The sequence below is a fragment of the Paenibacillus xylaniclasticus genome (assembly GCF_004001065.1).
GTDB classification, from domain to species: domain Bacteria; phylum Bacillota; class Bacilli; order Paenibacillales; family Paenibacillaceae; genus Paenibacillus_T; species Paenibacillus_T xylaniclasticus.
In genome coordinates this window covers 173,015-230,685 of sequence record NZ_BIML01000004.1, presented here as the reverse complement: position 1 = coordinate 230,685, position 57,671 = coordinate 173,015, and the positions used below count along the sequence as shown (strand labels likewise).

Annotated in this window: 61 protein-coding genes (2 of these 61 running past the window's edge); all 61 read right to left on the bottom strand. The window is 49.2% G+C overall.

Features of this window, described 5'->3' with window-relative positions; genetic code table 11:
* On the bottom strand, nt 1-453 hold the start of the coding sequence (gene pnp / locus PXY01_RS06535) for a polyribonucleotide nucleotidyltransferase (protein WP_127568492.1). The gene continues 1,653 nt to the left of window position 1, outside the view; only the first 453 of its 2,106 coding nucleotides appear in the window; the start codon lies at nt 451-453; its stop codon lies off the left edge, out of view.
* 137 nt (nt 454-590) lie between these two features.
* Nucleotides 591-860, bottom strand: coding sequence for a 30S ribosomal protein S15 (rpsO, locus tag PXY01_RS06530; protein ID WP_127568490.1), 270 nt, complete (start codon nt 858-860; stop codon nt 591-593).
* 185 nt (nt 861-1,045) lie between these two features.
* Nucleotides 1,046-2,032: a bifunctional riboflavin kinase/FAD synthetase gene (locus tag PXY01_RS06525; RefSeq protein WP_127568488.1), complete on the bottom strand. Its 987-nt coding sequence runs from the start codon at nt 2,030-2,032 to the stop codon at nt 1,046-1,048.
* 83 nt (nt 2,033-2,115) lie between these two features.
* Complete coding sequence (truB, locus tag PXY01_RS06520) at nt 2,116-3,024, bottom strand: tRNA pseudouridine(55) synthase TruB (RefSeq protein WP_127568486.1); 909 nt, start codon at nt 3,022-3,024, stop codon at nt 2,116-2,118.
* Complete coding sequence (locus PXY01_RS06515; protein ID WP_246027816.1) at nt 3,024-4,025, bottom strand: DHH family phosphoesterase; 1,002 nt, start codon at nt 4,023-4,025, stop codon at nt 3,024-3,026. Before PXY01_RS06515 ends, truB begins: the two co-directional genes overlap by 1 nt.
* On the bottom strand, nt 4,022-4,378 hold the full coding sequence (gene rbfA, locus PXY01_RS06510) for a 30S ribosome-binding factor RbfA (protein WP_127568484.1): 357 nt from the start codon (nt 4,376-4,378) through the stop codon (nt 4,022-4,024). Before rbfA ends, PXY01_RS06515 begins: the two co-directional genes overlap by 4 nt.
* 7 nt (nt 4,379-4,385) lie before the next feature.
* The gene (gene infB / locus PXY01_RS06505; protein ID WP_444980858.1) at nt 4,386-7,106 is read right to left on the bottom strand and encodes a translation initiation factor IF-2; all 2,721 of its coding nucleotides are present in this window, start codon (nt 7,104-7,106) and stop codon (nt 4,386-4,388) included.
* Nucleotides 7,107-7,173: 67 nt separating this feature from the next.
* Nucleotides 7,174-7,497, bottom strand: coding sequence for a L7Ae/L30e/S12e/Gadd45 family ribosomal protein (locus tag PXY01_RS06500; protein WP_174721810.1), 324 nt, complete (start codon nt 7,495-7,497; stop codon nt 7,174-7,176).
* Entirely contained in the window at nt 7,490-7,801 is a 312-nt protein-coding gene (rnpM, locus tag PXY01_RS06495) for an RNase P modulator RnpM (RefSeq protein ID WP_127568478.1), read from the bottom strand. Before rnpM ends, PXY01_RS06500 begins: the two co-directional genes overlap by 8 nt.
* Nucleotides 7,802-7,844: 43 nt before the next feature.
* Nucleotides 7,845-8,945 carry a transcription termination factor NusA gene (gene nusA, locus PXY01_RS06490; protein WP_127568476.1) on the bottom strand — a complete coding sequence of 367 codons (1,101 nt, stop codon included), beginning with the start codon at nt 8,943-8,945 and terminating at the stop codon, nt 7,845-7,847.
* Nucleotides 8,946-8,982: 37 nt separating this feature from the next.
* Entirely contained in the window at nt 8,983-9,444 is a 462-nt protein-coding gene (gene rimP, locus PXY01_RS06485; protein WP_127568474.1) for a ribosome maturation factor RimP, read from the bottom strand.
* Nucleotides 9,445-9,616: 172 nt separating this feature from the next.
* Nucleotides 9,617-13,933 carry a PolC-type DNA polymerase III gene (locus PXY01_RS06480; RefSeq protein WP_127568472.1) on the bottom strand — a complete coding sequence of 1,439 codons (4,317 nt, stop codon included), beginning with the start codon at nt 13,931-13,933 and terminating at the stop codon, nt 9,617-9,619.
* A 450-nt stretch (nt 13,934-14,383) separates the two neighbouring features.
* On the bottom strand, nt 14,384-15,832 hold the full coding sequence (proS, locus tag PXY01_RS06475) for a proline--tRNA ligase (protein WP_127568470.1): 1,449 nt from the start codon (nt 15,830-15,832) through the stop codon (nt 14,384-14,386).
* A gap of 8 nt (nt 15,833-15,840) precedes the next feature.
* The gene (rseP, locus tag PXY01_RS06470; RefSeq protein WP_127568468.1) at nt 15,841-17,133 is read right to left on the bottom strand and encodes an RIP metalloprotease RseP; all 1,293 of its coding nucleotides are present in this window, start codon (nt 17,131-17,133) and stop codon (nt 15,841-15,843) included.
* A 108-nt stretch (nt 17,134-17,241) separates the two neighbouring features.
* A complete protein-coding gene (locus PXY01_RS06465) occupies nt 17,242-18,384 on the bottom strand; it encodes a 1-deoxy-D-xylulose-5-phosphate reductoisomerase (RefSeq protein ID WP_127568466.1) in 1,143 nt (380 codons plus the stop codon).
* Between the two features lie 82 nt (nt 18,385-18,466).
* Complete coding sequence (locus tag PXY01_RS06460; RefSeq protein WP_127568464.1) at nt 18,467-19,261, bottom strand: phosphatidate cytidylyltransferase; 795 nt, start codon at nt 19,259-19,261, stop codon at nt 18,467-18,469.
* Nucleotides 19,262-19,281: 20 nt separating this feature from the next.
* Nucleotides 19,282-20,046 (bottom strand): undecaprenyl pyrophosphate synthase, encoded by a 765-nt coding sequence (gene uppS, locus PXY01_RS06455; protein ID WP_127568462.1) that lies wholly within the window; start codon nt 20,044-20,046, stop codon nt 19,282-19,284.
* A 58-nt stretch (nt 20,047-20,104) separates the two neighbouring features.
* Nucleotides 20,105-20,659, bottom strand: a complete 555-nt coding sequence (frr, locus tag PXY01_RS06450; protein WP_127568460.1) for a ribosome recycling factor — start codon at nt 20,657-20,659, stop codon at nt 20,105-20,107.
* Nucleotides 20,659-21,387, bottom strand: a complete 729-nt coding sequence (pyrH, locus tag PXY01_RS06445) for a UMP kinase (protein WP_218028211.1) — start codon at nt 21,385-21,387, stop codon at nt 20,659-20,661. Before pyrH ends, frr begins: the two co-directional genes overlap by 1 nt.
* A gap of 111 nt (nt 21,388-21,498) precedes the next feature.
* Nucleotides 21,499-22,149 (bottom strand): translation elongation factor Ts, encoded by a 651-nt coding sequence (gene tsf, locus PXY01_RS06440; protein WP_127568458.1) that lies wholly within the window; start codon nt 22,147-22,149, stop codon nt 21,499-21,501.
* 105 nt (nt 22,150-22,254) lie between these two features.
* Nucleotides 22,255-22,953: a 30S ribosomal protein S2 gene (gene rpsB / locus PXY01_RS06435; RefSeq protein WP_127568456.1), complete on the bottom strand. Its 699-nt coding sequence runs from the start codon at nt 22,951-22,953 to the stop codon at nt 22,255-22,257.
* A 177-nt stretch (nt 22,954-23,130) separates the two neighbouring features.
* Nucleotides 23,131-23,814, bottom strand: coding sequence for a hypothetical protein (locus PXY01_RS06430; protein ID WP_127568454.1), 684 nt, complete (start codon nt 23,812-23,814; stop codon nt 23,131-23,133).
* Entirely contained in the window at nt 23,807-24,361 is a 555-nt protein-coding gene (locus PXY01_RS06425) for a hypothetical protein (protein ID WP_127568452.1), read from the bottom strand. Before PXY01_RS06425 ends, PXY01_RS06430 begins: the two co-directional genes overlap by 8 nt.
* Before the next feature lie 51 nt (nt 24,362-24,412).
* Nucleotides 24,413-24,736, bottom strand: a complete 324-nt coding sequence (locus tag PXY01_RS06420) for a hypothetical protein (RefSeq protein ID WP_127568450.1) — start codon at nt 24,734-24,736, stop codon at nt 24,413-24,415.
* Between the two features lie 40 nt (nt 24,737-24,776).
* On the bottom strand, nt 24,777-26,183 hold the full coding sequence (locus PXY01_RS06415) for a flagellar assembly protein A (RefSeq protein ID WP_127568448.1): 1,407 nt from the start codon (nt 26,181-26,183) through the stop codon (nt 24,777-24,779).
* Between the two features lie 17 nt (nt 26,184-26,200).
* Nucleotides 26,201-26,989, bottom strand: a complete 789-nt coding sequence (locus PXY01_RS06410; protein ID WP_127568446.1) for a FliA/WhiG family RNA polymerase sigma factor — start codon at nt 26,987-26,989, stop codon at nt 26,201-26,203.
* 4 nt (nt 26,990-26,993) lie between these two features.
* Nucleotides 26,994-27,431, bottom strand: coding sequence for a hypothetical protein (locus PXY01_RS06405; protein WP_127568444.1), 438 nt, complete (start codon nt 27,429-27,431; stop codon nt 26,994-26,996).
* A 1-nt stretch (nt 27,432) separates the two neighbouring features.
* Complete coding sequence (locus tag PXY01_RS06400; RefSeq protein WP_127568442.1) at nt 27,433-27,927, bottom strand: chemotaxis protein CheD; 495 nt, start codon at nt 27,925-27,927, stop codon at nt 27,433-27,435.
* The gene (locus PXY01_RS06395) at nt 27,924-28,544 is read right to left on the bottom strand and encodes a chemotaxis protein CheC (protein ID WP_127568440.1); all 621 of its coding nucleotides are present in this window, start codon (nt 28,542-28,544) and stop codon (nt 27,924-27,926) included. The genes PXY01_RS06400 and PXY01_RS06395 overlap by 4 nt, the downstream gene beginning before the upstream one ends.
* A gap of 3 nt (nt 28,545-28,547) precedes the next feature.
* Nucleotides 28,548-29,009: a chemotaxis protein CheW gene (locus tag PXY01_RS06390; RefSeq protein ID WP_127568438.1), complete on the bottom strand. Its 462-nt coding sequence runs from the start codon at nt 29,007-29,009 to the stop codon at nt 28,548-28,550.
* A 14-nt stretch (nt 29,010-29,023) separates the two neighbouring features.
* Nucleotides 29,024-31,102 carry a chemotaxis protein CheA gene (locus tag PXY01_RS06385; protein WP_127568436.1) on the bottom strand — a complete coding sequence of 693 codons (2,079 nt, stop codon included), beginning with the start codon at nt 31,100-31,102 and terminating at the stop codon, nt 29,024-29,026.
* 47 nt (nt 31,103-31,149) lie between these two features.
* Nucleotides 31,150-32,475 (bottom strand): protein-glutamate methylesterase/protein-glutamine glutaminase, encoded by a 1,326-nt coding sequence (locus PXY01_RS06380; protein ID WP_127568434.1) that lies wholly within the window; start codon nt 32,473-32,475, stop codon nt 31,150-31,152.
* A 25-nt stretch (nt 32,476-32,500) separates the two neighbouring features.
* A complete protein-coding gene (locus PXY01_RS06375; RefSeq protein ID WP_127568432.1) occupies nt 32,501-33,373 on the bottom strand; it encodes a MinD/ParA family protein in 873 nt (290 codons plus the stop codon).
* On the bottom strand, nt 33,366-34,718 hold the full coding sequence (gene flhF, locus PXY01_RS06370; RefSeq protein ID WP_127568430.1) for a flagellar biosynthesis GTPase FlhF: 1,353 nt from the start codon (nt 34,716-34,718) through the stop codon (nt 33,366-33,368). Before flhF ends, PXY01_RS06375 begins: the two co-directional genes overlap by 8 nt.
* Entirely contained in the window at nt 34,715-36,748 is a 2,034-nt protein-coding gene (gene flhA / locus PXY01_RS06365) for a flagellar biosynthesis protein FlhA (RefSeq protein WP_127568428.1), read from the bottom strand. Before flhA ends, flhF begins: the two co-directional genes overlap by 4 nt.
* A 16-nt stretch (nt 36,749-36,764) precedes the next feature.
* Nucleotides 36,765-37,874 carry a flagellar biosynthesis protein FlhB gene (flhB, locus tag PXY01_RS06360; protein WP_127568426.1) on the bottom strand — a complete coding sequence of 370 codons (1,110 nt, stop codon included), beginning with the start codon at nt 37,872-37,874 and terminating at the stop codon, nt 36,765-36,767.
* Between the two features lie 48 nt (nt 37,875-37,922).
* Nucleotides 37,923-38,714 carry a flagellar biosynthetic protein FliR gene (gene fliR / locus PXY01_RS06355; protein WP_127568424.1) on the bottom strand — a complete coding sequence of 264 codons (792 nt, stop codon included), beginning with the start codon at nt 38,712-38,714 and terminating at the stop codon, nt 37,923-37,925.
* Between the two features lie 13 nt (nt 38,715-38,727).
* Nucleotides 38,728-38,997 carry a flagellar biosynthesis protein FliQ gene (gene fliQ, locus PXY01_RS06350; protein ID WP_127568422.1) on the bottom strand — a complete coding sequence of 90 codons (270 nt, stop codon included), beginning with the start codon at nt 38,995-38,997 and terminating at the stop codon, nt 38,728-38,730.
* A gap of 20 nt (nt 38,998-39,017) precedes the next feature.
* Complete coding sequence (gene fliP, locus PXY01_RS06345; protein WP_127568420.1) at nt 39,018-39,782, bottom strand: flagellar type III secretion system pore protein FliP; 765 nt, start codon at nt 39,780-39,782, stop codon at nt 39,018-39,020.
* Entirely contained in the window at nt 39,775-40,401 is a 627-nt protein-coding gene (locus PXY01_RS06340) for a flagellar biosynthetic protein FliO (RefSeq protein WP_127568418.1), read from the bottom strand. The genes fliP and PXY01_RS06340 overlap by 8 nt, the downstream gene beginning before the upstream one ends.
* Nucleotides 40,402-40,413: 12 nt before the next feature.
* Nucleotides 40,414-40,776 carry a response regulator gene (locus PXY01_RS06335; RefSeq protein WP_127531897.1) on the bottom strand — a complete coding sequence of 121 codons (363 nt, stop codon included), beginning with the start codon at nt 40,774-40,776 and terminating at the stop codon, nt 40,414-40,416.
* Between the two features lie 23 nt (nt 40,777-40,799).
* Nucleotides 40,800-42,089 (bottom strand): flagellar motor switch phosphatase FliY, encoded by a 1,290-nt coding sequence (gene fliY, locus PXY01_RS06330; protein WP_127568416.1) that lies wholly within the window; start codon nt 42,087-42,089, stop codon nt 40,800-40,802.
* The gene (gene fliM / locus PXY01_RS06325; RefSeq protein WP_127568414.1) at nt 42,079-43,080 is read right to left on the bottom strand and encodes a flagellar motor switch protein FliM; all 1,002 of its coding nucleotides are present in this window, start codon (nt 43,078-43,080) and stop codon (nt 42,079-42,081) included. The genes fliY and fliM overlap by 11 nt, the downstream gene beginning before the upstream one ends.
* 35 nt (nt 43,081-43,115) lie before the next feature.
* Nucleotides 43,116-43,583, bottom strand: a complete 468-nt coding sequence (locus tag PXY01_RS06320) for a flagellar basal body-associated FliL family protein (protein ID WP_127568412.1) — start codon at nt 43,581-43,583, stop codon at nt 43,116-43,118.
* The gene (locus PXY01_RS06315) at nt 43,580-43,807 is read right to left on the bottom strand and encodes a flagellar FlbD family protein (protein WP_127568410.1); all 228 of its coding nucleotides are present in this window, start codon (nt 43,805-43,807) and stop codon (nt 43,580-43,582) included. The genes PXY01_RS06320 and PXY01_RS06315 overlap by 4 nt, the downstream gene beginning before the upstream one ends.
* A gap of 110 nt (nt 43,808-43,917) precedes the next feature.
* Complete coding sequence (flgG, locus tag PXY01_RS06310) at nt 43,918-44,742, bottom strand: flagellar basal body rod protein FlgG (RefSeq protein ID WP_127568408.1); 825 nt, start codon at nt 44,740-44,742, stop codon at nt 43,918-43,920.
* Nucleotides 44,743-44,848: 106 nt separating this feature from the next.
* Entirely contained in the window at nt 44,849-45,241 is a 393-nt protein-coding gene (locus PXY01_RS06305; protein WP_127568406.1) for a TIGR02530 family flagellar biosynthesis protein, read from the bottom strand.
* Complete coding sequence (locus PXY01_RS06300; protein ID WP_127568404.1) at nt 45,234-45,722, bottom strand: flagellar hook capping FlgD N-terminal domain-containing protein; 489 nt, start codon at nt 45,720-45,722, stop codon at nt 45,234-45,236. The genes PXY01_RS06305 and PXY01_RS06300 overlap by 8 nt, the downstream gene beginning before the upstream one ends.
* A gap of 35 nt (nt 45,723-45,757) precedes the next feature.
* On the bottom strand, nt 45,758-47,125 hold the full coding sequence (locus PXY01_RS06295; RefSeq protein ID WP_127568402.1) for a flagellar hook-length control protein FliK: 1,368 nt from the start codon (nt 47,123-47,125) through the stop codon (nt 45,758-45,760).
* A gap of 102 nt (nt 47,126-47,227) precedes the next feature.
* Nucleotides 47,228-48,727 (bottom strand): RCC1 domain-containing protein, encoded by a 1,500-nt coding sequence (locus tag PXY01_RS06290; RefSeq protein ID WP_164744318.1) that lies wholly within the window; start codon nt 48,725-48,727, stop codon nt 47,228-47,230.
* 143 nt (nt 48,728-48,870) lie between these two features.
* Complete coding sequence (locus PXY01_RS06285) at nt 48,871-49,788, bottom strand: MotE family protein (RefSeq protein ID WP_246027815.1); 918 nt, start codon at nt 49,786-49,788, stop codon at nt 48,871-48,873.
* Between the two features lie 39 nt (nt 49,789-49,827).
* Entirely contained in the window at nt 49,828-50,274 is a 447-nt protein-coding gene (fliJ, locus tag PXY01_RS06280; RefSeq protein ID WP_127568396.1) for a flagellar export protein FliJ, read from the bottom strand.
* Between the two features lie 7 nt (nt 50,275-50,281).
* Complete coding sequence (gene fliI / locus PXY01_RS06275; protein ID WP_127568394.1) at nt 50,282-51,607, bottom strand: flagellar protein export ATPase FliI; 1,326 nt, start codon at nt 51,605-51,607, stop codon at nt 50,282-50,284.
* Complete coding sequence (locus PXY01_RS06270; protein ID WP_127568392.1) at nt 51,588-52,427, bottom strand: FliH/SctL family protein; 840 nt, start codon at nt 52,425-52,427, stop codon at nt 51,588-51,590. Before PXY01_RS06270 ends, fliI begins: the two co-directional genes overlap by 20 nt.
* The gene (gene fliG / locus PXY01_RS06265; protein ID WP_127568390.1) at nt 52,420-53,436 is read right to left on the bottom strand and encodes a flagellar motor switch protein FliG; all 1,017 of its coding nucleotides are present in this window, start codon (nt 53,434-53,436) and stop codon (nt 52,420-52,422) included. The genes PXY01_RS06270 and fliG overlap by 8 nt, the downstream gene beginning before the upstream one ends.
* 11 nt (nt 53,437-53,447) lie before the next feature.
* A complete protein-coding gene (gene fliF, locus PXY01_RS06260; protein ID WP_127568388.1) occupies nt 53,448-55,019 on the bottom strand; it encodes a flagellar basal-body MS-ring/collar protein FliF in 1,572 nt (523 codons plus the stop codon).
* A 43-nt stretch (nt 55,020-55,062) separates the two neighbouring features.
* Nucleotides 55,063-55,368, bottom strand: coding sequence for a flagellar hook-basal body complex protein FliE (fliE, locus tag PXY01_RS06255; protein ID WP_127568386.1), 306 nt, complete (start codon nt 55,366-55,368; stop codon nt 55,063-55,065).
* 22 nt (nt 55,369-55,390) lie between these two features.
* Nucleotides 55,391-55,849 carry a flagellar basal body rod protein FlgC gene (gene flgC / locus PXY01_RS06250; protein WP_127568384.1) on the bottom strand — a complete coding sequence of 153 codons (459 nt, stop codon included), beginning with the start codon at nt 55,847-55,849 and terminating at the stop codon, nt 55,391-55,393.
* A 2-nt stretch (nt 55,850-55,851) separates the two neighbouring features.
* Nucleotides 55,852-56,262: a flagellar basal body rod protein FlgB gene (flgB, locus tag PXY01_RS06245; protein WP_127568382.1), complete on the bottom strand. Its 411-nt coding sequence runs from the start codon at nt 56,260-56,262 to the stop codon at nt 55,852-55,854.
* Between the two features lie 233 nt (nt 56,263-56,495).
* Nucleotides 56,496-57,266, bottom strand: a complete 771-nt coding sequence (gene codY, locus PXY01_RS06240) for a GTP-sensing pleiotropic transcriptional regulator CodY (protein ID WP_127568380.1) — start codon at nt 57,264-57,266, stop codon at nt 56,496-56,498.
* Between the two features lie 26 nt (nt 57,267-57,292).
* Nucleotides 57,293-57,671 carry the 3' end of an ATP-dependent protease ATPase subunit HslU gene (gene hslU / locus PXY01_RS06235; RefSeq protein ID WP_127568378.1) on the bottom strand. The gene runs 1,025 nt beyond the window's last position, so 379 of the gene's 1,404 nt are visible here — the last part of the coding sequence; the start codon falls outside the window, past its right edge; its stop codon occupies nt 57,293-57,295.

Below are 57,671 nucleotides of genomic sequence, written 5' to 3'. Positions count from 1 at the left end.
GACCACTACACCACCGATTGGACCGTTGAATGGAACATCGGAGATCGAGAGCGCAGCAGATGTACCAATCATCGCCGCAATCTCTGGTGAGCAATCTTGATCGACGCTCATTACGAGGTTTACGATTTGTACATCGTTACGGAAGCCCTCCGGGAACAACGGACGAATTGGACGGTCCGTTAGACGGCTTGCCAGAATCGCTTTCTCACTCGGACGACCTTCCCGCTTAATGAAACCACCCGGAATTTTACCGACTGAATACAATTTTTCCTCGTAGTTAACGGTAAGCGGGAAAAAATCAAGATCTTTCGGCTCCGAAGAAGCGGTTACTGTACAGAGAACGACTGTCTCTCCGTATCGAACGGTAACAGCTGCATTCGCCTGCTTGGCCAATCGGCCTGTTTCAAGAATGAGCGGTCTTCCGCCGAGCGTCATTTCTACTTGCTTCAACATCGTATCCCTCCTGTCAAATTGTTTGAATTTAACTACATTAACAATTCATTCTGCAATATATGACATTACAAAAAGCAACCCGCCGCTCTCCGTCCGTATGCCGGACGGATAAAAGGCTAGGTTGCTTTTCCCCAAGCTTATCGGCGAAGGCCGAGTTTTTCGATCAATGCGCTGTAACGATTAACGTCGTTATTTTTCAAGTATGCCAGCAGCTTACGACGCTGACCGACCATCTTGAGCAAACCGCGGCGGGAGTGGTGGTCCTTCTTGTGTGTCCGCAGGTGGCTTGTCAAATTAACGATGTTCTCCGTAAGGATAGCGACTTGAACCTCTGGTGAGCCCGTATCGCTCGCATGCTTCTTATGCGCTTCGATGATTTCATTCTTACGCTCTTGCGTGATTGCCATCCTATGTTCACCTCCTAATCAAATAATCGCCGTCAGCCTCGTCGCCGCCGGTGAGAGCGAACAACCAAGCTGAGGTTCCTGAAGCTGCAAAGACATCATTCCATATCAGCAGCAACGTCAATCAGTATAACATAAATACACAGCCTGTGTAAACCGCACGACAACTCGAACGAAATACATCGGCGTTATTGAACAGGTCGAGCCGGCGCTGCCGCTTCAGCTTCAAGCGAAGCCAGCAGCTCTGCCGCTTCATCGCGATCCCGGCTAATCTGTTCGATTAGCTCGTTAATGCCGTTAAACTTCCGTTCCGACCGCAGGAATGCGATGAAGCGAAGACGAATTGTTCTCCCATATAGATCTCCAGCAAAGCCAATCAAATGCGCTTCGAGCACCGGCGCAGTTTCTCCGTCCTTGAATGTCGGCTTAATGCCGTAATTTAACACAGAAGGATACCAATGTCCATCGAGCTGTACTTGCACAGCATATACGCCAAGCCTTGGCGTGACGTACGGCTCTTCCAGACCGACATTAGCCGTTGGAAATCCAATCGTTCGACCTCGGGCATGACCGTGTACAACCGTACCTTTAACCTCATATGAACGGCCAAGCAGCTGGCTTGCTAGCTTCATATCACCCTCGGCAATCGCTTCACGAACATACGTACTGCTAACCTTCTCGTCCTGATAGAGCAGAGGCTCAACAACATCCGTCGTCATCCCCTCTTCCACACCTAGCTTGCGAAGCGATTCCGCATTACCCGCTCCACGATGGCCGAATCGAAAGTCGAAACCGATGACGACATGCCGCACATGAAGCGCAGCGAGGATATCCTTAACGAATCGTTCCGGCGATACATCGGCGAAGCAGTGATCAAACCGGATGACGAAGGCATAATCAACGCCTAACGCAGCGAATTGTGCCAGCTTGTCGTCAAGCGGCGTTAAGCAATTCACATATTGCTCACCTTGACCAAGAACAGCCTTCGGATGGGGATGAAAAGTCATAACAGCCGATTTCCGCTGCTGTGCTTTAGCCGCATCCACTGCGCGGCGGATTACATTCTGATGCCCGATATGAACACCGTCGAAATGACCGATCGCAATCGACAGCTCCTCGCCTATCTCCGCAATCGGCGATGCCGTCAGCGGATAGCTGATGGATATCCGTTTCATAACACTAACACCCGCAATCTATTCAATAATACCGTCTTCAATTGGCCTGCGGTGCACGGCGTTATAGCTGCACATACCACATATTAATTAAAAACTTTGACCGGCGACAGAAGTCGCTGCTCATCGTTCCATTCGAATATGCCGAGAAAACGTCTATTACTATCATACAACCGAACAGGCTGATGCGGCAGCAAAGACTTTGCTCCGGACAATCTCTCGGCCGAAATTTTTCGACCTTGGAGCGCCATCTCTGCCGCTCTGCCAGTCGCTATCGCTTCCGGCATATGCAAGAGCGCTCGGTCTACAGACATGATGCGGGATTGCAAATGACCATCCTGCTGCAGCTGAGCGATCTGCTCAATTGTCAAACAATCCTCCCGGGTAAATCCACCCGATACGGTACGAGTTAGCTCCGCCATCGCAGCAGGGACGCCTAGCTTCTTGCCGATATCCACACACAAGGTTCGTATATAGGTCCCTTTGGAGCACTGAACCTCGAAGCGGAGCGTCGGACGGTGGTCATCCTGCTCGAAGTCAAGCAGCCCAATCTCATAAATAGTCACCTTGCGAGCTTTGCGCTCTACCGTCACCCCTTCACGGGCAAGCTCGTACAGCCGCTTACCGTCAATCTTAACGGCTGAGAACATAGGTGGAACTTGTTCGATCTCCCCAACGAACGAGGCTAGAACGGCTGCAACCTGTTCCTTCGTAACGGTGACTGAATCGGCCTCTTCTATGACATTACCCGTCATATCCTCCGTATCGGTCGCTATACCAAGCTGAAGCACCGCCTCATATGCCTTTGGCCGCTCCTGCAAATATTCGACGACCCGAGTCGCTCGGCCAATACAGAGCGGCAACACGCCAGTCACTTGCGGATCTAAAGTACCGGCATGGCCGATTCTACGTTCCCTCGTGATCCCCCGGACCTTGGCCACGACGTCGTGACTCGTCCAGCCGGCTGGCTTCCATACCGCTATAATGCCTTCCATTATCCGTTCAACGCCTTTCTTACCGCTTCCACGACTTGCTCCATCGATTGCTGTAGCGGTCCATCCAAGCGGCAGCCTGCTGCACGTACATGCCCGCCGCCTCCGAACGATTGGGCAATAGCAGCCACATCCGCCATGCCGGCAGAACGAAGACTGACTTTCACTTGTCCGTTCATTAACTCCTTAAACAGGATGCCGACCTCAACGCCGTCAACATTGCGCGCATAGTTGACCAATCCTTCTAAATCTTCAGGAGCCGCGCCCGTTGCAGACAAATCGTTCGCTTCAATAAACAACCAGCCGATCTTCGCATCGTCTGAGAATGCAAGTCTGCTTAATCCTAGCTGCAGCAGCTTGAGCTGAGGCATCGTCATGCGCTCCAATAGATGGTCCGCAATCCAATGCCCATTCACGCCAAGCTTCAGAAGCTCTGAAGCAATCTCCATTACACGCGGAGTTGTATTAGAGTAACGGAAGCCGCCCGTATCTGTCAGAAGTCCTGTATAGATAGCGGTTGCCGCAGGCTCGTCGATTGTCAAGCCTGCCTGGACAATCAGCTCGTACAAAATTTCAACCGTTGCTGCTGCGCTCGAGTGAACAACATTTACCGCGCCGTACAGATCATTCGTCGGATGATGATCAATATTTAGCAGCTCGTAGCCTTCTGCAAAGCAAGCCTCCACATCGCCGATGCGCCGGAAATCGGCGCAATCGACGGCGATAACCCGCTTAAAGGTGCGGTTTGGCTTAACAGCAGTGTAATTAATAATCGTATCGGATAAATGAAGATAATGAAGCCGTGAAGGAGATACTCCTTCATTAATAAGGGTATATTTCTTACCGAGCTTCTCAAGCAGCCAACCGATAACAACGGTAGAGCTTATCGCATCACCGTCCGGTTGCACATGGGAGACGACTAAATAGTCGTCTCCCTCGTTAATAAAACGTATGGCCTGCTCAAGCAATTCCTCATACGGCGTGAACATCGTGTTACCGATCATAGCTGGCGCTCTCCTCGATTAATTTGCTCCAGCAAAGCCTCGATGCGACTACCGTACTCGATACTTGAATCGAACTTGAAGATGAGCTCCGGCGTGTGACGAAGCCGCATTCTTTTACCGAGCTCGGAACGGATGAAGCCGGTGCCTCTAGCGATTGCCTTAAGCGTCTCTTCCTTCTGCTCCTCGCTGCCGAGAACGCTCAAAAATACTTTCGCCTGTGACAAATCGTTCGACACCTCAACGCCGGTGACCGTAATAAATCCGATGCGAGGTTCTTTCAACTCGGTTTGGATGATTTGGCTTAGCTCTTTCTTGATTTGCTCGCTGACCCGTCCCACTCGGACTTTAGCCATTACGCGATCACCTCTCTACCTTTTCCATCACGAAGGCTTCGACGATGTCTCCTTCTTGAATGTCGTTGAACTTATCAAGTGTAATACCGCACTCGTAACCTTGAGCGACTTCCTTAGCATCATCCTTAAACCGTTTAAGCGAGTCGATCTTGCCTGTATATACGACTACGCCGCCACGGAGAAGACGCGCTTCGGCATTGCGCTGAATTTTGCCATCCGTTACCATACATCCGGCAATCGTACCGACCTTCGTCACTTTGAACAGGTTGCGCACCTCTGCATGACCGATAACCGATTCTTTGAATACCGGGTCGAGCATCCCCTTCATAGCGTGCTCAATTTCATCGATGACATTGTAGATGATGTTATGCAGACGGACGTCAACCTTCTCTTGCTCCGCGGCAACGCTTGCCTGCGGCTCAGGACGAACATTGAAGCCGATAACAATAGCATTCGAAGCGGAAGCTAGGTTGATGTCAGACTCTGTAATCGCACCTGCGCCGCTATGAATGATTTTCACCCGGACGCCTTCGATATCGATCTTGCCAAGTGCTCCCTTCAGCGCTTCGACGGAGCCTTGAACGTCGCCTTTAATGATGACATTAAGATCCTTGATCTCGCCATCCTTAATATGTTTATACAAATCGTCAAGCGTTACACGGGTATTCGTCGTAAGCTCCGATTGACGGACCTTCGTTGCACGCGTTTCTGCGATTTGACGAGCTTTACGCTCATCCTCGAATGCGAGGAACGGATCACCGGCAAGCGGAACTTCCGTAAGACCGGTAATTTCCACCGGCGTAGAAGGACCTGCTTCCTTCAGACGGCGGCCCTTGTCATTCACCATCGCGCGAACACGGCCGAAGCTCGTGCCTGCGATAAACGCATCGCCAACCTTCAACGTACCGTGCTGAACGAGTACACGCGCAACCGGTCCTTTGCCTTTGTCCAGCTCAGCTTCGAGAACAGTACCACGAGCCCGCTTGTTCGGGTTCGCTTTGTAGTCGTTCACTTCTGCGACGAGAAGTATCATCTCTAACAAGCCTTCAAGATTGATACGTTGCTTCGCCGATACGTTAACGAAGATCGTATCGCCGCCCCACTCCTCCGGTACGAGACCGTACTCAGTGAGCTCTTGCTTAATTTTGTCCGGATTGGCTTCCGGTTTATCAATTTTGTTCACAGCTACGATGATCGGAACGCCAGCTGCCTTCGCGTGGTTGACAGCTTCTACCGTTTGCGGCATGACGCCGTCATCAGCTGCAACGACGATAATCGTAATGTCCGTTACTTGAGCGCCGCGTGCACGCATAAGCGTAAAGGCTTCGTGACCTGGCGTATCAAGGAACGTAATTTTCTTATTGTTAATTTCAACTTGATAAGCACCGATATGCTGCGTAATGCCGCCCGCTTCACCGCCCGTTACATTCGTATGGCGGATCGCATCGAGGAGCGTCGTCTTACCGTGGTCGACGTGCCCCATAATCGTCACGACCGGCGGACGTGTCTCAAGATCTGCCTCGTCGTCAATCTCTTCAAACGTCTCAAATTGGTCCTCTTCGACACGGATTTTAATTTCGACCTCTTCGACTTTGAACTCTTCTGCGATCAATTGAATCGTATCGATGTCAACCTCTTGGTTAATCGTTGCCATTACGCCCATGAAAATGAGCTTCTTAATGACTTCCGAAGCATCTTTATGCAGAAGCTTCGCCAATTCGCCAACCGTCATTGAACCGCGAACAATAATTTTCTTCGGCGTATTATCAATTTTCTCACGTTGAACCGGTTGGGATGCACCACGATTGTTCTTGCCGCCTTTGCCGCCTTTGCCATTGTTAGGTCTGAAATTCGCGGCGTGCTTGCCGTCATCAAATCGTCTGTTGCTGTTGTTATTGTTATTATTCGGCTTTGATTTTCTTGAAGCCCAGTTCGTGGAACCGGAACCTTGAGCTGCACGAGAATCTGCTGCTCTGCCTGCTCCAGCTGATGCTCCACCGCCGAACGATGGACGTCCGCTCTGGCCGCCACCTTGACCGCCACGATATCCGCCGCCTTGGCCGCCTTGGCCTGCTGGTCTACCCTGACCGCCCTGGCCGCCGCCTTGGCCGCCGCGGTATCCGCCGCCTTGACCACCTTGACCTGCTGGTCTACCTTGACCGCCTTGGCCGCCTTGACCACGGTATCCGCCGCCTTGACCGCCCTGACCGCGATATCCGCCGCCTTGACCGCCTTGTCCTGCTGGTCTACCCTGACCGCCGCCTTGGCCGCGATATCCGCCACCTTGACCGCCTTGGCCGCGGTTTCCACCGCCGCCTTGACCTGCTGGTCTGCCTTGACCGCCTTGATTAGTTGGACGCGAAGCTTGTTGCTCGCTGCGATGTTCCTGCTTTTCGCCTTGTTGTTGGTTGGAATTGTTCATTGTCGTTTTAATAGAATTCATAGTCCCCTGTCTGTCCTGTAAATGATTTTTATTTGAATCGGATGACTGCCGTTCTGCCGGTTTCTCGGATGCAGCGGCCGGCTTACGGTTATCCTGCGGACGCTGTGTTGCCGCCGACGAAACGGACGCCGTCGATTCAGATGCTCTTTTGACTGCTGCATTTTGCTTAATGTCTTGAAAAAATCGCTCGACCTTGGAGACCATTTCGTTCTCCATAACGCTCATATGATTGTTGACTGGTAAATTAAGCCGCTTCAAGATCGTGATGATTTCTTTACTGCTCATGTTGAGCGATTTGGCATATTCGTATACGCGAAGCTTATCTTTATTGTTATCTTTGCTGTCCGGTTGTTTAGTCAATATTGTCCACCTCCGAATATGAGCTTAACTGAGATGCAATCATTCGGGCGAATCCCGCGTCGACTACTGCAATCAACACGCGAGCCTCCTTGCCGATCGCCTTGCCCAGTTCCACTCGATCGAACGCTTCGGCAAGCTTGACGTTATAAAAGCCGCACTTATCGCGATACTTTTTCTTCGTGTTGTCCGAAGCATCCCCCGCAACGATGACTAGATGTGCTTTGCCTTGCCTTATCGACTTCAATACCGTTTCGTCGCCGGTAACGAGCTTACCTGCCCTCATGGCCATGCCTAAATGTGACAACGCCTTATTCATCATTCTCTGCACGCTCTTTACCAGCGATAAACTCATCTTCTACAGCGATAAAATCCTGCTCCAGTTGGTCGTAGATTGCCGGTTCTACTTGCGCTTTCAACGCTCGATCGAACGCCCTCGTCTTCTTAGAAAGCCGGAAGCAATTGACTTGTCCGCACAAGTAGGCGCCTCTGCCTGCCTTCTTACCCGTTAAATCGATCAATATGCTGCCTTCAGGCGTCCGTACGACCCGAATTAACTCTTTCTTCGGCTTCATCTCTTGACAAGCAATGCATTTGCGCAGCGGCACTTTTCTCGGTCTCATCGTGCAACCCCCCTCTCTGAAGCAGAATTGTCACTACAAGCGATTAATCGATGGATACAGAATCCTGATGCATCGTATCGCCTTCGGGCGATTTCGGACGGCCAAATTCTTGCTCCGCCTGCGTCTCGCTCTTAATGTCAATCTTCCAACCCGTCAGCTTGGCTGCAAGACGTGCATTCTGTCCTTTAATTCCAATCGCAAGCGACAGCTGATAATCCGGAACGATAACACGAGCCATCTTCTCTTGCTCGAACACGATAACCTCCAGCACTTTGGACGGGCTGAGCGCATTCGCGACGTATTCTTCGATATTTTCCGACCAGCGGACGATATCAATCTTCTCGCCCTTCAGCTCGCTGACGATCGTCTGGACGCGCATACCTTTCGGACCGACGCAAGAGCCGACCGGATCGACCTCGCTGTTACGGGAATAAACCGCAATCTTAGAGCGGAAGCCTGCTTCACGGGCAACGGAGCGAATCTCGACGACACCGTCATATATTTCCGGAACTTCGAGCTCGAACAGCCGCTTCAGCAAGCCTGGATGCGTCCGGGACATAATGATTTGTGGTCCCTTAGTCGTGTTCTCAACTTTCGTAATATACGATTTAACACGATCACCATGCTTGAATTTATCCGTTGGCATCAGTTCAGTCAGCGGCAGCACCGCTTCGACTTTACCGAGATCGACGAACAGATTACGGGTATCCTGACGTTGTACGATACCATTCACGATATCTTCTTCTTTATCAATGAACGCGTTATAGATGAGTCCACGCTCCGCCTCGCGAATCCGCTGCGTAACGACCTGCTTCGCCGTCTGCGCCGCAATGCGTCCGAAATCGCGCGGCGTAACCTCGATATCCGCGATATCGTCTAACTGATAATGTGGGTTAATTTCGCGCGCAGCCTCAAGCGAAATCTCCAAACGCGGATCGAGCACCTCGTCGACAACCGTTTTACGCGCATACACTTTGATTACGCCCGTAAAACGATTCACGTCGACGCGCACGTTCTGCGCCGTGTTGAAATTGCGCTTATAGCTGGAAATGAGTGCAGCTTCAATCGCATCGATCAGGATATCTTTACTAATCCCTTTCTCGCGCTCAATTTCCCCTAAAGCTTCAATAAACTCCATGCTCATTGGAATGAGCTCCCCCTTTCATACGATAACATACGTGCTAGAATACGATCGCGAGCCTAGCCGAGGCAAGCTTAGCATATGGGATTTCGAAATTTTGCTGACCTTCACGAATCGATACCGTTTCACCGTCGAACGACTGCAGCAGTCCTTCAAATTCCTTTCTCCCGTGAATCGGCTCGTATGTGGTTACGTAGACATGCTTACCAACAGCCTTGTGCACATCCCCTGGCTTCTTCAGCGGACGCTCCGCACCAGGTGAAGACACCTCTAGAAAATAAGCATCCGAAATCGGATCCTTCTCATCCAGCCGTTCGCTTAAATATTCGCTAACACGTCCACATTCGTCGATGTCAATGCCGCCTTCTTTGTCAACGAATACGCGCAAGAACCAGTTACTGCCTTCTTTCACATATTCCACGTCGACAAGCTCGAATCCATTCTCGTCGATGAAGGGCTTTACCATTTCTTCAACGATGTCTTTGATTTTAGAATTGCTCAAATGTTATGGACCTCCCGAATGTTACAATGGAAAAATGGCGGGACAAAACGTAAAGAGTGGGTTTCCCCACTCTTCGTTAGTCAGCCTATCCACATCTTTACCAGAAAAATTATAACATAACCATATGTCAGGTGACAACCGCCATTATATGAGATGTGCCACAGTAATTCGACTAAAACAGCGATAGCTGGTTCGATTCAGGCAGTCCTCGGAAGCACCCCATGCTGCTCAATACTTCGATAATTGTCTTCGTTGCCTTCGATTTCATCTGGAAGTCTTCGATGGACAGGAACTCACCGTCCTTACGAGCGGCTGCAATGTTCTTCGCTGCATTCTCCCCAATACCTGCGATTGCCGAGAACGGAGGAATGAGAGACGTTCCGTCAACGATAAATTTAGTCGCATCCGACCGATACAGATCGATCGGCTTGAACGTAAATCCACGGGCTGTCATCTCTAGCGACATCTCCAACTGCGATACGCTGTTCTTCTCCTTAGGCGTCGCATTGAAGCCCTTCTCTTCAATTTCAATGAGCCTGCGCAGTATAGCATCGTAGCCCTGGCAAAGCAGATCCAGATCAAAGTCTTCAGCGCGAACAGTAAAATAAGTCGCATAGAACTCGATTGGATAATAGAGCTTGAAGAAAGCAGTACGTACGGCGGAAATGACATATGCGGCAGCATGTGCTTTCGGGAACATGTACTCAATCTTCAAGCAGGAATCGATATACCATTGCGGCACCTTGCACCGCTTCATCTCCTCGATCCATTCCGGTGTCAAGCCTCTGCCCTTCCGAACGCTTTCCGTAATTTTGAACGCGAGCGCCGCATCCATGCCAGCTTTATAAATAAGATACAGCATGATCTCGTCACGACAGCCAATAACGGTCTTGATCGTACATGTATTGTTCTTAATAAGCTCCTGCGCATTGCCAAGCCATACACCGGTTCCGTGTGACAGTCCCGATATTTGAAGCAAGTCAGCGAACGTGGAGGGCTTCGTCTCCTCCAGCATCTGGCGGACGAACTTCGTTCCCATTTCCGGTACACCATAGGTCGCAACAGCAGATCGGATCTGCTCCGGCTGCACGCCGAGCGCCTCAGTCGAGCTGAACATGCTCATCACCTTCGGATCATTCATCGGGATCGTCGTCGGATCAACTCCGGTTAAATCCTGCAGCATCCTCATCATCGTCGGATCATCGTGTCCAAGAATATCGAGCTTAAGCAGATTGTCTTCAAAGGCGTGATAGTCAAAATGGGTCGTTTTCCACTCGGCGGTGACATCATCAGCTGGATACTGCACCGGCGTTACGTCTTCCACCTCGATATAATCGGGGACGACTACGATACCGCCGGGATGCTGTCCTGTACTGCGTTTTACTCCCGTACAGCCAGAAGCAAGCCGACTCAGCTCAGCGCCGCGCCATTTCTTGCCTTGCTCTTCCTCATATTTTTTGGCAAAGCCATATGCCGTCTTCTCCGCAACCGTACCGATCGTACCGGCACGAAATACGCATTTCTCGCCGAACATAACCTTCGTATAGTTGTGCGCTACCGGCTGGTAATCACCGGAGAAGTTCAAGTCAATATCTGGAACCTTATCGCCCTTGAAGCCGAGGAACGTTTCGAATGGAATGTCCTGTCCCTCACCCTTCATATTCGCACCGCATTTCGGGCATGCTTTGTTAGGCAGGTCGAATCCGCTGCGAACACTCCCATCAAGAAACCATTCGCTATGCTTGCATTCCGGCGCCGTACACAAATAATGCGGCGGCAGCGGATTAACCTCTGATATACCGAGAAACGTTGCTACGATGGACGAGCCGACCGATCCACGAGAGCCGACGAGATAGCCGTCTTCATTCGATTTCTTCACGAGTCGGGCAGATATGAGATAGTTGGCAGAGAAACCGTAGTTAATAATAGGGTTTAGCTCCTTCTCTAGCCGAGCGACAATAACTTCCGGCAGCTCTTCTCCATATATCGACTTCGCCGTATTGTAACATGTTGAACGAATTTCTTCCTCCGCGCCTTCAATAATTGGCGTAAACAGCTTGCTCGGGAACATATCGTACTTCTCGAACCGGTCAGCAAGCTCATTCGTTTTGCGGACAACTACCTCATACGCCTTCTCTTCCCCAAGGAAAGCGAACTCGCGAAGCATCTCGTCCGTTGTGCGGAAATGGGCGTCTGGCTTACGCATTCCTTTAAGCGGGCTAAAGCCGGTAATACCGTGAATGGTAATGTCGCGGAACACCTTATCCCGAGGATTCAAATAGTGAACGTTACCCGTTGCAATAACCGGCTTGTTCAGCTTTTCGCCGATTCTAACGACTCGACGGAGAGCGTCTTCGATCTCCGCGCGGCTTCCGACAAGACCTTTCTCGACCAAGTGCATATAGAAATCGACCGGCTGAATTTCGAGCACGTCATAAAACTGAGCGACATCCTCTGCCTCTTCCTCCGTCTTGTTCAGTACCGTCTCGAAAAACTCACCCTTCTCGCATCCTGAGATAATAAGCAATCCTTCCCGCAGCTCCGTCAGCTTGCTCTTCGGCATACATGCTACTTTCTTGAAATAATCGGTATGCGACAACGAGATCAGCTTGAACAGATTTTTTTTGCCTGCAGCATTAAGAGCATACACGCCGCAGTGGAATGGACGGCTGTTAGATAAATCAAGACCGACATAATCATTCAATTGATGAAGCCCGGTAATATTCCGTTCATTACAATCTTTGATCAGACCGAACAGCACCCCGCCAAGCGCGATCGAGTCGTCGATTGCCCGGTGATGGTTCTCCAAGCTTATTTTATATTTGTCTGCGAGCGTATTCAGACGGTGGTTTTTCATCGTTGGATGAAGAAAACGGGCAAGCTCGAGCGTATCCAGCACCGGATTGGTGACCTCCGGTATTCCGATCGCCTTGCAATTCGCTTGAATAAATCCGATATCGAACCTAGCGTTATGGGCAACAAGGATGGCATCTCCGATAAATTCAACAAATTCACGCAGCTTCGGCTCAAGCTCTGGAGCATCCTGCACCATCTCGTCCGTAATATTCGTCAGCTGCTGAATATGATAAGGAATCTTCTCATGAGGATTAATGAACGTCGAGAATCGGCCAATCTCTTGTCCTTTGCGCATTTTGACCCCGGCCAGCTCGATAATTTTACAATTAATAATCGATAGACCTGTCGTCTCGATATCGAATACAACGTATTCGGCTTCACTCAGCAGCTCTTCCCGTGGATGGATAACCATCGGAACGGCGTCGTTCACAACGTTAGCCTCGACTCCGAACAACACTTTAATATCGTGTTTTTTCGCTGCTTTGGCTGCTTCCGGAAAGCAGTGAACATTGCTGTGATCCGTAACGGCAATCGCCTTATGCCCCCACTTGGCCGCCGTCTTCACGTAGTCGCTAATCGATGTGACCGCATCCATCGTACTCATCGACGTATGCAGGTGAAACTCAACCCGCTTCTCAGGTGCTTCATCCTTGCGTTCCGCAGGCGGTTTCACTTCATGCAGATCGTTAGGCATCATGACGAGCTCAGGCTCCATCATGAACCGGTCATACTCGACGCGGCCGCGAGCTTTAATCCATTTGCCGTTCGCGAGCTTGCTAAGTATCTTAACATCTTCCTTCGTCTTGGCGAACATCTTCATCGCGATCGAATCAGAGAAATCCGTCACGTTAAATGTGAACAGTGTACTGCCGTTGCGTAGCTCCTTCGATTCGAGTCCGAATATAGTGCCCTGCACCGCTATTTTTTTCTCTTCCTCGCGGATGTTCATAATTGGGACAGCTTCTTCGCGGATATCATAACCGATAGCAAGCGGAAGCTCGCCCTCGTCTGCTGCATCGTCAAACGATTCTGGCACCGAGCTTTCCATAATTTGTTGAATCGCTTCGCGTTCCTCCTGCTCCACCTTCTTGGCGAACTGCTCGTACGCTTCTTGACGGCTTTCTTGCCCTTTGCTCGTACTGAGTCGTACGCGAACCGTTCTGGCGAACCGTTCGTCATAAAAACGGGCAACCGCCTCATCGATCCCCTTCTTCTTCGCCAGCTCAAGACCCGTTGAGTCCATCATCTTAATGGTCAGCCGATCATCTGCTGATTCAATTAACGCACGCGATAGCCAGCCATTAACCGATACCATCTCCCGCTGCGCGTATTCAACGAATAACGGCCAATACTGCTCGGCTATTTCCGCTGTCGGGATATGCTCGTCGTAATGCATCACTACAGCAATGGCGGCGATATGAGCAAGTCTATCCGCAATCGTTCGGCAAAACAGTGAAAACGGCGTACTCGGAACGATTGTCGATTTATGGATATGAAGCGTCCAGTGCCTATTGCTTTCGCTGACCACTACACGCTCGATATGTCCGTCTTGAAAATACGATTGAACAAGCTCGTCAGGCACCTGCGCCTGACGCATTAGAAGCTCAAATCGCTGACGCTTATTGGTGTCCATAGTGCGCTCCTTTCCTATATATATCGCTCCCTCCCAAACCCTCCCTCTTCCAGAGGGAGGGCCCCAGATGGCTTCGCCCTCTGGACTCCCAAAGGACGCTCTCTAGTTGGTCAGGTGTATAGAGCCGCTTATCGTCCCTTCGGGACACGCTCTCCTTTACCGCTCGACCTGTAACTTCGCTCCGGCTCCTGCCGAGCTTCGTCTAGCTAAAAAGACAAAATAACTGCTTCATTCTAAAACCTTATTTCGACCTTCGTTGTCGAATCTTGTGCTCATCGTTTCTAATTATACTCGATTGTAATCCGTTTGGGGACGAAGGAATAAATGAAAGATGTTTTGCGTTACTTACAATTTGTTGAAAACAGGAAGATTGAGGAACTCCGCCGACATAAAAGAAACAAACGCGAATCCTCTGCTGCTGCAGAGGATTCGCGTTCAGTTCGTTACATATTAATAAGCTCTTGCAAATACGACCGTATGCTCGGCTTTCTCGCCACAGACGAGGCAAATCGATTTGTGAGAAGTCGGTTCGAACGGAATGTTTCGGCTTGTTGCGCCCGTTTCTTCCTTGACTGTCTTCTCGCATGCAGCCGAACCGCACCAGCCCGCTTCGACGAAGCCACGCTTGTTCTCAAGAAACGCCTTCATATCGTCGAGCGTATCGAGCGATTTGAAGTTGTCCTCGCGGAACTGTTTCGCGCGCTCGAACATATCGTTATGAATTTCTTCGAGCATCCGCTGTACTTCTTCGACCAGATTACTTTGCGAAACGACGCGTTTCTCACCCGAAATACGGGAGACGAGCACCGCTTGTCCGTTCTCGCAGTCACGAGGTCCGATTTCGATACGAAGCGGCACGCCGCGCATCTCATATTCATTGAACTTCCAGCCCGGGCTAACGTCAGAGCGGTCATCCACTCGAACACGAACGCCTGCTTGCTTCAATTGCGCGAACAGCTCGTCGACTCGTGGCATAACTACGTCACGCGTCTTCGGAGGCCCGATCGGAATCATAATCGCTTGCGTTGGCGCAACCTTCGGCGGCAGTGCCAAGCCGCGATCGTCGCCGTGTACCATGATAAGCGCACCGATCAGACGCGTGCTGACACCCCAAGAAGTCGTGTGACAGAACTGCAGCTGGTTCTCACGGTCAAGGAACTTGATGTCGAACGCTACTGCGAAGTTCGTGCCGAGGTAATGAGACGTACCGGCTTGAACAGCACGACCATCCTTCATCATTGCTTCAATCGAATACGTGTCCACTGCACCTGCGAATTTCTCCGAAGGCGTCTTCTGCCCCACGATGACTGGAATAGCCAGGAAATCCTGTACAAAATCACGGTAAACGTTGAGCATTCGCATCGTTTCCTCGCGCGCTTCCTGCTCCGTCTCGTGCGCGGTATGGCCCTCCTGCCAGAGGAACTCGCTCGTCCGCAGGAAAGGTAGCGTACGCTTCTCCCAACGGACCACATTCGCCCATTGGTTAATTAGCAGAGGCAAATCACGGTACGATTGAATCCACTTCGCATACATGTGGCCGAACATCGTCTCGGACGTCGGACGTACAGCAAGGCGCTCCTCAAGCTTCTCGCCTGCCGCTTCCGTTACCCAAGGGAGCTCTGGATTAAAGCCCTCAACATGCTCCTTCTCTTTCTGAAAGAAGCTCTCCGGTATAAACATCGGGAAATAAGCGTTACGGTGTCCTGTCTCCTTGAACCGACGGTCGAGGTCACGTTGAATATTCTCCCACAGCTCGTAGCCTTCGGGACGGAATACGATACAACCGCGAACTGGCGAATAATCCATCAGCTCCGCTTTCTTGATGACATCGATATACCAACGGGAAAAATCTTCGCTCTGCGGCGTAATTTCCGTTACAAAACCTTTCTCCTTCGCCATAAACGATCTTAATGCTCCCCTCTAAACAATCGCAATATATCATTATAGGTTACGACCAGCATTAACAGCATGATCATCGCAAAGCCGATAAAATGAACGAGACTTTCACGACTTGGATCGAGCGGTCTGCCCCGAACTGCTTCTAATCCGAGGAAAACCAACCGGCTTCCGTCCAGCGCCGGAATCGGCAGCAGATTGAAGATACCTAAGTAAAGGCTGAGCAGCGCAGCCCAGCTTGTCAGCTTCGTAATCCCTTGTGCTGCAATCTGACCTGTTACTTCTGCTGTTCGTACCGGCCCGCCAAGATCATCGATCTTGAACTGTCCCAATACTATCTTCTTGAACCCGTCAAATATTGCAATCGTCATTGATTTCATATATTCGCCGGACAGCGTAATCGTCTCACCGAACTTGGCAGGACGGGTCGGATAAGCGTACGAGATCCCTACCTTATAGCTAGCGGTTTCCTCTCCATCCAGCTTAATTAACTCCGGCGTAACGGATAAAGTTCGAAGCTCCCCGTCACGCAATACTTCCCAAGTCGTTGCCTTGCCTGAAGAAGCTGTTATAATCGCTCTGACCTTCTCTGTATCGATGCCAATAGCTTCGCCGTTGATGGAGCGGATTTCATCGCCGACCTTCAATCCTGCGTCATCGGCCGGCATATTTTTCTCGACTGTTCCGATCAGAATCTTATCCGGATTATCTACTGTCACACCCGACAGCTGAATGTAAATGCCAACGAGTACGAACGCGAGCACAAAGTTCATAAACGGTCCGGCAAAAATAGCAAGCGCTCGCTGTCCAATCGTCTTGCTGCCGAATTGGCGGTCAATTGGAGCAATTTGCGTTTCCCTGCCCTTTGAAATCATGAGCGCCTGAGGATGAACGCGATACGTCTCCTGCTCGCCGTCCACATCCAATGTAACCGATAGTTTCCGTTCAAGATCGATTGCGACGACCTCGCCGCGAATAACACCGCTTCGCTCATCCAGACGGTCCAGATACAGCTTGGTCACAGAATCGCCAGTAATCTTCACCGCTATAGTCTGACCCTCAGCGACATCGACAATCTCCGGATCCTCGCCCGCCATACGGACGAAGCCGCCGGCAGGAAGCAAGCGTAAGGTGTAACGGGTCTCTCCGCGCTTGAACGAAATTAGCTTTGGTCCGAATCCAATCGCAAACTCACGGACAAGGATACCTGCGCGCTTAGCGAAATAAAAGTGACCCCATTCATGAATCGTTACGATAACGAAAAACACGAGAACGGTCAAAAAAATGACCTGAATCATATGCATAGCTTGGAGCCTCCTGTTCCTGGTCCTATCTATAGCGCTATCGGTTTGGCTTGTTCTTAATTTATCATTATTCTGCCACCCGATACAAGAGAACCCATTCAGCTAGGTCTAAGCTGTAGACGAATGCCTTCGTGCCCAAGCATCTGCCTCCGCAATCACTTGTTCATCCGGCTGTTTAATCGCATCATGCTGCTCCAGCGTAGTCTCTACAATACGTTCAATATCTAGAAAACCGATTTCTTTCTTCAGGAAGCGGGCGACAGCCACTTCATTCGCTGCGTTGAACACCGTTGTTGCGGTCCCCCCTGTTCGACCGGCTGCATAAGCAAGCCGCATCATCGGGTATCGCTTCTCGTCCATCTCGCGGAAGTGAAGCGTTCCGACTTTCGCGAGATCCAGCCGCTCTGTCGGGGTGACACGCCGCTCTGGATATGTAAGTGCATATTGTATTGGAATGCGCATGTCGGGCAGTCCTAACTGCGCCATTACGCTGTGATCCTTGAACTCCACATAGGAATGAATAATACTCTCCGGATGGATAACAACGCCAATATCATCATAGTCGATATCATATAACCAGCGGGCTTCGATAACTTCAAGCCCCTTGTTCGCCATGGTCGCCGAGTCAATCGTAATTTTAGCGCCCATCGACCAGTTCGGATGCTTAAGCGCTTGTTCGACTGTCACAGCTGTAAGTTCATCTCTTGAACGGTCACGGAACGAGCCACCGGACGCGGTCAGCGTAATCCGTTTAACAGACTTGCGGCTTTCTCCGTTCAAGCATTGCAAAATCGCTGAATGCTCACTGTCGATCGGCAAGATAGGGACGCCATTCTGCTCAGCAAGCGACATGACTAGATGGCCAGCCGTAACGAGCGTTTCTTTGTTCGCGAGCCCTATTGCTTTTCCTTCACGAATCGCCGCTAATGTAGCGCTTAGTCCACGGCTGCCGACGATAGCGGTTACGACCATGTTCGATTGGCCTGCGGCAGCAAGCTCGATCAAGCCCTGCTCCCCATATAACACTTCAGTTCCCGACGGAAGATACAGCTTAATCTCGTCTGCTGCAGCTTTGGTCGCGACACATACTCTCTTCGGCCGGAATTGTTTCACTTGCTCCAGAAGCAATGCCGTGTTGTTTCCGGCTGACAGCGCCTCGACCTCGTACCGTTCTCGATCATGTGCAATAACATCAAGCGTCTGCGTACCAATCGAGCCTGTCGATCCGAGTATCGTTACAATTGTTGTCATGTTCTTAATCCTCCGTCTAGACTACTGGATCATGCTTCACCATACTGAATACATAGCTCGGTAGCTTAATCTGACTCCCTGGTTATCCGGGAAGAATTTCGGTTATGACGAGCAAAGGAAAGACGATAATCCAGCTGTCGCAACGATCCAACACGCCGCCATGTCCCGGCAGCAGCGTACCAGAATCTTTGATACCACGTACCCGTTTGTAGGCGGATTGAATCAGGTCACCGAGTTGACCAGCTACTGCGCTAATTGCAGCGATGCCAATCGCCGTTCCGATATTGATCCAGTTCGGAGCGCACCATGCAAAAATTAGACCAATAATTAGCGACAATACAATGCCGCCAATGGAGCCTTCAATCGTTTTATTTGGGCTGATCGACGGCCACAGCTTATGTTTGCCGATTGCTCGTCCGACGAAGTAGGCACCTATGTCAGATGCCCATATACAGCCAAACGCCAAGAACGACAAATACAGTCCGTGCGATTCGCTAGAACGGACTGTCAGCATAGCGTCGAAGCCGAATCCGACATAAAGCGAGCCAAGCAGCAGAAGCGATGCGCCGTCGATCGTCAATTTATTTTTGGTCAATACGGTAACAGATAGCAGCGCAAACATGAGCACCCAGATGACCGTTAAAAGATTCGGCTGATTGACATTGAACAGCTCCCAAGGCAGTACGATAAGGATTACCCCTGCGAACCCAAGCAGAGACGCAGGGTGGAATAGACTGATTCCGTTCATCGTTACATATTCTCGATAACCAATCAACGCAAGCAGAACGATAAGCGCGGCATAAATCCAGTCACCGGCCACGATCGCGCACGCAAATACGGCTCCGGCTATAACGCCAGTTACGATCCGCTGTTTCACCTTGTTCACTCCATTATTCGTTACAAGCCGCCGTACCTGCGCGCGCGGCGTTGATATTCCGCGATCGCTTCGTAAAAGTGATTTTCCGAAAAGTCAGGCCAATAGACGTCTGTAAACCACATTTCGCTATATGCCAACTGCCAAAGCATAAAGTTACTCAATCTCAGCTCACCGCTCGTGCGGATAAGCAGATCAGGGTCGGGCATTCCACTTGTGAAAAGCCGCTCCTCGATGATCGATTCGTCAATTTGCTCTGGTGTTAATTGTCCATCCCGTACTGCTTCAGCGATTAGCTTAACTGCGTCGGTCATTTCCTTACGACTGCCATAATTAAGAGCAAAGTTAAGGATTAGTCCTGTGTTGCTCGCGGTCTTTGCAATCGCCTCTTCTAACGGAGCAATGGTATATTCAGGAAGTGCTTCACGATGTCCCATTACGCGTACCTGCACGTTGTTAGCAATTAACTCATCTAGTTCAATCGCCAGAAATTCTTGTGGAAGCCTCATTAGAAAGTCGACTTCTGCTTTCGGACGCTTCCAATTCTCCGTCGAGAACGCATATAGCGTCAAATATTTGACACCAAGACGATCGGCAGCCATCGTAATTTGTTTGACAGCCTTCATGCCAGAATGATGGCCTGAGATACGGGGCAGCCCGCGGCTTTTGGCCCAACGTCCGTTGCCGTCCATAATAATGGCAACATGTTCTGGCACATTGTCAGCCGCCAAATTATGATCCGTATCGGATGACGGTTTGACGAACTTGCTCCACAATCGATCGATCATCCGGGACTCCTCCTATGATACAACAAACCCCACCTGTCGGAGGGGCAGCAGCATCTATTTAGACTTCCATAATTTCTTTTTCTTTAGCGGAGAGCACTTTCTCAACCTCGGCTACAAAACGATCCGTCATCTTTTGAATATCGTCCTGATGACGACGGGATTCATCCTCAGAAATCGATGTTTTTTCCAGTTTTTTGATGTCATCATTCGCATCGCGTCGAATGTTACGGATAGCAACCTTCGCTTCTTCGCCATATTTCTTCGTGAGCTTCACAAGCTCCGAACGGCGTTCTTCCGTAAGCGGCGGAATCGACAGTCGAATCGTGCTGCCATCGTTCGATGGCGTCAAACCAAGATCCGATTTCATAATCGCTTTCTCGATCGACGAGACAGATGATTTATCCCATGGCTGCAGCAGCAACGTACGCGAGTCAGGCGTATTGATGTTAGCCAATTGATTTACCGGCGTCATAGCACCGTAATATTCAACTTGAATTCGATCAAGCAGCGCAGGCGTCGCGCGTCCCGCACGAAGCGTAGACAGATCACGTCTTAAAGCGCCGATCGCTTTCTCCATCCGTTCCTCTGCATCCTTCTTAATCGCTTGAGGCACTAGTTGACACTTCCTTTCACAATCGTTCCAATTCGCTCGCCAAGAATAACACGTTTAATATTGCCGGATTCCGTAATCGAGAATACGATAAGCGGAATATTGTTATCCATACAGAGTGATGAAGCGGTAGAATCCATTACGCCCAAGTTTTTGTTAAGCACTTCCATGTACGTAAGCTGGTCGTATTTCTCAGCAGTTGCATCCTTAAATGGATCAGCGGAATATACACCATTCACCTTGTTCTTCGCCATGAGAATGACTTCCGCCTCTATTTCAGCAGCGCGAAGCGCAGCCGTCGTATCAGTCGAGAAGAACGGATTGCCTGTACCTGCTGCAAAAATGACGACACGGCCTTTCTCCAGGTGACGGATAGCCCGTCTACGAATATAAGGCTCCGCGATCTGCTGCATTGCAATCGACGTCTGAACGCGGGTAGGTACTCCAATTTGCTCCAGTGCATCCTGAAGCGCCAATGAGTTCATTACCGTCGCCAGCATACCCATATAGTCAGCCGTAGCGCGGTCGATGCCTTTAGCTGTTCCAGCGATGCCCCGCCAAATGTTGCCGCCTCCGACAACAATGGCAACTTCGACATTCAGCTCAACAACTTCTTTCACTTGCTCGGCGATAGAAGAAATAACGGAGGCTTCAATTCCATATCCGCCCTGTCCGGCCAGCGCTTCGCCGCTCACCTTCAGTACTACGCGTTTAAAAACCGGTTGTTCCATCTTATTCATAACCTCCATCTTGCTCCTCATCAATTGATGAGATTATGTGCCATGATCGCCGGGCATACAAGAGGGCGGGGCCAATACCCCGCCCCGCCGCTGTAAGTACGATTACAGTTTAGCTTGCGACATAACTTCTTCTACGAAGTTGTCAACTTTTTTCTCCAAGCCTTCACCGAGCTCATAGCGAGCAAAGCGACGGATCGAAATATTCTCGCCGATCGTGCTAATTTTTTCATTGAGCAGTGTCGAGATTTTTTTGTCCGGATCTTTGATGAACGGTTGCTCGAGGAGGCAGAACTCTTCGTAATATTTGCCAATACGGCCTTCAACCATTTTCTCAACGATGTTGGCTGGTTTGCCTTCGTTAAGCGCTTGGTTTCTCAGAATCTCGCGTTCTTTCTCAAGATCTTCAGCCGAAACCTCTTCGCGGCGAACATATTTAGGATTAGCCGCTGCAATTTGCATTGCAATGTCGCGTGCGAACTCACGGAATTGGTCTGTCTTCGCAACGAAGTCCGTCTCGCAGTTAATTTCGACGAGGACGCCAATACGGCCGCCTGCGTGAATGTACGATTCGACTACACCTTCCGTAGCGATACGACCTGCTTTGTTAGCTGCAGCCGCCAAGCCTTTCTCACGAAGAAGCGCTGTTGCTTTTTCGATATCACCGTTCGCTTCGTCCAGAGCTTTCTTGCAATCGAGCATACCTGCGCCCGTTTTTTCACGCAGTTCTTTAACTGCACTCGCACTTACTGCCATACTATTACCTCCTGAATATACGTTCTTCATTCATGTTCGAAAAAAGGGCGGTGAGGAGGCGTAACACCTTCTGACCACCCTTTCTTGTTGTATGCCGAGTATACGTTACGCTGTCGTTTGCTCGCCTTGGTTCGCTTCCACGATAGCGTCAGCCATCTTCGAAGTGAGCAGCTTAACTGCACGAATAGCGTCGTCATTACCTGGGATGACATAGTCGATTTCGTCCGGATCGCAGTTCGTATCAACGATACCTACGATTGGGATACCAAGCTTGCGAGCCTCCGCTACTGCGATACGCTCTTTACGCGGGTCGATAACGAACAGCGCGCTTGGCAAACCTTTCATACCTTTGATGCCGCCGAGGAATTTCTCGAGACGGTCTTTTTCTTTGCGAAGAATGATAACTTCTTTCTTAGGGAGAACTTCAAACGTGCCGTCCTCTTCCCATTTCTCAAGCTGTTTCAGACGGTCGATACGCTTTTGAATCGTTTGGAAGTTCGTCAGCGTGCCGCCGAGCCAGCGTTGGTTGATGTAGAAGTTGCCGCAACGAGTTGCTTCTTCTTTAACAGAGTCTTGAGCTTGTTTCTTCGTACCGACGAACAGTACCGTGCCGCCTTCTGCAGCAACAGACTTAATGAAGTTGTACGCTTCGTCAACTTTTTTGACCGTCTTTTGAAGGTCGATGATGTAAATGCCGTTTCTTTCGGTGAAGATATAACGATCCATTTTCGGATTCCAACGACGAGTTTGGTGACCGAAGTGAACACCAGCTTCGAGAAGCTGTTTCATGGAGATTACCGCCATATCCACTACACCTCCTATAAAATGGTTTTGGAATTTCCTCCGCCCGTCGCATCTCCCATCAAAACTTACCGTCCCGGCAAGCACCGTTGATGGAATTAACAGGGCGTGTGTTTTAACACCGTCAACTAATATATCACAAATAAAAACGCCATGCAAGCGAGCATGACGTGTTTTTTATCAAGATTTCGACTTTATTCGATTCGCCTGTGCTTCAGTCAGCGGCTGGCTTGTGATCGTGTTAATTGTCTCTTCGAGCGTCGGCTGTCCGTTGAACACAAAATAACCGGCCCTTACAAGCTTTTTGCTGTTCTTCATCTGCTTGATAAATTTGCTTTCGCTCGTAATAATACCTTTGTCGGAGAGCAGTTCGGCTGTCTCAGTAAGATTCATCCCCGGCTCAATCCGAATGACGATCGCAGCTGCCTTCTCATCCGCTTCCGGAAGAGACGGCTCCTCTATTTGATCGGATGCAGGCTGCTCAGGCTTAGTAGCCGCTCCAGAAGCAGGCAAAGTCGGTTCTTCAGGTGCAGCTGCACTCTCATTACTAGATTGAGCAGTAGGCTCAGACGGTTGTTCCGGCGAAGAAGGCTGTTTCGGCTGGGCAGGCTCAGACGGATTCTCAGACGTCTTGCTTTCAACAGCTTCATCTATATCACTGGACTGCTCTGCCTGATTCTCAGTAGCAGCCTCCTTCTTAGCCTCGTCGATTAACTGCTGCACTTCTTGCTCGGTATACAGCTTCTCATCCGAATTCAAATACTCAGAAGGCTCCTGCTGACCGGTAATCATGAGCTGAAGCAGCAAGCCACCGACGATGATGCCAGATCCGAAGCCTACAAGAAAACGACGCTCCTTAAGCATGTGCGCCCTCCTCCTGCTTCGCGAGCTGAATAATTAGCTGAACCTCACCTTTATTCTTCCCAATCTTGCGTGCAACAGCTTCGATCGATTTGCCTTGATCATACAATTCGAACAGCTCCGGATAACGACTGCGAATTGATGGTCGATTCAGCTCCGGCTCCACAGCAGCTGTCCCATGCTGTTCATCTGCAGCAGATGCGGGTGCTGTCTCCGGCTGCGGGACTACAGGCACATTAACGCCGGAAGCCGCCTGAACGAGCGATTGCTGGAGCTTTATCTCCAGATCGGCACAGCGGCTTTCCAAGTCGGCTATGCGCTTCTCACGTAGCGCCAACTGGCGAGCATTGTCCTCTTGGGACTGCTTAACGAGCTCAACAAGCTCACGGTTATCCGACTCCATATTTTCCATAAATTGCTCTAGCGCAATCTCCATGTTCATCGTTGATTTGGCTGAAGGTTCGTCCTGCTTCGGACGCGGCCGGGTTAAGCCGAATACGACGATAAACGCGCCTAACAAAACAACATAGCCCCATGGCGCCATATTCATATCATTTCACCTGCTTCTTGCTGCAGCGGAATAGCTACAGCATGCTGCTATTTACATCGATAGATCGATCGATTTGCCTTTGTACGGATGGACGGCAGGCTGGATATGATCAGACAGCTCTTGATGGGTGGGATCGCCTTCCCGCTTACGTTCCTTATTATTCTTCGATTGCTTGGCGCCCCCATCTCGAATAGCTGATTCCGACGTTTTCTCCAGCTTTTCATTACGGGTGCGTGCACGAGCTTGTTCTCGTGCTGCTTGGTCTGCAACGAACAGCTGATCGGTAGTCGGCTTATGCATCGTATGACTGTGACTAACCGACATTTCAGGTATCCGGGCTACCGATGTCTGAAGATCGATGGAACGATAGGTCATCCTCGCACTCTCCTCTCTTCATGCGTTATGCATCGGTTTCCTAGTACGAAACCATTGCAACCTCGCCGTCCTTCAAACGAAACGAAATTCGATTCGCCGAATCCTTCACAAATCGTGTATAGCGGCCGATTACGATCTTCGTCCCAGCGTAACACGTATTGGCCACATCAATTCGGGCAATGTCCGTTTCCTCAAGCGTCTTCTCAATTTCGAATATGCGCTCGCGGCTTTCATCGATCTGTTCCATCGTCTTCCTCTTAGTAGCATTAAGCTTTATGCGAAGAGCCATTTTATCCTCGGATAACTGTCCGCTTAGCGCAAGTTGGTCCAAGAGGCCAAGAGCCTTCTCCGTCTTATCTAACGAATCTGTCATCTGACGAAGCGACATCTTTAGATCTTGCAGCTCACCGCGCAGTTCCGGACGTACGCCGACCTCAATGGACGTAGCAGTTGACATCGTATTGCCAATAGTCCGTGCCACTACACGCTCTCCAGCCTGGATTGATCCGCCGACAATTAATCCTTTGGCACCGGTGCATAACACCTGCTTCCCTGCTTTGAGCTGCGAGTGCATAATACTCTGGGAAACAGTGATCGTATCGCCAGCGATCAGCTTACCGTCTTGAACGAAAGATAATTTAATATTTTTGCCGGCTTTCAGATAACCTTTATCCCCGGCCATAACGCCTCCAGTAATTTCAATGGAACCTTCTGCCTCAATTTCCGCCCCTTCCACACCGCCAATTACACGAATATCACCGGATGCTTTAACACGGAATCCAGTCAGCACGTTACCGCGAATAACGACCGTCCCGACAAAATTGATGTTGCCCGTCCGATAATCAACGTCGCCATTGACTTCATAGACCGGAAACACATTGATTTTATCATTCTCTGTCTTCGTCAGCTGACCATCAATAGCGGCATACATTGCCGTCTGCTCCGCATTAAGAACAACGTTCTTGCCAACCTTAAAGCGTCCTTCCTTGCCGTTACGTCCAGCCAGCTCAACGCCTGTTACGCTCATGCCCGCGCGTCCCATCGTCGCTTCCACTTTCTCAGCGATCAACTGCCCTCGCTTAACGTTATTGATTCGTTGCACTTCCTTTAGATCTACGGTCCCGTCAGATGCTTCAACCGGGCGATGGCCCTGCTCATCGCCCAAGTCGATAACAAAACGTATATAGCCGTCCTCTCCTTGCTGAGGCGGATCTCCGGAAGCGATAAGTGTCTGATTATATAAGTAGTCTTTCGGATTTTTGGCAATTTTATGAATAACATCATATTGCAATCCATACACGACACCGTTGCTCTTCACAAATCGTTCCAGAGCTTCGGGCGAACATTCGAAAGTATCATCGGCACGGTTAAACTGCAAATAAGCAGAAAGTTTATCCGGCGCGATTTGGATCCGTATGAACGACTCCAAATTGTATGCCTCAGCCACGACGGCTCCTCCTTGAATTAAGTATTTTGGAGCAATTGATCTTTATGTTTAGCTAAAGCTCCGCGAAGCCGCAGTATAGCTTTCGAGTGAAGCTGTGATATCCTAGAAGGCGATAACGACATCACTTCTGCAATTTCGCTGAGCGATAATTCCTCGTAATAAAATAGAGATACGACCGTCCGTTCCTTCTCCGTCAGACGTTCGATACCTTTCACAAGCGATTCCTTCAAATAATACTCATGTACTTTATAATCCGGGTTTTTCGCTTTCTCGTCAATTAATAAAGACAGTCTCGTCTCAGACTCCTCCTCGCGGATCGGGTCCTCTAACGAACATATCGTCGTCACGGCAATTTCTTGCAGCATGACATTGTACTCTTTCTCAGTGATGTTCAAATAATTGCTAATCTCCGCGTCTGTAACCGAACGCAAATATTGTTGTTCTAAATGCTGATACGCTTCTTCAATCTTTTTGGCCTTGTCCCGAACTGATCTAGGCACCCAGTCTCCTTGACGAAGTCCGTCAATGATTGCACCGCGAATACGCCAGGACGCATACGTTTCAAATTGCAATCCGCGCTCGTAATCGAACTTCTCAATCGCATCGATCAGCCCCATTACACCGTTGCTGTACAAATCATCCTTCGATACCGTCTTCGGTAGTCCAATCGCCATTCGGCTTGTCACATAATCAACCAGTGGCAAATATTGTTCAATGAGTTGCTTCTTCGCTTCGATGTCCTTTTCCGATTTCCATTTGCGCCATTTCTCGATGTTAGACAAATGAGGCGTTTTCGGCTCAATCATCGTCTCAGCCTCCCGTCATGTGACGTATTGCTTTGGCTAGTTCTTCCGGTTCTTTATTTTGCGTTGACACAAGCTTAGGCGGATTCAACGGTTGAAAACCGTTCGATCCGGTATCCGCCTGTGCCGCAGCAGACTTTGTCGAGTTCGGTTTCAGCAAGTCGTGCAGCGCTTCTGTTTCGTCAGGCGTAACCGCCTCGAATGCACTAGCTTGTCCCGACTGGTTGTCTTGCGTAACGGAACGGCTCACCGGAATAGAAGGCTGCGGCGTTAGTGCAAGCTTCAAGATCGCCCTGAACAAATAAGCCGCCAAGAAAAATGCGCCAAACGCATACACAGCTCTCATGCAACTAACAGCAAGCGTGTTCCCATTCAATGAGAACAACAATGTCAGCACACTTCCTGCCGCTCCGAAACCAATATTCCAGCGCCATGTTCCAATCATGTTAAATCTCCTTTATTCCAAACTGAACACTTCGAATCGTTAGAATGCCGGTACGGCTGTCCATTTCGATTGTACGCCCGTAATTCGCTCCTGTATCTTCCGCCCGAATTGGGATAGATGTCAATTGCAGCGCATGCTTGCAAGATTCGATGTTACGAGGTCCAATCCGCATCGTGTCGCTCTGTGAAGCAAACGCGAACATTTGTGCTCCTCCAGCTAATTTGGCTACCATTCGCTTTACGGATGCTCCGGCTTCTTCCATACGAGCGATTAGAGCAGGTACAGCGGAATCCGCATATTTAGCAACATTGAAGGATGACTCCTTAGCAATTTCAGAAGAGGGAAGCATTATATGAGCCATTCCCGCAATGCCGGCAACTGAATCATACAAGGTTACACCAACACACGATCCTAACCCTGTCGTTCTTATTAGAGCGCCATCTGTTGCAATATTCATGTCAGCCATACCGACCTTTACCGTTACTTGCTGCATCATTCGGCCGTAACCCCTAGCGCTCGGAATATTTTGTTGAAGGAATCAGGATCCGGTATGAAGAAAAAATGCCCCTCCAGCAAGTCCCTGCCCTCTAAAAAGGATGTCTCGATCAGCAGTGCAGAATCGCCCATTTCGCCAAATTGCAGCAAACCGTAAGATAATATAGCACCTGCCATATCCACTGCTACGGCCGGTACAGCCGGCATTAGCGATAAACCAGTGAAATCAGCCAGAGACGATAAATAAGAACCGCCCAAGATGTTGCCAATCTCACATAGCGCGGACAGCTCCATCTCAGAATATCCTTCCTGCTCTCTAATTTCGAACGACATAAGCTGGTGCATGATTCGCTTTGCCGAAGGCTCTTCGATAATAAAGAACATGTTGCCAGGCGCATCGCCTTCTACTCGTAAATAGACAGCGATCACGATCTGTTCAGATCCACCGACAATATCGGCGATTTGCTCGAAAGGAAGCAGCGAAACTTGCGGAACCGCCATGTCAACAGGTTTGTCCAGCAGACGGGACAACGCAGTTGCTGCGTTGCCCGCCCCGATATTGCCGATTTCCTTCAGAACGTCCAGTTTGAAGGCTCCAATACCGTACACCCCGCTCACGGTCTATACCTCTAACTGTTCGAGCTGAATAATTTCTTTGCGGTTCAATACTTCCGACAAATTAAGCATGATGAGCAGCTGACTGTCTCCAATCTTCGCAATACCTTGCAAATATTTAGCTTTAATACCGCCAATAACTTCCGGCGGGCTGTCAATCATATCGGAGTCGATATCAATGACATCATTCGCCGAATCTACGATAAAGCCAACCTCCAGTTCGTTAGCTGCAACAATAATAATGCGTGAATTTTCTGTTGCTGCCGTCTCCTCTAATCCAAAGCGGCCTCTCAAATCGAGAACAGGAACAACGATACCACGAAGATTAATTACCCCTTTAATAAAACCTGGCGCCTTTGGAACTCTTGTAATCGGCTGCATCCGTTCAATTGTGCGTACTTTATCAACCTCGATACCGTACTGTTCCTCACCAAGCGCGAAAACGATTACTTTCAATTCTTCTCCCATGCGTATTCCCTCCTCTATTTAATGAAAGCATTCGGATCGATAATAAGTGCAACTTGGCCATCGCCAAGAATCGTAGCTCCTGATATCGCCTTAATAGCTGGCAAGTAGTTACCGAGCGACTTCAAAACGATTTCACTCTGACCGATAAACGAATCAATCATGAGTGCGGCAAGCTTATCATTCTTGCGAATAACAACGATTTCCGTTTCTTCCTCTTCATCCTCGCGGTAATCCGGCACGTCCAGCACAGTTGCAAGCGAAACGACAGGGATAACGGTTCCTCGGAATTCAATCATCTTACTGCCTTGAACGGTAGCGATGCTGTCTCGCTTAATAATACCGGTCTCAACAATCGACGAGAGCGGGATTGCGTATTTCTCCGAGCCCATTTGAATGAGCATCGCCGAGATGATGGACAGTGTAAGCGGCAGCTGGATCGAGAATATCGTGCCTTTACCCTGCTGCGAACGAATGGTTACATGGCCGCCAAGCGATGTAATCTTCGTTTTGACGACGTCCAGACCAACACCGCGACCGGATATATCCGATATTTTATCAGCGGTACTGAAGCCTGGTGCGAAGATAAGCATTTGTGCTTGCTCTTCCGTTAACTTGTTCGCTTCTTCCTCTGACAGAACGCCGTTCTTCACAGCAATTCGTTTTACTTTGGCTGCATCAATACCATTGCCGTCATCTTCGACCTCTATAAAGACGTGATTACCACTGTGGAACGCACGCAAATTGACAGTACCTGTTTCCGACTTGCCTGCAGCGACCCGATCGGCCGGCATCTCAACCCCGTGGTCAAGTGAGTTACGAAGCAAATGAACGAGCGGGTCGCCAATTTCATCAATAACCGTCCGGTCAAGCTCAGTTTCAGCCCCGGTAATGACAAGATCAATTTTCTTCTCCAGCTGCTTCGCAATGTCGCGTACCATTCGAGGGAAACGGTTAAATACCGATTCGACCGGCACCATCCGCAGCTTTAATACGATATCCTGCAAATCCGAGCTGACGCGAGTCATATGCTCGACCGTCTCAATCAGATCGCTTCGTTTGATTTCGCTCGAGAGCTGCTCTAGCCGGACTCTATCAATTAGAAGCTCGGATAACAGATTCATCAGCGAGTCAAGCCTGTCGATATCGACGCGAATCGTTCGGCTCGCGACGGCCGTTCCCGCTGCAGCGGTCTGTGTTCTCGCGGCGGGCTTTGGACGTGCGGCATCATCTTTAGCTTTCTCTACTGGAGCTGGTGCAGGAGCAGACTGAGTGGCAGCCTGCTTCTGCTGCTGACTGCTTGCCCCCGGCCCGTACATTTGCAGCGACTCGGCATCGAGTGACACGACTTCTGCAGACTCAACTTCAGAAACCGATTCAATCAGCTTCTTCAGTTCGTCAGCGTTCGTATTGGAGATTGTGAAGACGATAAACGAGCGGTCGAACTTCTCCTGCTCCAAGTCTTGTACGGACGGTTCAGACTTCACCACTTCTCCGTTGTTTTCAAGTACGTCAAATACCATATAGGCACGAGCTGCTTTCAGAACGCAATCTTCACGCAGCGTCACCTTTATGTATAAAGCGCTGTTACCTGATTCAATCGACTGCTTCAAGACGGATTGCTGGAAAACGTCGAGCAGTGCGCCACTGGATGTGTTTACTCCACCGCTCGTCGGCGCTGAACTTTCTGCAGACGGCTGCGAGTCCTTTGAATAATCGCCTTTCACGATCGACTGCAAAGCAGCCACAATACTGCTTACATCCGCTTTACCTGTTCCGCCGCCAACGATATCCTGAACCATCGCTTCGAGCGCATCCAATCCTTTAAACAATGTGTCAAAAATAAAGCTGTCCATCGCGAGCTTGCTATTGCGTACAAGATCCAGTACGTTCTCCATCTCGTGAGTCAGCGATGCGAGATCCTCAAATCCCATCGTCGCGGACATCCCTTTGAGTGTATGTGCTGAACGAAAAATGACTTGAACGATGCTGATATCACCAGGATCGTTCTCTAGCTTAAGCAAATTTTCGTTGAGCGCTTGCAGATGGTCATTCGATTCATCAATAAACATTGATAAATATGCGTTCATGTCCATGCCCCGACACCTCCGTTAGTTACTTCGCCTATCGTGTACTTGCCTGTTTAATGCTGTCCTTGCTTGCTTAGTGCGTTTACTACAAAGCCTGCAATTCGAGGAAGCGGGAGCACGTTGGTAGCTGCGCCGAGCTCGATAGCCGAGCGCGGCATACCGTATACGATGCACGTTTGCTCCGACTCCGCCACCGTCGTCTTCGCACCGCTGTCACGAAGCGCCTTCATCCCTTTCGCTCCGTCGCTGCCCATTCCCGTCATGATCACTGCGTGACGGTTCAATTCCGGAAACTGAACAGCGGATTCGAACAATACGTCGACGGAAGGCCGATGACCATTTCGCGCTTCATCAAGTGTAAGCTTCACGTAGTAGCCGTTTCGATCCTTAGCCAACTCCATGTGATAGCCGCCCGGAGCAATATATACGCTGCCAGTCTCAACTCTCTCCCCTTGTACAGCTTCCGTAACGCGTACAGCGCTGAATGCATCTAGCCGTTGGGCTAGCGAGCGGGTAAAATTAGGCGGCATATGCTGCACAACTAGTACTGGTGCTTTAAGCCGCGGCGGCAACGAGCTGATCACCTCATGGAGCGCCTTCGGTCCGCCAGTAGATGTTCCGATCAGTACGATACTGTCGAATACTGTAGATCCTCTAGGCTTACTCGTTGCAGAAGGTGCTGCAGCAGGCTCCACCGGTGGCGGTGCTTCTTTACTTCGTCGCACCGGACCGCTGGAATCTGCTGGTGGAAGCTTCTTAATTACAGGTTGCGCGGCAGGCCCTTTGTGTGCAGCAGATACGCCTGAATTTTTACTAACCGGCTTAGCTATACTCTTGCCACCCCCACTTCGAGGTGGAGCTCCCGGTAGCTCGGCTTTCACCGAAGGATTATCCCTCGGACGAAGCCGTTCTTCGTTAAGCGGAACGACTTCCTCAATGCGTGACGTTTTCTTTGCTTCCGGTTTCAGACGGTTACGTCCAACTAACACTGCAATTCTCAGCTTATCACGCAGCTGCTCGCCGACTTGATCAATATCAACAGAACCATCAATCGCCGGCTTACGGATAAAATCGAAAGCGCCGCTTTGCAAGGCTTTAATTGTATCCCGCGTGTTTTCTTCACTAATCCCGGACAACATAATAACGGGAAGCGGTCTAAAGCTCATAATTTGTTTCAAAGATTCGAGTCCATTCATGACGGGCATTTCCAAGTCCATCGTCACGGCATCCGGCTTAAAAGCTTCGATCGCATCGATAGCTTCTTTGCCATTCTGAGCAGTGGCGACGACCTCAAACTGTTCATCTTTCGTTACGAGATCAGATACGATAGCCCGCATGAAAGGAGAATCATCCACTACAAGTACGCGATACGGCATCATGGAAGCCCTCCCGTAATCCAAAGGATTATTTCATCAGCCTAACCATCTTGTGCAGAAATCCTTTGATACCACCGTTTGTCGGTTCACGAAGCGCCGGCATATCGAGGAAAGTTCTTGCTATTGATTGAATTCCTTTTGATGCACTGCACGTCGGATACGCAATGGTGAATGGAGTTTGCTGCCTCACGGCTTTGCTAACATTCGGATCATCAGCAATTACACCGAGCAGTGGAACCTCAATCCCCATAAACTTACGCGCAGCCATCGCAATTTTGTCCGCTGTCTGCCTTCCCTCCATCGCGTCCATCACACGGTTAATGACAAGGCGGAATGCTGGCTCATGTCCGAAGGAACGAACCATCTTCATCAGTGCATAAGCATCGGTTATGGCGGTAGGCTCGGGCGTTGTGACGACAATCGTCTCGTTCGCCGCCGCAATTAGCGCGGCGGCTTCTTTGGACAAGCCCGCGCCTGTATCGAACAATAAGTAATCATATTTGCCCTGCAGGTTGTCGAGTTGCTCAATAAATTTATTGAGCTGCATATCCGATAACTGCAGTAAATCCTTCAACCCAGATCCTCCGGCTACAAAATGTAAGCCTTGCGGACCGAGCTGGATAATATCCCATATGGTTTTGTCCTGCTGCAGCAAATGATAAATGGAATACGTAGCGTTATGCCCCATTAATACATCTAAATTTGCCATGCCGATGTCGGCATCGAACACAAGCACGGTTTTACCAAGCTGTTGTAAGGCAAGAGCAAAATTCAAGCTGAAATTTGATTTGCCTACGCCTCCCTTGCCGCTCGTTACCGTCAAGATACGCGTTCCTCGTCCTGCTTGCAGCTTCTCTCTGTTGCGTACCAGGTTACGCAGCGTCTCAGCTTGATCATGCATCGGTCGAATCCCCTAGCAGCAATGCAATATAGTCCTCAGCACGGAACAAATCGATATCGTCCGGAACAGTCTGCCCGCTCGCGATATATACGGGCTGTAAGCCATATTCCATCACGATATTCAGTAACGAACCATACACAGTCGTTTCGTCGAGCTTCGTGAAGACGGCCAGCCGTACTCCGTATGGAATAAACCGCTGTGCAATGACAGCCATATCGCTCGTTCTGCCTGTGAGGCTCATGACTAAAAATGCTTTACCCGAGTGGTGTGTATTTAACAGGCTGTTCACTTCGGATACATGCAGCTCACTCCGATAATTTCGGCCCGCCGTATCCATAAAGATAAGGTCGCATTCCTCAAGGCGTTCGAACGCACGCGGAACTTCATTCGGTGAGAATACAACTTCCATCGGAACGTTCAAAATATTCGCATACGTTCGCAGCTGATCGACCGCCGCTATTCGGTACGTGTCCGATGTAATGAAACCGACTTTCTGGCCTCTCTTCAATGTTTGTTCAGCTGCCAGCTTCGCTATCGTGGTCGTCTTGCCAACGCCAGTTGGTCCAACGAAGTAAATAGCACGATCCGACTGTTCAATGCCAGGATGCTCGTATGGCTTAAGCCAGCCGGTCAATACTGCTGCTGCACGCTGCCAAAGCTGATTAGCATCTGTTAAATCGAGTCCCTCTTCAGCCTGCTGTATAAGCTGATCAATTAATTTGTCAATCCATACGGCCGAAACCTCCTGCTCTTCCAGCCGTGCACGAAGCTGCTGAACCGTCTCGGGCTGCATATCCTGCTCCTTCTGACGAGACAGCTTCATGATCCATTCTTTCATATCTTTTATTTCATTAATTAATGCTGCTTCTATCGCTCTCGGGTTGTCCTTCTTGACTAACGGATTAGTAGTCACTGGCACAGCCTCGCCAGTCTCGCCGGGCAATTTAGCCTGAGACGCCGCTCCCTGCAAAAGCGCCGCTGCCCGCTCCGCATGAAGCTTCGGATCGGGCCGGTCCAAAACCGCTGTTGAAGCGGCAGCAGAATTTCCGCTATTGGTTACATTCCTTGCTTTGCCGGCATATGCAGCAGCTGCTGAACTAGCCGTACGTACTGGAACTGCTGCTGCTTTCGTTGAAGCAGCGGAAGCAGTCTTGACAGGATTAGGCTTAGAAGCTCCAGATTCGACCGCAGCGACAACTTCAGTCATTCGCTTGCGGAACATCCCCATGAAGCCTCCAGTCTTAATATCTTTCGTGCTTAGTATGACGGCATCTTTACCTAGTTCACTGCGAATAAGTGGTAGCGCTTCGGATACTTCGTTAACCAAGTAACGCTTTACTCTCACAGATTCACCACCCCGACGCTTTGTACTTCAATATTCGGCTCCAGCTCACTGTAGGACAATACCGGAATATCCTGCATCGTCCGCTCTACCAGCTTCCGCAAGTACATCCTAATCGTAGGAGAGGCAAGTACAACCGGTTGATTGCCAGATTGAATTTGCTTCGATACTTGCTCAGAGAGCTTCTGATAAATTTGCTGGGTTGCAACCGGATCGAGCGATAAGTAGCTGCCTTGCTCAGACTGCTGCACGGCTTCGGCAATTTTCTTCTCGAGTGTCGGTCCGACCGTAATGACGCGAAGCATTTCACCGTTCGGCGAAAACTGCTGCGTAATTTGACGCGAGAGCGATTGTCTAACATATTCGGTCAGCACGTCCGTATCTTTCGTATAGGCGCCTTGATCCGCAAGAGTTTCGAATATTGTGACAAGATCGCGAATCGATATTTTTTCTTTAAGCAGCTTGGCAAGCACCTTCTGAACATCGCCGATCGTAAGCACATTCGGTATAAGCTCGTCGACAAGTGCCGGATAGTTCTCCTTCACGTTCTCGACCAGCGCTTTCGTCTCTTGACGACCAATCAGCTCATGTGCATGGCGCTTAATAATTTCGGTCAAATGTGTTGCTACGACCGATGGTGGATCGACAACCGTATAACCAGACAGCTCAGCACGTTCTTTCATCGCTTCGTCAATCCACAACGCCGGAAGACCAAAAGCAGGTTCGGTCGTCTCGATACCGACAATGGACTCATCATCAAAGCCTGGGCTCATCGCTAAATAGTGGTTAAGCAGCAGATCGCCGCGAGCAACCGTGTTGCCCTTAATTTTTATTACATATTCGTTCGGCTTTAACTGAATATTATCCCGTATCCGGATTACCGGTACAACGAGCCCCAACTCTAGAGCACATTGCCGCCTTATCATAATGATCCGGTCAAGCAAATCGCCGCCTTGCTGCGCATCTGCCAGCGGAATAAGACCATAGCCGAATTCGAATTCGATCGGATCGACCTGCAAAAGACTGATGACGCTTTCCGGACTTCGCACTTCCTCGATTTGCTGCTCCTCGACAAGCATTTCCTCTTCCTCCTGCTGCTTATTAAGATTCTTCTGCAGCCGCCATCCGCCAAACGCGAGTATCGCAGCGATCGGAAGCGTACGGAACCAGCCGATTGGAGTAAAGAAGCCGAGAAGCGCAATCGTTCCTGCAACGATGTAAAGCAGCTTTGGATATCTTAGCATTTGACCAGATAGATCATCCGCTAGGTTACCCTCAGACGAAGCACGTGTAACGATCATGCCGGATGCTGTCGAAATAAGCAATGCCGGAATCTGGCTGACGAGACCGTCGCCGATCGTTAGAATCGAGTATGTATGCATAGCATCAGAGAAGTCCATATCGTGTATGGCCATACCAACGATGAAACCGCCAATTAAGTTAATGAACAAAATGACGATTGCGGCAATGGCATCACCCTTGACGAACTTACTTGCGCCGTCCATTGCGCCGTAGAAGTCAGCTTCCCGTTCGATTTTGGAACGACGGTCCTTCGCCTGCTGCTCGTTAATGAGTCCGGCATTTAGATCGGCGTCGATACTCATCTGTTTGCCGGGCATCGCATCGAGCGTAAACCTTGCTGCCACTTCTGCAACGCGCTCCGAGCCTTTCGTGATAACGATGAATTGGACGACAACTAAAATGAGGAAGACAATAAATCCAACTGCGATCTCCCCGCCTGCCACCCAATTGCCGAAGGTTTCGACGACCTCGCCCGCTTCATGGCGGGCTAATATGTTGCGTGTCGTCGAAACGTTCAGAGCGAGCCTGAATAGTGTTGTAATTAAGAGTACAGATGGAAAGATCGAAAATTGCAGCGCATCCTTCGTATTCATGGATATGAGCAAAATCATGAGCGCTGCAGAAATATTAATGATGAGAAGCACGTCCATTAGGAGCGTTGGGACGGGAATAACCATCATGAGCACGATGCCGATGATGCCGATCAGGATGACCAGGTCCCTTGGTTTCATGAAGTGTTCCCCCGTTTCAAGATGATTTCACTCGACCTTTCAGCTTATATACATATGCCAGCACTTCAGCCACCGCTTGAAACAGATCCGAAGGAATCGAATCGCCGATTTCCGATCGGTCGTACAGCGCTCTGGCGAGCGGCTTGTTTTCCATCGTAATGACGCCGTGCTCCTTGGCTTTTTCCCGTATACGCAGTGCCACGTAATCCATACCTTTGGCAATTACGACCGGGGCTTCCATCTTGGAAGCATCGTACTTCAGGGCGACGGCGAAGTGTGTCGGGTTCGTAATGACGACATCGGCCTTCGGCACTTCCTGCATCATCCGCTGAATGGCCATCTTCCGTTGACGTTCTCGAATTCGTCCTTTAATCAGCGGGTTACCTTCGGTCGTTTTGAATTCGTCCTTAATATCCTGCTTAGACATCTTCAAGCTTTTGTTATGCTCATATTTGTTATAGAAGTAGTCTGCGATCGCAAGCACGACGAGTACTGCCCCAACTTCAATACCAAGCTTTAGTGCTATACCACCTGTAAAGCTGAGTAGATAAGTAACAGGAAGCGTATCCAGTTGAAGTATGCGTCCCCATTCGCTTTTTAAGGTTATAAATACGATGAGACCAATAACAATCAGCTTCAGCATATTTTTGAGAAACTCGACAAGCGTCTTCAGGGATAGCATTTCCTTAACATTCTTTAACGGATTGAGCTTGCTGAACTTCGGCGCCAATGACTTCCCTGTCAACAAGAACCCAACCTGCATATAACCGGCCAATAGAGCTACGACGACGGCAATTGCGAACACCGGCGCCAGTATGATTAGCATTTCGGTCAGCAGTTCCGTAAACAGCGACATCACATTGCCGGTCGTCAGCTCCATCGTCAGCCAATCCTCGAATAAATCACCGAATAACGATAGAAGCCTGCTCTTGTAATAAGGACCGATCATGGCAAAGCTCATGAATACGAACAAAAAGATGAAGGCTCCTGGCAACTCGTTGGATTTGGCGACCTGCCCTTTCTCACGAGCCTCACGCTGCTTCTTCGGTGTTGCTTTCTCGGTCTTCTCCTGGTTAAACAGCTGAAGATCGAGCTTCAATCGATACTGCGGTCTGCTCGCTGTCATGCGGTCACCTCCTACATTGGGCGCTGGTGCCTTCAGTCAGACCGTTCATTATCCGGCATCCGGTCTCTTCATCATGGCAAGCAGACTATTCAATCGATCAAACATGGCCGTGAACAAATGCTCTAGTACTCCCGACATCGTCGGTAGAACAAGTACGAGCATAAACAATCCTAAGAGGATCTTTAGCGGCATGCCGATTATGAATACGTTATATTGCGGCGCTGTCTTCGCTAGGAAGCCAAGTGCTACGTCTGTCAGAAACATCGCAACTAGAATCGGCGATGCAATCTGGAAAGCCAGCATAAACGTTTCGGTAAACGTGACAGCGATGAAATTGGATACTTTGCCGTCATAGATTTCTGAGAACAGGTCGTTATCGAGCGGCAGCCATTGATAGCTGTCCATTAAGGATGTCAACAAGTAATGATGCCCGTTCATCGATAAGAAGACCAGAATCAGAATCATATACTTCAAATTACCCATGATCGGTGATGCTGCCCCGGTAAGAGGGTCGACGACGTTAGACATGGCGAAGCCCATTGAGATGTCCATTAAGGCACCGGCCGTCTGGACAACCGTGAAGAACAAATAGACGACAAAGCCTAGAAGCAGACCGACTAATACTTCGCGAAAAACAAGCAATATATATGTCGCATCCAATACAGCGGTTTCCTTCACTCCGTAAGTAAGAAAAACGATTAGCGAAATGAAGAAGCCAAGACCGATCTTAAAGGTTGTTGGAACTCCACGCATAGAGAAGACCGGGGCGACGACGAAAAATGCTGTCATTCGACAAAAGATTAGCAAAAAAATAGGGAACCCCTGTTCGATCAGCTCCATTCTTTTAACCAGCCTATCCGATGTATTTGTACAAGTTATTCAAAATGTTATACGTAAAGTCGACCAGCGTATTCAGTATCCACGGTCCGAAGAAAATCATGGCCACGAATACAGCTACGATCTTCGGCACGAACGCAAGCGTCTGTTCCTGAATATGTGTCGTCGCTTGAAAGATACTGACAATCAAGCCAACTGCAAGGCCGATGACTAGCATTGGTGCGCTTGTCTTCAAAATGATGAATACCGCTTCACCAGCCAACCCGATAATAAATTCCGCACTCATCGCATGCTCGTTCCTTTCCGCTAGGTCATATTAAAACTCATTAGCAGCGACTTGACGACCAAGTACCATCCATCGACGAGGATGAACAGCAAAATCTTGAACGGCAGCGAGATCATGACCGGTGGCAGCATCATCATCCCCATCGCCATCAGCGTACTGGAAACGATCATATCAATAATTAAGAATGGGATAAAAATCATAAAGCCCATCTGAAACGCTGTTTTAAGCTCACTTATCGCATATGCAGGAACGAGAACCGTAATCGGGATATCCTGATAGCTTTCCGGTTTCTCCGTCTTCGTATATTTGATAAAGAGCAGCAAATCCTTCTCACGGGTTTGCGAGAACATATACTTCTTCATCGGCTCTGCCGCTTTCTCAAGCGCCTGTGTCTGAGTGATTTCACCTTTCAAATACGGTTGAAGAGCAACATCGTTCACTTGGGCAAGTGTAGGCGACATGATGAAGAAGGTAAGAAACATCGCAAGGCCGATCAACACCTGGTTAGGAGGCATTTGCTGAGTACCGAGCGACGTCCGAACAAATCCAAGCACGATGACGATTCGGGTAAAGCTTGTCATCAGTACGAGAATTGCCGGCGCGATGCTAAGTACGGTCAGCAGCAGCAGGATCGATATTGCACTAGTGCCTGGCGTCGCTGAATCAGAGCCGTCACCAATATCAATGCTAATATTCGGCAGCGGTTCCGCATAAGCATGGGATTGAAACAAGCCCCACAACACGAGCTGCACAACGCCGGCTGCAACTATCCATTTTTTATTCATCGTCCATCAACCGATCGCTTTGATTTGAGGAGCGAAGCAGTGTTTCGACCTGCTGTTTGCGCTGCGACTGCTCATCCAGCTTCTGGCGCAGCATGAGCTCGAAATCTGGCCCTTCGTTCGATCCCTTCGACTCGGAGCTTGCTTGATTGCCACGATTGCGGAATCGGTTCATCAGATCCGAGAACGCCGCTGAATTCCAGCCCGCGCCGCTCGTTTGTTCCATCTCTTGAATAATTCTAGCCGCATCCACCGCATCATCGATCCGGTCGATTAATTTGACGTCATCGCCAACACCGACGACATAAACCTTGCCGGCTAACTCAACAACTTGAATGGACTTGTTCTGTCCTAGAGGAATTCCACCGAGTGCGCGGAGCGCTCGATTCGTCCCCCATCCTCTGTTACGGCGTGCCAAAAACTTGATTGCAAAAATGATAAGTCCGATAACGACTGCAAGTGCGATCAGTACGGTTACGAGATTCCCTGTCATACTGCCATAAGTCGCAGGCTGTACCGTATCCGATTTCTCCAGTCCTTCGGACGCCGCGGCAGCCCTCAATGCCGTCATAGGCATTATGGCTGTCGCGAGCGCCGCGATTCGAATCTGGTTCTTCTTCATAATAAGAATGGCCTAACCGAGTGTTTTCTTAATGGCTTCAATTACCCGGTCTGCTTGGAACGGCTTCACGATAAAGTCTTTTGCGCCTGCTTGAATCGCATCGATAACCATCGCTTGCTGACCCATTGCGGAGCACATAATAACTTTAGCGTTCGGATCGATCTTCTTAATTTCTTTCAGAGCGACGATTCCGTCCATCTCCGGCATCGTAATATCCATCGTCGTCAAGTCCGGCTTCAGCTCCTTGAACTTCTCAACAGCTACCGAGCCATCCGGCGCTTCTCCGACAACTTCATATCCGTTCTTCGTCAAAATATCGCGGATCATCATACGCATAAATGCTGCATCATCTACGATCAAAATACGGTTTGCCATCGTTCAAATTTCCCCCTAGGATGTTATTGAATTTTTTGCATGCGGTCCCACTGACTTACGATATCCGTAACGCGGACACCAAAGTTCTCGTCGATGACGACGACCTCGCCCTTCGCGATCAGCTTGTTGTTAACCAGAATGTCAACCGGTTCACCAGCGAGCTTGTCCAGCTCAATAATCGAGCCTTGCGACAATTCTAAAATCTCCTTGATCTGCTTTTGGGTTCTACCCAATTCTACCGTTACTTTGAGCGGAATGTCGAGAAGCAAATTTAGATTTGTGTCGTCTGACTGAACATATGGTGCTCCTTGGAAATTTGCAAACTGGACAGGCTGAACATTAACGTTACGATTTGGCACTTGTCCGTATGTATTCGGCCCTTGAGGCGGCGCATACATCGGCGGCTGCTGTGCATACATCGGCGGCTGCTCCGAATACATAGGAGGCTGCTGTGCGTACGCCGGTGGCTGCTGTGCATACGCTGGCGGCTGTTGTGCGTGCACAGGAGGTACTGAAGCCGTATCTTGCACTGGAGCCGCTGCAGCTGCTTCAGGTACTGCCGTAGCAGCTGGCGTAGACGCAGCAGCGGCGGCTGGCTCTTCATCCATACCTCCCATGAGTGTTGCAACCATTTGCTTCGCGAACGAAATTGGCAGCAGCTGCATAATCGTCGAATCAATCAAGTCACCAATCATCAGTCGGAACGAGACGTTAATGAACACGTCCTCTTGCGGCAGTGAATTAACGCCGTTACCGCCTTCTACGTCCAAAATATTGATGCCCGGAGGTGAAATGTTAACAAAACGATTGAAGATCGTCGACATCGATGTTGCCGAGGACCCCATCATTTGGTTCATTGCCTCTTGAACAGCGCTTATATGAATCTCATTCAACTCTCCTGGAGGTACATTGCCCTCGCCGCCCAGCATCAGATCGGCGATAACCTGTGCGTCGTGCGTCTTAATAACGAGGGAGTTAATGCCTTGGAAGCCGTCCACGTATTCGACAGACACAGCCACATGCGGCTTCGGAAACACCTTTTTGAGCTCAGAACGCTTTACGAGCGTCACCTGCGGTGTCGTGATATCAACTTTCTTGCCAAGCAGCGTAGACAATGCAGTCGCCGCGCTGCCGAACGTGATATTACCGATCTCACCGAGAGCATCCTGTTCGATGTTGCTTAAATATTTTTCAATTCCCTCAATAAGATCACCGGCCTCAAGATCACCGGCTTGTTCAGGCTCCGAATCGCCTGACGATTGCCGGAGCAAAGCATCGATCTCTTCCTGACTCAAGTAGTCTTTACTCGTCATGTTCTTCCTCTACTCCTTCGCTGACAATTTCGTCAACCTGCACGGCCACCCGATCTTTGATCGAGCCAGGACTTCCGATAAATTTGAGCTTGTTGCCGACTTTTATGTTTAGTCCTTCGCCTACCGGCTTGTTTAGCGTAATAACGTCGCCTACATTCAAGTTAAGGAATTCGTGGATGTTAATCTCCGATTCTCCTAACTCGACGGTAATCGGCAGCTGCGCTCGATTCAGTCGCTGCTCCAGCACGTCCACTTCTTCAGGTGAACGCGATTTCTTCTGCGACACGAACCAGTGATGCACGGAAAGCTTCGGCATGATCGGCTCGATAACGACGTGTGGAATACATAGATTGATCATCCCCGTCGTATCCCCGATTTTGGTGCTTAATGAGATCAGTGCTATCGTTTCATTCGGTGATACAATTTGCATAAACTGCGGATTCGTCTCCAGCGCCTCCAGACGAGGAGAAATATCAAGCACGGTTTTCCAAGCCTCTTGCAAGCTGTCGAATGCCCGGCTAAATATCCGCTCCATGACCGTCATTTCAATCTCAGTCAGAGCGTTCATTTTGGAAGGTGCTGTACCTTGGCCGCCAAGCAGCCTGTCTAACATGGCGTATGCGACGTTCGGATGAACCTCCAGTACCATCCGTCCTTCGAGCGGCTCCGCTTCGAAGATGTTCAGAATCGTCATCTTCGGAATCGAACGGATGAACTCATCATACGGAAGCTGCTCGACGTCCACGACGCTGATCTGGACGAATGTCCGCAGCTGCGCGGAGAAATAGGTTGTCAAATATCGCGCAAAGTTTTCGTGAATACGCGTTAAGCTGCGGATGTGATCCTTCGAGAATCGAAGCGCCCGCTTAAAATCGTATACGCGTACTTTTTTCTGCGTATCTTCTTTTTTCAGCTCCTCGGCATCCATCTCGCCTGATGAAAGAGCTGCAAGCAGCGCATCGATTTCATTCTGCGATAACACATCAACCACATTCTCACCCCCCTACAGGTATACCGGTCAATGGATTAAATTTGGCTCAAGAGGAAATAGGTAATATCGACCTTCACCAGTTTTTGTTTCTCAGGAAGCTCTTGGTTGATCAAGTTGAGCAGCTTCGAGGATAACAGATCTTGACCTTTCGAGCCGTTCAGCTGGTCGACCGTCATATCCGCGATGACGCGGTTTACGATTGGACGAATTTGAATATCTTTAATTTTCTCGAACGCTTCCTTCGATTTCTTGCTGTCCAATTGGAACGCGAAGTTCGCGATCAGTATGTAATCGTTGTCCAACGTATTGCGTTTAATATCTTTCAATTCAGAAGTGACTTCTACTCGCTCATCGGCAGACAACGCCTCTACTTTCGCCGGCTCCGTAACGGTTTTCTTGTCGCCGGAGTCGTCAAACATCGAGTTTAACAATATGATGGCGACGATCGCAATTAGCGTAATCGCTAATAGGATCGAGATTAACCACGGTAACATTTTTTTCATGTCGAGGGTCCCTCCGTTTGCTCGCTCTTTGTGGTCGCCGCAACGACGCCAATTGTTTGAAGATAGCTCTGAACGAGCGAAATCACTTCCGAAGACTTTTCGAGAACAAGTAATTTCTTGCCAGTTGTTAGCGTAATAAGCGTGTCAGGCGTCTCTTCAACCGTCTCAATTAATAATGCATTAATAACGAAGCTCGTTCCATTCAATCGAGTTAAGCCAATCATACGCTTCCTCCTATGCTGCACACACTCCGGTATATACGCCAGAGCAGGCTTCGTAAGCATTGGCTAGATCCGCGGAGAAGGCGGATGATTAACCTCCTCCGCGGCCAAGCTTATCGTTTCAGGTTAACGACTTCTTGCAGCACTTCATCGGAAGTCGTAATAATGCGGGAGTTCGCTTGGAATCCGCGCTGTGCTACGATCATTTCCGTAAATTCATTCGTCAGGTCGACGTTCGACATTTCGAGCTGGCCAGCGATAATAGCACCAGTACCATTCAAGGCACTGTTCGCTTCAATTACATCGAAGTCATTTCCCTCTAGAATTGCGTTTGGCGTTACCCGATACATGTTGCTGCCAACTTTCTCAAGACCGCTTGGATTCGTCACTTTAACGACGCCGATCTTATATTCGGTCGGCTCGGCTGTGCCGTCCGCGCTAATCGAGACAATGGTGCCATCCTGCGAAATCGAGAAAGATGTGACGTCTTCATTTAGGATGATATTTACTCCGCCAACCCCTTGTACAAAATATCCGTCTGCCGTGACAAGCTGACGTGCGGCATCCAGATAGAAGTTTCCGGCACGCGTCAAGAATGGTGCTTCTTGATCATCGTTCGCTTTTACAGCGAAGAATCCGTCGCCGTCAATCCGAACGTCCGTCGGAACGTTAGTTGTCATCGCGCTGCCCGCCGTATGCAGCGTATCGATCGCTGCGATGGATACGCCAAGACCAACCTGCTTTGCATTCGTACCACCTGTAGTCTCTTCTACCGGTGCAGTAACACCTGCTACGCTTTGGCTCAGAATATCTTTGAACATAACGCGACCGGCTTTAAAACCAACCGTATTTACGTTCGCGATGTTGTTGCCGATTACATCAAGCTTTGTTTGAAAACCGCGCATACCGGATACACCGGAGTACATCGATCTAAGCATCTAATTAATCCGCCTCCCGCTCGGGATAATGGTTTTAGTACCGCCGCTTCAGTCGGTCCACGGCAGCTGGGCTCCCTCTAATTCAGGTCCGGCCCGAAATAGTTAATTAATGAAGAATAACAGCGCTGTCGATTTGTGTGAATACGGTATCCGACATTTGAGAATGATCCAACGCCGTAACAACAGTACGGTTCGGTACGTTGACAATCAACGCTACATCTCGCAGCACGATCAAGGAATCAACGGCTCCTTTGGAGGCTGCTTGATTCACCGCTTGATTCACTTTCGCAATCGTATCCGGCTGAAGCTGAATACCTCTTTGCTTTATTCGCTGCTCTGCATGCGAACTGAACCTGACCAATTGCTGTTGCTGCTGTAAAATTTCGCTGAACGGCTTATCTTCCGTTCTAGCCATCATGCTACCATTCGTATTAGCGTTGACACTCCCAGGTCTAGCCGGTAGCGGATAAAGCGTTCCGATCTTCATGACATTAGACATACTCGCCGCCTGCTTCCTGTTCAGAAGTCTGCTGTGCGGATGCCGGCACGTATGTAATCGTCGTCAGCTCGTCCACCTTAACCGTCTTATTGCCAACCTTCGCATATTGCTCGCCGTCCCTGATGCTGATTGCTTCAACAACACCGGAGAAAGTTGTTCCGACTCCTGCGTCAGACATGCCATTCCATTCGACCGTCATACCAATCAATGTCGAAGCGGTTCCGAGATTTTGACGAAGCATCGTGATCTGTTCCGACATGTTCATTAGTTGCTCGACGGACGAGAATTGAGCCATCTGGGCAATAAATTCACGGTCCTGCAGCGGCTGGCTCGGGTCTTGATTACGGAGCTGTGTCACTAATATTTTTAGAAACTGGTCCTTGCCTAATGACGTATCTTTGGGCGTTGCGGCCGCTTTCCGCACGTTTGATGTACTATAATTCGGCCACACGGCACTGTTGTTAATCGCTTCCCCTGCCATTCATGTCACCTCCCATCCGATAGGCTTCATGCATGCTATGCTTTCACATTAATGCTTCTTCCATATCCCAATTCGCGAATAGCGCTCTGTTGGGCTAGCTCTGCTTCGAATGCTGCTTCTTCCGATTCGGATTGATCACCAATGGTGATGCCATTGTTCGGTTGTTGTCTGCCAGAGCCTTCACGATGCTGCTGTGACATTTGGCTATCGATCGATTGCTGCTGCGTTACTTCCAGCTTTTCAACATTCAAGCCTTGTGATTGAAGAGTGGAACGAAGTTGGGCTAGCTGATTGTCGAGCATATCTTTGGCAATGCTCGATTCCGCTACGAACAAAGCGGTAAGCTGTCCGTTCTGTACCGATATACGAACGTCCACTTGACCAAGATGTTCTGGCGTCAGCGTCAGCCTTGCTTCCGACATTCCAGCTGTTGTTTTTACTTCGAATTTATTAACCATTAGATCGGCCATTGTTTCAGCAAATTGTTGCGCTGATACTGGCGTAGTGACGGATACAGCACGCACCGTAGAAGTTCTCAGCTCATTAGGCGATACCGTGTTAACATTCAGCTCAAGTAGTCCTTCCTCTGAAGCACCCTGAGTCGTTTCGATCTCACCTTCGCCTTGCTGAGAAGCAATCAGTTGCAGCAGATGAGGACTTACAGCTTGTTGATTCAGTCGATTCAACATGACTGATGCCTTATCCGCAGCGGGTACGTTGTGGATTCCTTCGATCTCCGGCTGAGAATCACTTACACGAGATACCGTCTGTTTATTGATCAGTTCAGTTGACTGTTCAATATCCGAATCGGTATTGACAGCTGATTCTAATAATTGACGAATCTCAAAGTTTTGTTGCATCGATTTTACTTGTGATCCAATTACATCAAGCGAAATACCATGCCTCATATAACCTGCTTGCTCATCACCTAAAATGGCTTGTAATTGAATCAATGCCTGCTGAACGTCAGCTTTCAAATCTTCTACTACATGCCCTGGCGTTACAGGCAGTGGTTGTGCTTGTTGACCTCCTAACAAGGTGATCATTGCATTTAATTGATCAAGAAAGTCTTGCAATTGCTGTTGCAGCTCACCCTGATCGGGTTCATTACTGAAATCTTCATTTTGGAGGTCCACAAGAAGCGAACCAAGAATAAAATGAAGCTGTTCAGCCGACAGTTCCGTCATCGCTGCCCCCGTCTCCGCTTGAGGAGCGGAAGATCGTGTTGCTGCGTCCACGGATGAAACGGCTTCTGCATCGTTTGAGCTTTGCAAGCTGCCAGCAAGAGTTTTCTGGAAGCTGCTATCACCGTTTGTTACTTTTGATGCATTTCCAGTTGATGATGAGGCTGTATTAGATGGAGCAGATGATGCTGATGCAGCAGATACGATCGTCATATCCATGTATTTTTCACCTCCTTTCAAGCAATATTATTGAAGGAACCGACAGAGCAGTCTTCAATATACCCAACTGCCCTGCCGTCAATTTCGATGTAGAAACTACAATTACATAGTAACCGTGAGTGTTCCGTTTACTTGACCACCAATATAACCATTAATTTCAATATAATATTTCTGACCTGCAATAACATAATACGTAATTAGAGCTTCAAGATCCGGACCACTATCATCATCTACTGCAAGAATAGTGTTATTCTGATCTAACAGCGTAATAACGGGATCTGTAGGAAATTGCCATGGCCCCGTTGTTATCGTAACCATTCCGCTTTGGGCAGGAATGAACTGAAACCGTTTTGTCTCGCCTTGTCCCAATGAGATATATTTAGTCTCATTAAGTTGGATAGATTCGGCTTGATCAGACAATAAATTTAGTCCTACTGCTGGTACTGCGTAGTGCTTTGCGACCTTCGTACCATCACCCATAGCTCCCGTTGCATTCGTTCCGCCCCACGACCATACGGTACCATCACTCGTAATCGCAGCAGAATGATTTTGTCCAGATGTAACATAGATCACATCAGTTAACGGAGTGGAAGCTAAATCTTTGACAACTTGTTGCGGCACATACTGATCACTATTAACTGCGCTATGTCCGCGTCCAAGACCACCCGAAATGTTATATCCAAATCCCCAGAGCGTACCATCATCTTTAACAACAAATGCTCGCTGGGCATGTGTTGTAACCAATTTACCGTTCGAGATTGTAGGAACTAAAGTCGGAACCTTATAATCAACGCCTCTAGGTGAAGAAACTCCGTTTGTAAATCCATCTCCGAGATTCAATACACTACCATCAGTTTTGACGAACATTGCATTCATATCACCAGAGGAATAACTAACAACGTCTGTCAACCCCGCAATCTGCAAAGGAGTTTTCTGACTTGTAGTCACACCGTTGCCGATTTGAAAACTACCATTGTTCCCCCAAGTCCAGTAAGTACCTAATGAAGTTTCTGCCACAACATTTTTCATTCCGATGGATAAGGATTTTACATTGCTTATCCCCGTAACCATCGTCGGGAGCGTTCTGCTGCCTGTACCTCCTAAGCCTAAACGATCATAACTGTCAGAACCCCAGACCCATAATGTTCCATCATTTTTTATTGCAAAACTGCTGTTTCCCTCTCCTGCATAGATTGCCTTCACTGAACTTAGGCCAGATACTTGTACCGGTACTTTACGGCTCGTTTTGGTTCCATCCCCAAGCTGCCCAGCAGAATTGGAGCCCCATGCCCACACTGTGCCATCTTCCTTTAACACAAGCACATGATTGCTTCCAGCAGCGATATCTTTAATATTCGTAAGTCCGCTAACCTGCTGAGGTACAACTCTGTCCGTAGTCGTACCGTCTCCTAACTTACTTGATGCGTTATCGCCCCAGGCCCAAACTGTACCGTCACTTTTAAGTGCGATAGTATTATTAAATCCGATCTCAACCTTTGGAGTGGTGACAAATGCAGCTTCAGCTTTAGGTGTCAATGCGGTACCGGCAAAAAGCAACGCTACAGTCAGACCAATGGATAATAACCGTTTTCTTCTACTCATCTCCATCTTCCTTTCTTCATTTTTCGTTTCGAACTTCCTTACTTAACAAACGCTGTCGCCGCAGCAGAATTAAGTCATTTCACCCCCTTTCATGTTAGAGTTCGAGATTGTGTTTTATCTAGTTGTTCGTCTTAACCCCCCTATTATTTTCCTGCCATCAGCTTCGATACAAGCTGTGCCGTAACGCCTTCGCTCAACTCGGACATCTCTGCTACAATCGATGCTCGCGTGCTGTCGTCTACGGCATTCAGAATACGAAGTACCTTGCTTGGACTAATATCGGCCATCTTGATGAGCAGCTCAGCGGCACTCTTCGGAGCCATGCTGCCGAACGTTTGCTTCAGCTGTTCTGTATCAAGCAGCGTTGAAGATTGTGCCGGAGTATTAGCCTCTTCAGATTGACGCTTCAGCTGCGCCTGCAGCGCTGCGATCTGACGATCCTTAGCGGTAGTAACATCCTTCATCATCAAGGAAATATTCGCCGCTTTTTGCGGGTTCATTTTCTCCAATATACGTGACCGGTTCTCCGCCGGCATCGCATCTAGTACAAGTACTGCTTCTTCCGTTGACATGCTTTGCAAAATTGGAGCAGCCTTACTCGGTGTCATCTGTGTATACATTGCAGCTACTTCACTAATTTTGGCTGCATATTGCTCTTCATCCAACTGCTTCTGCTCATTCGCTTTCTTCAGTTGGTCGATTTGTTCCTGCAGCGCTTTGATTTGTTCTTCTGCCTGAGCTGCTTTATCCTGAGCCGCCGTCACTTCAGCTGTCTTATCATTCAGCTGCTTACGAAGCTCATCGAGCTTAGCTCTAGATTTCTCTGCACTTAACTCGTTATCTTCTGCCGAACCTTCATCGTTCGTCGGATCAGGCAGCACTTTTTCCAAATATGGCACTTTATTCCCGATATCGAGCATCTTATTGCGCATATCTTGATTAAACAGTGCCATGAAAATACCGAGCAAAATGATCGTAAACAGTATAGGCGTTAAGAAGAACATAAATCGTTCAAATCCGCTGTAACGCTCGTTTTCAACTTCCATATCCGCCAATTTCATCCCTCCCCGCAGTCCCGGTTCACATTGTTACAGCGTCGGTTAAGGGGCTGCGACCATGAAACGAACGGTTGCCATTTCGTCGAGCTCGTTCTGCTCCTGCTGCATCATTGCTTGCCGGAAACGGCTTAATGCGCGCTCTTTCGCTTGCAGCCATACTTTCTCGTCTTTCATCTTGACGGACAGATGATTGCGGCTTACCTCTACGACCCCTTTAGCCTGACGGACCTCCGCCAGTTTGCTCGCGATGCAGTTGTCCAAGTGGTCGATATATTGCTGAACGGCCATTAAATCGCCAAGCGGCACTGCAGATGATGCCAATTCAGCAAGCTTATCTTCCCACTGCTTACGCTCAAGCTGCAGCTGATGAAGTGACATTTCCTCCATCTGAAGCTTGCTGAGCGCATCGGACAGCAGCCATTCGGCTTGGCGCTTTTCGCTTTCCTTAAGTCCTACAATTTTGTCATATGCATACCGGAACTTTACCACTTATCAGTCATCTCCCGAGAAATTGTTGAATGAGCAGCTGTTGTGCTTCTTCCAATCCGACCTTCTCGTTCGTCTTCTGTCTTGTAAAAGCGTTAATATCATCAATAGCTTGGATCGATTTATCAATTTTTTCATTGGAACCGAACTGATACGCCCCAATATTGATAAGGTCCTCCGAACTTCTATATGTAGCGAGTAAGCTTTTGAGCGTATTCGCTGCATCCTGCTGTTCTTCCGTCACGATTTCTTTCATCACACGGCTGATGGAAGCAAGCACATCAATCGCTGGAAAATGTCCCTGATGAGCTAATTCCCTGCTTAGAACGATATGACCGTCCAATATGCCGCGCACTGCATCCGCGATCGGTTCGTTCATATCATCGCCGTCAACTAGAACAGTATAGAAGGCAGTAATCGATCCGGTCTGACCTGTCCCCGCCCGCTCAAGCAGTTTGGGCAGTGCAGCAAAAACAGACGGTGTATAGCCTCTTGTCGCCGGTGGTTCGCCGATGGCAAGTCCGACCTCGCGAAGTGCCATCGCATACCGAGTGACGGAATCCATCATCAGCATGACGTTCAACCCGCGATCACGGAAATATTCTGCAATCGTCGTTGCTATCAGTGCACCTTTCATCCGGATAAGTGCCGGCTGATCGGATGTCGCAACGATGACGACAGATCGGGCTAGACCTTCAGGTCCAAGATCCTTCTCAATAAATTCGAGAACCTCGCGTCCGCGCTCGCCGATTAACGCGATTACGTTAACGTCCGCTGACGTGTTGCGGGCTATCATACCAAGCAGCGTACTCTTGCCGACGCCGGAGCCAGCAAATATACCGACACGCTGGCCACGGCCAACGGTTAGCAGTCCGTCGATGGCACGTACACCAATGCTTAAAGGCTCCTTCACTCGAGGTCTCGCGAGCGGATTGCCTGGTGTGTTGTTCGTCGAGCTGTGAGGCATTCGACTAGGCATAAAAGAACCGTCAAGCGGTTGTCCTAGGCCATCTAACACTTTGCCAAGCAATTCCGAGCCGACCTGCACAGTTAACGGTTTGCCGGTTCCAACTACATCACAGCCAGGACCAATCGAGTGCAGCTCGCCAAGCGGCATGAGTATGACTTTATTATCACGAAACCCGACAACCTCTGCTTTAAGCGGCTTCGCACCTTTGGTCGGATAGATATGACATACGTCACCAATGCTCGCATCCGGCCCCTCGGATTCAACGGTCAATCCGATCACTCGGGTAACTTTGCCGTTAACCCGAACCGGATCAATCGGCTGCAGATGCTCAATATATTTATGCGCGTTAAGCTTCGGAAGAATCATGAGCGTTCCTCCACTCGTCGCTGTCCAGCGCTAGCTGCATCAGCTCGCGTTTAATTTCCGTCAACTGCGTATCGATTCGAGCATCGATACTGCCGAAGTTGGAACGAATAACGCAGCCAAAATCTTGAACCGTTGCATCCGGTAGGATGTGCAGCTCCGCCTGCGAATCGATGGATAAGGTTAGTTCTTCCCGGGCCGCTTGCATGAAGGCAAGATGCTCTGGTGCTACGCACAATGTAATGACGCCTTGCTCTCGTCTTCTCGCGAGCGACTTACGGGTCATTTCGATTGCAATATCCGGATTAAGCTCTAGTTGGCGGCCAATCAGCTTCTCTGCGATTGCAATACTAAGTTCGACTAGGAAAGGCTCGGCTTCTTGAATGATCTGATCACGCATCTTATAAGCTTCACTGAGCAGCGATTGCGCTTCTTCGATCTTCTGCTGCCATTCCTGCTGCAGCTCGCCAACAGCTTGAGCACGACCTTCATCGTAGCCGATGCTGAACCCTTCATCCTGCGCTCGTCGGATGATCGCCTCATCCTCTTCGCGGCGTGATTGCCACCATTGCATAATTTGTTGCTCTGCATCCTCGAGCATCGCATTATGCTGAGTAACCGCGTCCTGTATATGCTGCTCCGCGAACTGTTGAGCGTCCCGAATAATTTCGTCTCGAAGTGAAATTGTGCTAGCATCGGGCCTCTCTACTTCAGGTGAAGTTTCATCAGTATCCGATTTAGGAGGAACATACCGGTTGATCCATTCCAATTTGCGCAAGTCTTCTAATGAAATAACATGGGAAGACTTTATCAAATTAGACAATGATATCATCTCCTCCGCCGCGAGCGATAATGATCTCACCAGCTTCTTCGAGCCTACGAATCGTCGCTACGATGCGAGTTTGCGCCTCTTCGACATCACGCAGCCTGACTGGACCCATATATTCCATTTCTTCTTTGAACGTTTCGGACATCCGCTTCGACATATTGCGGAAGATTGCCTCGCGAACCTCTTCGCTGGCAACCTTGAGTGCGAGCTGAAGGTCCGATGTCTCGAGATCGCGGATAATACGTTGAATCGAACGATTGTCGATGTTGACAATGTCCTCGAAGACAAACATCCGCTTCTTAATTTCTTCAGCAAGCTCTGGATCTTGAATTTCTAGTGCATCGAGTATCGTACGCTCCGTACCGCGGTCAACACCGTTCAGTATGTGAACAATAGACTCGATGCCGCCTGCTGTCGAGTAATCCTGTGTTACGGTTGCAGACAGCTTCTGTTCGAGCACCCGTTCCACTTGCGACAATACTTCCGGTGATGTACTGTCCATTAACGCAATTCTTCTTGCTACCTCCGCTTGCTTCTCTTGCGGAAGCGATGAAAGGATATGAGAAGCTTGCTCAGGTTGAAGATAAGACAGTACAAGCGCTATCGTCTGTGGATTCTCATTCTGGATAAAGTTCAAAATTTGCGTCGGTTCCGCTTTGCGTGCAAAGTCGAACGGTCTGACCTGCAGTGTTGCTGTTAACCGGTTAATAACCTCGAGCGCTTTCTGCTCGCCGAGCGCTTTCTCCAAAATATCCTTTGCATAAGCGATACCGCCCTGCTGGATATACTCCTGCGCCATGCAGATTTGGTGGAACTCGGTCAGAATTTGCTCGCGTTCTGTGCTGTCAACCTTTCGAACATTTGCGATCTCAAGCGTCAGCTGTTCGATTTCATCTTCGTGTAATTGTTTGAAGATTTCAGCCGACACTTCCGGACCGAGTGTAATGAGCAGAATGGCTGCTTTTTGCCTGCCGGTCAATCCGCCGCCGTATGATTTCGCCATGCCGATCCCCTCTATTCATCCACGAGCCAAGTCCGAAGAAGATTAACGAATTCTTCAGGCTTGCGTTTGGCCAACGTTTCAAGATTTTTGCGTACTTGATGGTCATTCGTCACATTTTCCAGGTCGAGGGTCGGGAATTCTACACGAACCGGTTCCACGGTTGCAGCTGCCATCATTTCTTCATTCCGTTTACGTTTACGCGCTACTCCGATAAAGATGCCGGCCGCGAGCGCTACTACTGCGGCGCCGATGCCGATCAACCAAGCCGTACTCGATTTGGAGCTTTGCGATGGAGCAGTGCCGTTGACAAAATCGTTCGCCATCACCGAAACCCGTTGGCTGACTACAGCGTCGCTCGTTACGTCAAGACCGGATTGTGCGAGTTGTGTACGGATAATTTGTTTCACATAATTCGTAATTTGTTCCTGTGCGTCGCCTTGCAGCGCCGACTTGTTGACACCAATGCTGATGTTCAAGTCCTTAATCATGAAAGGACTAGACTCAATAATGTTCTTAATCCGATTGAATTCATAATTTCGAATGCTGTTCGTCTCTTCAGAGGAAGAGTTACCGGTACCGCTGGTTGATTGGTAGCCCGGTACATCAGTCTCACCTGTCCCCACAACGCCGCCTACTGCCGAATCCCCATTCGTTGTCGTTTTCGACGACTCCTGTGTGCTAACCAAACCGCCGTTATTGTTGTTATTATCGAGCGGCTTAATCAAGTTCTGTTCTGATGTTTGTTTGTCGAAGTTCAAATTACTTGCTATGTACACGACCACGTTACCTTCACCGATCATGGTGCTCAAGTATTGCTGGATGTTCTTTTTCAGTTCGCTCTCATACTTCCGCTGAGTTTGGAACTGCAGATCAGCCAACTCGGCATTACCTTGAACTCCGCCACTTTGCTGCGATGATAACAATTGGCCTTCAGGACTTGCGATTGTAATGTCTTCGATTGCGAGCTTCGGTACCGCCGTTTTGACGAGATTAAAGTAGCCGTCGATTTCTTTTTGTGTTGGTCGGTAGCCATTAGCGAATTTGATCGTAATCGAAGCGGTTGCATGCTCGCTTTCCGAATTCGAGAACACACTTTCTTCCGGTAGCGTTACGAGCACTTTCGACCACTCAACGCCTTGCATGTTATTCAGCAATTGCTGCACTTCACCGTTAAGCGCATTGCGGTATTTGACGTTAAACTCGTTCTCTGTTGTACCCCATCCCGAGGATGATTCATTGAAGGATTCAAAACCGATCGACCCGTTACGAACGAGTCCTTGCGAACCGACATCGATCTTAACTCTAGAAGCTACAGCGCTTGGCACCATAATTCTGTGTCCATCAGCCGACAGCTTATAACTAATGCCACTGCTGTCTAGGTAATTCATAACCGCAGCGGAATCGGTCGCATCCAGATTTTTAAAGGCAACCTCGTATTCCGTTCTAGAAAATATGTACGTCAAAAGTACAATTGATAATAGGACTAAACCTACCGTTGCACCTAGCCAAATCTTTTGTCTCTTGCCCGTTTGACTCCACCATTCCGTGAGCCGCTGTCGATACCGGGCGATTGTCTCATTCACAGTGCCACCTCACCTATTGCTCTACTCGTTCCTACCTGTCTGACTACAGCTGCATTCGCATAATTTCTTGATACGCTTCAACTACGCGATTGCGGATCTGAGTGGTGAGCTGAAGGCTTAACTGAGCCTGCTCTGACGCGATCATCACTTGCGATACGTCGGCTTCGCCGACCATGAACTGCGCGGTTGTCGTATGTGCCACTTGCTCTTGAGCAGCTACACTCTCGATTGCTTGCTGTAGAAAGTCGCCGAACGACTTTGTCACCTCAGAAGGCGTATACTCTCCCGCCGACTGTATACTATTGACTTGAATCGGTTGCACTGGTATCGACGAAATTTTTTGTATCAAGCTTCATACCCCCCCATTATGATTAACGGCCAATCTCAAGTGCCTTGGCGAACATGCCTTTCGATGCGTTAAGCGCCGTTACGTTTGCCTCGTATGCCCGCGATGCCGATATCATGTCGATCATTTCTTTCGCAATATCGACATTTGGCAATTTGACATATCCATCTGCATCCGCATCTGGATGAGTCGGGTTATATACAAGCTTGAATGGTGTTTGGTCTTCTACAATTTGAGTTACCTTAACGCCGGGGCTTGCCGTTCGACTACTGCTGCCACTCAGCTTATTAGACAGAATATCCGAGAAGCTCGAGCTTGTCGGTTCCATCACAACCATCTTACGGGAGTATGGAACGAATTCCCCGTTCACATATTTAGCACGAGTCGTTTCAGCATTCGCAATATTCGAGGATATTACATCCATTCGCAGCCGCTGAGCTGTCAGTGCTGATGCGTTCGCATCAAAACCGCCGCTAAGCTTCATCGTTACGCCCTCCCTTCGATTGCTGTTCTCATCATTTTCACATCGTGATTAACCTGTTGAATATAAAGGCTGTACACAAGCTGGTTCTTGGCAAGAAGCGACATTTCACGTTCGATATCCACGTTGTTGCCGTTGTTGTTCATCGAGCTGCTCTCATCCGATACGACTTGAGGGGCAGGTATACTTACTGTTGATTGCCCAATCGGAATATGCCTCGAATGGGTTCTAATTCCCGAAATCGTCTCACCGCTGCTCATTGCTTCGGTCAGCAAATCCTCGAACAGCACTTCCGATCGCTTAAAATACGGAGTATCGACGTTGGCTACGTTGTTCGAAATTACTTGTTGTCTTAACTCAGCTGACTGCACCGCTGTCTCCAGTCGTTTAAATTCAGTACCGTTTAGCAACTTCACGTTTTGCACCCCACCTTTCGCTTCATGTTCTCTTAAATTAATTCAACCCCATGGTGACTTATTCCTTCTTGATTCGACATCATTTTGTTAAAAAAATGAGGGCTAACTGTCGAGTTTTGCCGACATGTTTATATTCATCAATTTCCATGTCATATACAATAAGAAAAAAGCCCTATCTTTTTCCGAAAAAGACAGGGCTTTAATCCTGATAAGTATGCGACTTTATACCATAATTATGCTTTTAATTTATTTAATTCTACAAGCAGCTGCGGATTCAGAATTTTAATGTAAGTCCCTTTCATTCCAAGTGAACGCGTCTCAATTACGCCAGCGCTTTCCAGCTTTCGTAGCGCATTAACAATGACTGAACGAGTAATACCAACTCGATCAGCGATTTTGGATGCAACAAGCAGTCCTTCTTTCCCATCCAGCTCTTCGAAAATATGCTCAACGGCTTCCATTTCACTGAATGAAAGAGAGCCGACAGCAACCGCAACGACCGCTCGGCTTCTAGCCTCCATCTCAACCTCTTCCGCTCGTTCACGCAATATTTCCATGCCGACGATAGTTGAGCCGTACTCTGCTAGAATAAGATCCTCATCGTCAAACATCTGACCGTCACGCGTCAACACCAAGGTGCCAAGTCGATCCCCGCCGCCCATAATCGGCACGACAGTCATCGTTCGTTGTCCGGTTAGGAGAGGGAAGACTTCGGTCACGCCGGGGTCCGGCTCTACATTGGTCACCGTCTCCTGCAGCTGCAGAAACCGCTCGTTGCTCTCTGGCGAGAAGCGGATCTCACCCATTGACATTGTGCGCATATGATCGTGCTCATAGGCTCCGATTGCCGCACAGCCCAATATTTTGCCTTTACGGCTTACGACGAAAATATTTCCTTGCATCGTCGAGCTTAACACTTCCGCCATCTCTCGGAAGTTAAGCGCCTTACCGGCTGCTCGCTGGAGCAGCCGATTCAGCGTTCTTGTCTTCGACAATAAAGTCATGCTCATGTCCTCCCAAAACGACGCCGCTACAAAATGTACTGGCTTAGATCACGATTTTGCGCGATGCTGCCCAGCTTCTCCTTGACATACTCCGGAGTAATCGTGATGCGCTCTAAATTAAGCTCTGGCGCCTCGAACGACAGATCCTCGAGCAGCTTCTCCAATATCGTATGCAATCTTCTGGCGCCGATGTTTTCGGTATTCTTATTTACTTCCGCTGCAATCGAGGCAAGCTCGCGAATCGCATCATCCGAAAATTCGATTTCGATACCTTCTGTTTGGAGAAGGGCAGCGTATTGTTTAATCAGCGCATTCTTAGGCTCTTTCAGAATACTAACGAAATCGTCCAGACTGAGGCTCGTCAGCTCGACCCGAATCGGAAACCGCCCTTGCAGTTCTGGAATT

Bases quoted from the DNA above. Each gene is read 5' to 3' on its own strand.
- rpsO (WP_127568490.1), bottom strand. From the start codon at position 860: ATGGCAATCACGCAAGAGCGTAAGAATGAAATCATCGAAGCGCATAAG.
- PXY01_RS06525 (WP_127568488.1), bottom strand. From the start codon at position 2,032: ATGAAACGGATATCCATCAGCTATCCGCTGACGGCATCGCCGATTGCG.
- truB (WP_127568486.1), bottom strand. From the start codon at position 3,024: ATGGAAGGCATTATAGCGGTATGGAAGCCAGCCGGCTGGACGAGTCAC.
- PXY01_RS06515 (WP_246027816.1), bottom strand. From the start codon at position 4,025: ATGATCGGTAACACGATGTTCACGCCGTATGAGGAATTGCTTGAGCAG.
- rbfA (WP_127568484.1), bottom strand. From the start codon at position 4,378: ATGGCTAAAGTCCGAGTGGGACGGGTCAGCGAGCAAATCAAGAAAGAG.
- infB (WP_444980858.1), bottom strand. From the start codon at position 7,106: ATGAGCAGTAAAGAAATCATCACGATCTTGAAGCGGCTTAATTTACCA.
- PXY01_RS06500 (WP_174721810.1), bottom strand. From the start codon at position 7,497: ATGAATAAGGCGTTGTCACATTTAGGCATGGCCATGAGGGCAGGTAAG.
- rnpM (WP_127568478.1), bottom strand. From the start codon at position 7,801: ATGAGACCGAGAAAAGTGCCGCTGCGCAAATGCATTGCTTGTCAAGAG.
- nusA (WP_127568476.1), bottom strand. From the start codon at position 8,945: ATGAGCATGGAGTTTATTGAAGCTTTAGGGGAAATTGAGCGCGAGAAA.
- PXY01_RS06480 (WP_127568472.1), bottom strand. From the start codon at position 13,933: ATGGACACCAATAAGCGTCAGCGATTTGAGCTTCTAATGCGTCAGGCG.
- proS (WP_127568470.1), bottom strand. From the start codon at position 15,832: ATGGCGAAGGAGAAAGGTTTTGTAACGGAAATTACGCCGCAGAGCGAA.
- rseP (WP_127568468.1), bottom strand. From the start codon at position 17,133: ATGCATATGATTCAGGTCATTTTTTTGACCGTTCTCGTGTTTTTCGTT.
- PXY01_RS06465 (WP_127568466.1), bottom strand. From the start codon at position 18,384: ATGACAACAATTGTAACGATACTCGGATCGACAGGCTCGATTGGTACG.
- uppS (WP_127568462.1), bottom strand. From the start codon at position 20,046: ATGATCGATCGATTGTGGAGCAAGTTCGTCAAACCGTCATCCGATACG.
- pyrH (WP_218028211.1), bottom strand. From the start codon at position 21,387: ATGGAACAACCGGTTTTTAAACGCGTAGTACTGAAGGTGAGCGGCGAA.
- tsf (WP_127568458.1), bottom strand. From the start codon at position 22,149: ATGGCAGTAAGTGCGAGTGCAGTTAAAGAACTGCGTGAAAAAACGGGC.
- rpsB (WP_127568456.1), bottom strand. From the start codon at position 22,953: ATGGCGGTAATCTCCATGAAACAGCTTCTCGAAGCTGGTGTTCACTTC.
- PXY01_RS06430 (WP_127568454.1), bottom strand. From the start codon at position 23,814: ATGCTTAAGGAGCGTCGTTTTCTTGTAGGCTTCGGATCTGGCATCATC.
- PXY01_RS06425 (WP_127568452.1), bottom strand. From the start codon at position 24,361: ATGAATATGGCGCCATGGGGCTATGTTGTTTTGTTAGGCGCGTTTATC.
- PXY01_RS06420 (WP_127568450.1), bottom strand. From the start codon at position 24,736: ATGACCTATCGTTCCATCGATCTTCAGACATCGGTAGCCCGGATACCT.
- PXY01_RS06410 (WP_127568446.1), bottom strand. From the start codon at position 26,989: ATGATTGAGCCGAAAACGCCTCATTTGTCTAACATCGAGAAATGGCGC.
- PXY01_RS06405 (WP_127568444.1), bottom strand. From the start codon at position 27,431: ATGATTGGAACATGGCGCTGGAATATTGGTTTCGGAGCGGCAGGAAGT.
- PXY01_RS06400 (WP_127568442.1), bottom strand. From the start codon at position 27,927: ATGATGCAGCAAGTAACGGTAAAGGTCGGTATGGCTGACATGAATATT.
- PXY01_RS06390 (WP_127568438.1), bottom strand. From the start codon at position 29,009: ATGGGAGAAGAATTGAAAGTAATCGTTTTCGCGCTTGGTGAGGAACAG.
- PXY01_RS06385 (WP_127568436.1), bottom strand. From the start codon at position 31,102: ATGGACATGAACGCATATTTATCAATGTTTATTGATGAATCGAATGAC.
- PXY01_RS06380 (WP_127568434.1), bottom strand. From the start codon at position 32,475: ATGATGCCGTATCGCGTACTTGTAGTGGATGATTCTCCTTTCATGCGG.
- PXY01_RS06375 (WP_127568432.1), bottom strand. From the start codon at position 33,373: ATGCATGATCAAGCTGAGACGCTGCGTAACCTGGTACGCAACAGAGAG.
- flhA (WP_127568428.1), bottom strand. From the start codon at position 36,748: ATGAAACCAAGGGACCTGGTCATCCTGATCGGCATCATCGGCATCGTG.
- flhB (WP_127568426.1), bottom strand. From the start codon at position 37,874: ATGACAGCGAGCAGACCGCAGTATCGATTGAAGCTCGATCTTCAGCTG.
- fliR (WP_127568424.1), bottom strand. From the start codon at position 38,714: ATGGAGCTGATCGAACAGGGGTTCCCTATTTTTTTGCTAATCTTTTGT.
- fliQ (WP_127568422.1), bottom strand. From the start codon at position 38,997: ATGAGTGCGGAATTTATTATCGGGTTGGCTGGTGAAGCGGTATTCATC.
- fliP (WP_127568420.1), bottom strand. From the start codon at position 39,782: ATGAATAAAAAATGGATAGTTGCAGCCGGCGTTGTGCAGCTCGTGTTG.
- PXY01_RS06340 (WP_127568418.1), bottom strand. From the start codon at position 40,401: ATGAAGAAGAACCAGATTCGAATCGCGGCGCTCGCGACAGCCATAATG.
- PXY01_RS06335 (WP_127531897.1), bottom strand. From the start codon at position 40,776: ATGGCAAACCGTATTTTGATCGTAGATGATGCAGCATTTATGCGTATG.
- fliY (WP_127568416.1), bottom strand. From the start codon at position 42,089: ATGACGAGTAAAGACTACTTGAGTCAGGAAGAGATCGATGCTTTGCTC.
- PXY01_RS06320 (WP_127568412.1), bottom strand. From the start codon at position 43,583: ATGAAAAAAATGTTACCGTGGTTAATCTCGATCCTATTAGCGATTACG.
- PXY01_RS06315 (WP_127568410.1), bottom strand. From the start codon at position 43,807: ATGATTGGCTTAACTCGATTGAATGGAACGAGCTTCGTTATTAATGCA.
- flgG (WP_127568408.1), bottom strand. From the start codon at position 44,742: ATGCTTAGATCGATGTACTCCGGTGTATCCGGTATGCGCGGTTTTCAA.
- PXY01_RS06305 (WP_127568406.1), bottom strand. From the start codon at position 45,241: ATGTCTAATGTCATGAAGATCGGAACGCTTTATCCGCTACCGGCTAGA.
- PXY01_RS06300 (WP_127568404.1), bottom strand. From the start codon at position 45,722: ATGGCAGGGGAAGCGATTAACAACAGTGCCGTGTGGCCGAATTATAGT.
- PXY01_RS06295 (WP_127568402.1), bottom strand. From the start codon at position 47,125: ATGGATATGACGATCGTATCTGCTGCATCAGCATCATCTGCTCCATCT.
- PXY01_RS06290 (WP_164744318.1), bottom strand. From the start codon at position 48,727: ATGAGTAGAAGAAAACGGTTATTATCCATTGGTCTGACTGTAGCGTTG.
- PXY01_RS06285 (WP_246027815.1), bottom strand. From the start codon at position 49,788: ATGAAATTGGCGGATATGGAAGTTGAAAACGAGCGTTACAGCGGATTT.
- fliI (WP_127568394.1), bottom strand. From the start codon at position 51,607: ATGATTCTTCCGAAGCTTAACGCGCATAAATATATTGAGCATCTGCAG.
- fliG (WP_127568390.1), bottom strand. From the start codon at position 53,436: ATGGCGAAATCATACGGCGGCGGATTGACCGGCAGGCAAAAAGCAGCC.
- flgC (WP_127568384.1), bottom strand. From the start codon at position 55,849: ATGAAGCTTAGCGGCGGTTTTGATGCGAACGCATCAGCACTGACAGCT.
- codY (WP_127568380.1), bottom strand. From the start codon at position 57,266: ATGACTTTATTGTCGAAGACAAGAACGCTGAATCGGCTGCTCCAGCGA.